Consider the following 53,862-nt stretch of genomic DNA (forward strand, 5'->3'; position numbering starts at 1 on the left):
AGCAGCACGGACAGGCCGAGTGTCAGCGGCACGAACAAGAAGTGATACAGCGCCGTCATGGCAAACTGCAGACGCGATAGCGCCACGATATCAAGTTCCATAGTCTTTCTCCCACCCCCTACGGTGTGTCTGACAGGAATGCGGCGCCATCCGACGCGCCGCGGGCATGCTACTTTGCCCCTCAGTCCGGCCGGAGCCGGTCGAGGAGCATGTCGAATTCCGGTGTGCCGCGCAGCGCTGTGGCGGCGATACGACCGCCGTCCAGGAGCACGATGCGATCGGCGATATCGGCCTCGCGGCGGATGTGCGTGGCAATGACAAGGCTGCGCGCGGCGGCCGCCGAAACCAGCCGTACAAGCACCGCGCGAGCCGTGCCGGCATCGAGGCCTTCCGTCGGCTCATCGAGCAGCCACAGCGGCGTGTCGCGCAACAAAAGCCTTGCAAGCGCCAGCCGGCGCGATTGTCCGCCGGACAGGCCGCTGCCGCCTTCGCCGAGACGGCTCGAAAGGCCGCGCGGCAAGGCTTCGATATCCTCGAGCAAACCGGCGGTGGCGAGCGCGCGGCGCAGCCGGCTATCGTCCGCATGCGGATCCGCCAGCCGCAGATTGTCGCGCACCGTGTCCTGAAACAGCTCGCTGCGCTGTGTCAGCGTCGCCGCCGGCAGAGAGGCAACCGTGCCATTGGTTGCAGCGATCTCGCCTGCGAGCAGCGCCAGCAATGTCGACTTGCCGACACCGCTCGGGCCGACGATGGCCAACCGTTCACCGACCGCCAGCGACAGGGATAGATCGCGCAGGACCGGCAGCGCCGTGCCTTGATGCCCGACGACGACACCTGCCATCTGGAAGGCATGCTCCGCGTCCGGCCCGATAATCCCCGGCGCAGCAGAAACCGGCGCCAGCCGGGGCGCAATGCGTTTGGCGGCAAGCAACGTCCGCCCGAGTTCAAGGGCACCACGACGCATGGCCGCAAAGGGCTCCGTGGCGGCGAAAGCGACCAGCAGTGCGAAAGCGGCGGCAGGCGTTCCAATCGTTCCCTGCTTGGCAAGCAGGGCGACGGTCAGGAGCGTTGCTGTCAAAAGTAATGTGGAGGCCAGCGAAAAGCCTGCAGCGACAGCGGTGTCGATCCGGTTGAGGGCATCGTCGGCCTGCGCCAGCCGTTGATCGGCCACGGCAATGGCCACCCGTTGCGCCTGCAACCGCCCGACCATTGCAAGGTCCGTCTGGCCGGCGACGAGATCGATGCTCCGGGCGCGCAAGGCTTCCATGGCATGGACGCGACGCCGCCCCGGCTTCAACGCAAACTGTCCCGCCGCGAGCGAAAGGCCAAGACAGATGGCAACAAGCCACAGTCCCGCCAGGCCACCAAACAGCGGATCGATGAAACAGAGCGCGATCATGACCGCGAAAGCGGCAAGGACGGCAACGCCGGCCGGCACCAGCACGCGCAGATAGAGCGAATCGAGCGCATCGACATCGTTCGTCAAGCGGAAGAGCAGCTTTGCCGGCCGGCGCATCATCGCTGCGGCGGCAGCCGGCTGCGCCCAGCCGCGAAACAGCCGCTCACGCAGCGCTGCGAGCACCTTGAGCGTCGCATCATGCGTCACGATTCTCTCGCCATAGCGAGCCGCCGTGCGGCCGATCGCAAGCAGGCGTATGCCGGCGGAAGGCGCAAAGACGTCGAAGACCATGGCGCTGGTGACCGTCAGGCCGGCAAAGGCCGAGGCGGTGATGAACCAGCCGGATAGTCCGAGCAGCGCAGTACCGGCAAGCGTTGCCAGTGCCGACAGGCCGGCGCCGAGACCAAGGCTCGCGCCGCGCTCGACCGAGAACAGCCTGATGACCGGAAGAAGGATAGAGAGAGAGCGTCTCATGCAGCCACCCTCCGCGCCGGTGCCTCCAGACGAACGACACGGCCGAGACGTCCTGCCAGCACCGGATCATGTGTGGCGACGATCAGCACACGGCCCTTGGCAAGCGCAAGCAGCGCATCCGTCACGGCAGCCGCCGTTTGCGCATCGAGATGGGCAGTCGGCTCGTCGGCAAGGATGATGTCGGCGTGTTCGCCGACCATCATCCGGGCAAGCGCCAGCCTCAATGCCTCGCCGCCGGAAAGACCGAGACCGCCCTCTCCGACCGCTGCAACCCTCTCGGCAGTAAAGACCTCGTCGAGCGCCACATTCCGGAGGGCATTTGCAACCGCATGACCATCGATGCCGGTTCGTCCCAGCGCAATATTCCCTATGACACTACCAGCGAACACATGAGGCGACTGCCCGATCCACGCCATTCGCCGGCGCAAGCCATCCGCCGTATCATCCCGCAGCGGAATGCCGCCGACACGAATCACGCCGGCTTCATGCGGCGCCAGGCCGGCAATCAGCGACAGAATGGCCGTCTTGCCGGAGCCGCTGGCGCCCCATAGAGCGATATGTTCGCCTGGAGCGACGGAGAGATCGAAATGATCGATGACAGCCCTCCGCTCCGCACCATGGCGGAAGACCAGACCTTGGATCTCGACCGAGGCAGGGCCGGTGGATATGCACGGCTTCGCATCGCTGCCGCCGAGAATCGTTTGTTGCGACGATGCCAGATCCTTCAGCGCCGCAAGGGCCGCTTCTCCGGCTGCCCGGTCGTGCCAGACTGCCGACAATTCACGCAACGGCTCGAAGAAGGCGGGTGCGAGCAGAAGAATGAAGAGCCCCTGCGTCAATGTCAGGCGACCATCCCAAGTGCCGATGTCGATCGAGCCGAGTAGGCTGAAGCCGACATAGACGGCCATCGCTGCAACGCCGAGAGCGGAGAAAAATTCCAATACCGCCGACGACAGGAAGGCGATTCTCAACACCGCCATGGTGCGAACCCGCAACGACTCCGCGTCCCCACGCAATCGCAGCGCCGTCGCATCGACAGCACCGAGAGCGCGAATGGTGGCAAGTCCGCGCAGCCGGTCGAGCAGAAAAGCGTTGATGCCGCCGGTCTCGGCGAGCTGTTTCTCGCTGGCGGCTTTGGCACGCCAGCCGATCAACGCCATGAAGATCGGGATCAGCGGTGCGCAGAGAGCGAGGATCACGGCCGCTACCCAGGAAATCGGCAGGATGCAGACGAACATGACGAGCGGCACCACGCTTGCCTTCAAGCGTGCGGGACGAAATCGCTGGAGATAAGGAACAATCGCTTCGGCCTGCTCACCCAGCATGCTCGCCGCCAGACCGGATGCGGGCCTGGCGCTATCCAGGGGCGAGCGGAGTGCGAGTGCTGCCGTTGCAGCCGAACGATGCGCGGTCAGCTCCCGGCGTGCCGCCTGGAAAGCCAGCCGCCCGCCAGCCGCATCCAGGGCGGCACGCAGGATGCCAAGGCCCAAGACGATGGCAGCGGGTATCGTCAGATCCGACACCCCACCACCTTCGCTGATCGCTCCCACGCCAACGGCGAGCATGGCGGCCTGCCCTATCCACACCAGAGAAGATAAGCAGAGCAAAGCCGACGCAAAGCCCAAACCGGCGAGCCGTTCCGCGGACCGGCGGGCGGCTGCACCACGAGCATCGGCGCTTGCAGACATGCTTGGGCCACCAGCCTCTCGTCTTTCCAACATTCCATCGCCGGTAGAGGAAACACTCACGCTAGCCTGCCCTTTCCAATTCCATGCCCTCAAGAAGGGCCAATCGCCGAACCCGGAACACACTTGCTGCAACCGATGATATCGTAGCCCAACTAATATGACTGGCTTTCCGCTCCTTGTCAGCGCCAGAATAGCGACGCCGGCTCGCCGATGGGTTGCTGCCATGGCAAGTTGTTCGCGAAATAGTACTAGTGCATTTTTTGCACTGCACAAAAGCGCAGGATGTCGCAGGGCACCGCCACAAAGAGGGCAGATTGACGCAGAACGAGGCATTTCGACTATTCGTACAGGCTGTTCAACGCGATTTCCTTCAATCCCAAAGCGCGGCTGTGTATTGCTCCGCATCATTCCCGATACAAGACTTGACGGGCGCCGTCGTTATCGATGTGTTGGGTACGGATCGGTTTGCGCAAGCGAGAGTTGACGGAGAACTTGCGGGCCGGCTTAGGCGACCGCCCGGTATCGACGCATTTTATGGAGATTGAGATGTATGCGAAAATCATTTGTGCGATAGGGCTCGGATCACGCGAGCGCGCCGAACGTTTGTTGCGCACGTCTCAGGCTCTCCTGACGCCGGGCGGCGAGTTGACCATCGTGCATGTCATCGAACGCTCTCCTTCCGGAGACGAGAGCCCGGATAAATGGGCGGTCTCCGTCATCGGGGAAGCCGAGGAAAAGCTCAATGCACTCTGTAAGCGTCTCGGTATAATCGCCTCCATCGACGTACGCATGGGGACTGCATCGAAAACCTTGTTAATCGTCGCCAAGGAGAAGAAGGCTGATTTGATCGTCCTGGCAACTCATGCGTCCGATATCCTCGACCGCATATTCGGTTCAACGGTCGAGTACGTCACCCGGCACGCCGAATGTTCCGTTCTCATCGATCGAGCCGAGAAATCCGACCATAGCGCAACAACAAAGGGCAAAGGGAAGCAGACGTAGCGCTCCGTCGCGCCACATGATTCTGACCGCTTCTGTTGAGCGACGCCATAGTGACCGCTTGCGCTGCCGTTCAACAGTGTTACATACCCGCTCCCGTCACCTATCCAAGACGATCTATATGACCGAAGCCGCCATCACCTGGAGCATCGCCGGCCTGACCGCCATAGGGGTCGTCACACGTCCGTTCCGATGGCCGGAAGCGGTCTGGGCCGTGTTCGGCGCGGCGCTCCTGCTTGCCTTCCGGCTTATCGGGCCGGCAGACGTGTGGGCCGGCGTGTCCAAGGGCTTCGATGTCTATCTGTTCCTGATCGGCATGATGCTCCTGTCGGAGCTTGCCCGGCGAGAAGGATTGTTCGATTGGGTAGCGGCGATCGCCACCTCGCATGCCAAAGGCTCGCCTCGGCGGCTGTTTCTGCTCGTCTATGTCGTTGGCGTTGTCGTGACCGTGTTTCTCTCGAACGATGCGACCGCCGTCGTCCTGACACCCGCCGTCTACGCGGCCTGCCGCGCGGCCCGGGTCAAGGACCCCATGCCCTACCTATTGATCTGCGCCTTCATCGCCAATGCCGCCAGTTTCGTGCTGCCGATCTCCAACCCGGCCAACCTCGTCATCTTCGCCGGTGGCGAGATGCCGCCCCTATCGCGGTGGATGCAGACCTTCATGTTGCCGTCGATCGTCTCGATCGTCGTGACCTTCGCCTGTCTCTACTGGACGCAAAGACGCGCATTGGCGGAGGACAGCATCGCACGCAGCGTCGAGGAACCCGCCCTTTCGCACAGCGCCCGGCTGGCCGGATGGGGACTTGTGGCGACAGCCGTCATTCTGATCGGGGCATCGGCCATGAACGTCGATCTCGGGATCCCGACGTTCGCCGCCGGCGTCACCACGACCATCCTCGTCCTCGCGCTCACCCGGCAGAGCCCGGTCGAGACCATCCGCGGCATCAGCTGGAGCGTGCTGCCTCTCGTTGCGGGACTGTTCGTGATCGTCGAGGCGGTCAATCATACCGGCTTGACCGCTCTTTTGTCCGGCAAGCTGGCTTCGCTTGCGGCTCAATCCCAGGGGCAGGCAGTCGGCGCGGCGGGCCTTTCCGTCGCGATCGTCTCCAATCTCGTCAACAACCTGCCGGCAGGCCTTTTCGCCGGCAGCGCAGTACAGGCGGCCCATGTTCCGGACGCCATAGCAGGTGCAGTACTGATCGGCGTCGATCTCGGTCCCAACCTGTCGGTGACCGGTTCGCTCGCCACGATCCTGTGGCTCGCTGCCCTGCGTCGCGAAGGCCTTCATATGGGCGCATGGGCCTTTCTGAAGCTCGGCATCGTCGTGATGTTTCCGGCACTAATCCTCTCGCTGGCAGCACTTTCGCTGATATGACGGGCAAAGAATCCCGGCGTCGTAGACGACCGGTCGATTATTTGTTACGCACGGATCATGACGACCAGAAGAAAATCTGATCTGACGCGTAACCACATCCTCGCGATCGGGCGAGAACTGGTGCTGCGAAAGGGTTTTGGCGGCGTTGGCCTGAAGGAACTGCTCGAGCAAAGTGCAGTGCCGAAGGGATCGTTCTATTATTATTTTGCGTCCAAGGAAGCCTTCGGCTGTGCTCTGCTGAAGGAATATTGCGCCGACTATGCAGAGCGGCTCGACGCTCTGTTCGGCTGGAAGGGCAATGGCCGTCAAAGGCTGATGCACTATTGGCGTGCATGGGTTTCCGACGATCATGCGGCCAGCCTCGCGGATCGCTGCCTCGTCGTGAAACTCGCAGCGGAGATATCCGACCTTTCCGAAGGCATGCGTGTGATCCTGCTCGGCGGCGTCGAGGATCTCATCCGGCGCATTACCAAAACAATCACCGAGGGTCGCGACGATGGTTCCATTGCGCCTTCATGCGTCCCGGAAAAGATGGCCCGGTCGCTTTACAGCCTGTGGCTTGGTGCAGCGATCCTGGCCAAGCTTGGAAAGGACAAGACACCGCTCGACCAGGCAATGCTTGCCACCGAGCAAGCACTTTCCCTACCCGGCAGCCTTTGATCCAGGCCCGGACCAGCACATGAACATACAAGGAAAACAGAATGCGTAGTGCCATCCATGATGTCTTCGGCGATCCTACCACGGTCCTTCGCCTCGCCGACATGCCCCTTCCCGAACCTGCTGCGGGAAGCGTGCGGATTCGCACCATTCTGTCGCCCATTCACAATCATGACCTTTGGACCGTCCGCGGCGCCTACGGCTACAAGCCGGTCTTGCCCGCCATCGGCGGCAGCGAGGCGGTGGGTATCGTCGATGCTGTCGGCGCTGGCGTCGATGTGACGCTGGTCGGCAAGCGCGTCGTTGCGGCCGGTGTCCATGGAACCTGGGCCGAGCAATTCATCGCGCCCGCTGCAAGCCTCGTTCCGGTGCCCGATGTCATCACCGACGAGGCCGCCGCCCAACTCATTGCCATGCCATTCAGTGCTATTGCGCTTCTGGAGTTCCTCGATGTCGGCCGTGGCGATTGGATCATCCAGAATGCAGCGAACGGAGCAGTCGGCAAGACCCTGGCCATGCTGGCGCATAGTCGCGGCGTACACGCGGTCAATCTCGTCCGGCGGGATGCCGGCGTAGACGAGCTGGCCGCGTTCGGCATCGAGAATGCGGTCTCGACCGCCTCTCCGGATTGGAAGGCCAAGGTGCGCGCCATCATTGGCGACGCACCGATCCGTGCCGCCGTCGATTCCGTCGGAGGCGTGGCGAGCAACGACCTTGCCGACCTCTTGGGCGAGAACGGCCTTCTGGTTTCCTTCGGCACGGCAGCCGGCAAGCCGATGCAGATCGCATCCGGCGCCGTCATCTTCAAACAGCTGACGATCAAGGGGTTCTGGGGCAGCAAGATCAGCGCCGCCATGTCCGCCGACGAGCGCCGCCGGCTGATCGAAGAACTCATCGCGCGCGTTGCCTCAGGTGATGTCAAGCTGCCGGTGGAAGCGGCCTATGATATCACGGAGATCGCCCAGGCGGTAAAGTCCTCGCTGACACCGGGCAAGGCAGGCAAGGTTCTATTGAAACCGTAGCTTTCAGGCAGCGCTCGCCGCCCGCCGGTTCCCGGATCGGCCACCGGCTCCTTGCACGAGCAACCATTCCCTCTCCATGAGTCGCCCCTGGCCGCAAAGCGTTCGGTGAGATAGCCGGCGAGTAAATTCAAACGCTTCGCCTCGAAACACGCGTCTCGTTGCGGAGCGTGTCCAGCTGCTGCACGCGCGCGGGTCAGTTGCAGCAGCGGCGCTGAGACTGCATAGCCGCACTCCATGCCGATAGATTGCCGCCGACAGCAAGCGGCCACCGCGAAAATTCCATAAAAATGCTCTTGTCCCTCTAGTTACTAGAGGATGTAGCAATGGTTCCACGACCCAATCTGGAACCCGAATATGACTTCGACAACACAACAGAGCCGCTATCGCGTCGATGGCATGGACTGCGCTTCCTGCGCTGCGAAGATCGACACGGCCGTTCGTCGCCTGCAGGGCGTTGAGGACGTTTCCGTATCGGTCACGGCAGGCACAATGACAGTCAAACATCAGGGCGATGACACTCTCGCGCCGGCAATTGCCAAGCGCGTGACGGGACTGGGTTACAAGATCATTCCGCTTCCTCAAAGTAGCGCGCCCGCGGCCAAGGAAGACGAAAGCCATGTCTGCGGCTGTGGCCACGACCATCATGATCACCAGGCACAAGGCCATGATCACAAAGATCACAATCATGATCATGGCCACGGCGATCGTGATCGTGGAACCGGAAGCCATGAGCATGCTCATCCGGGACACAGCAACGACGCAAATGGGCACGCGGCGGCCGTTGCCGGTGTCCATGGACACGATCATGGGCCGAACATCGGACCATGGTGGAAATCTGCAAAGGGCCGATTGACGATCGCCAGCGGCATCGCACTTGTCGTGGCCTGGGCCATTGGCAAACTCGTGCCTGGACTGGAGGGTTGGATCTTCACCGCCGCCATGCTTGTGGGTTTGTTGCCGATTGCCCGGCGCGCCTTCATGGCCGCAATGGTCGGAACGCCGTTCTCGATTGAGATGCTGATGACGATCGCGGCGATCGGCGCTGTTATCATCGGCGCCAGCGAGGAAGCAGCAACCGTTGTCTTCCTCTTCCTGATCGGCGAGCTGCTGGAAGGCGTTGCGGCCGGCAAGGCCCGTGCCAGCATTCAATCGCTGACGGAGCTGGTTCCCAAAACCGCCCTCGTCGAGCAGAACGGCAAGACCCGCGAAGTACAGGCGGAGAGCCTGTCCGTCGGTGCCGTCATCCTGGTGCGCCCGGGGGACCGAATTCCCGCCGACGGCACGATCCTGTCTGGCGAAAGCGCCATCGACGAAGCGCCCGTCACCGGTGAGAGCACGCCCGTGCGCAAGGGGGCCGATGCGACCGTCTTTGCCGGCACCGTCAACGGCGATGCGGCGCTGCGCATTCGCGTTACGGCGGCCGCTGCCGACAACACGATCGCCCGCGTGGTCAAGCTGGTCGAGGAGGCGCAGGAATCGAAGGCGCCGACCGAGCGCTTCATCGACCGCTTCTCGCGCTATTACACGCCGGGCGTCGTCGTTGTCGGCGCGCTCGTCGCCGTCGTCCCGCCGCTTCTGCTGGGCGGCAACTGGGGCGAATGGGTCTACAAGGGCCTGGCCATCCTGCTGATCGGCTGCCCCTGCGCCCTCGTCATCTCGACGCCGGCGGCAATCGCGGCCTCGCTGTCATCAGGCGCCAGACGCGGTCTACTCCTCAAGGGTGGCGCCGTGCTGGAGAATATCGGCAAGGTGACCGCAGTCGCCTTCGACAAGACAGGCACGCTGACGGAGGGCAAGCCCAAGGTCACGGATATCGTCGGCCTCGGCACGGGCGACGCAGAGGTGCTGCGATTGGCGGCTGCTCTCGAAACCGGCTCGAACCATCCGCTCGCGCGGGCGATCCTCGATCGCGCCGCCGCGGACGGTACGGAAGTGCCATCGGTCATCGATGCAAAGGCGATCGGCGGCAAGGGCGTGAGCGGCACGGTTGACGGCATCGAGGTCTTCCTCGGTTCGCCGCAGGCGGCGGCTGACAGAGTTTCCCTTGCCCCGGAACAATCGGCACGGATCGCCGAACTCAACGACGAGGGAAAGACCGTCTCCGTTCTGGTGGTCAGGGGCGTGGCCGCCGGCCTGTTGGCAATGCGCGACGAACCGCGGGCCGATGCCGCGGCGGGCTTGAAGGCACTTGCGGATGCCGGCATCAAGACGATCATGCTGACCGGCGATAACAGGCGCACTGCACAGGCCATCGGCAAGACGCTCGGCATCGAGGTGAAGGCGGAGCTGCTGCCTGAAGACAAGCAGCGCATCGTCGGCGAGCTGAAACGCCAGGGCCTTCGGGTCGCCAAGGTCGGCGACGGCATCAATGACGCGCCTGCGCTCGCCGCCGCCGACGTTGGCATTGCCATGGGCGGCGGAACCGACGTCGCGCTCGAAACGGCCGACGCCGCCGTGTTGCATGGCCGCGTCGGCGACGTCATCGAGATGATCGACCTTTCGAAGCGGACGATGAGCAATATAGGCCAGAACATCACCATCGCTCTCGGCCTGAAGGGTGTTTTCCTGGTCACGACGATCGTCGGCGTCACCGGTCTCTGGCCGGCGATCCTCGCCGATACCGGAGCGACGGTGTTGGTCACCATGAACGCACTGCGCCTGCTCGGCGGGAAGCGGCGGCAGATCGAAGCCTGACGGCCGCGGCGGATCTCTCGGGGATATCAAGCAACTCGTCCCGAAACCCGCCTGTCCACAACACCGTTTTGCCTAACGGATAGCGACACGCGCCCTCGGGCGCGCGTCGTTTCGCTCATGGGCAAAAATCTGAGCCGGGAGCGGCGGAAGCTCTCGAATGATATCCGCGCCCTTCTCGCCGACCATGATCGTGGGTGCATTGGTGTTGCAGGAGGGAACGCGTGGCATGACAGAGGAATCGCAGACCCGCAGCCCTTCCAATCCACGAACCTTCAGGTCAAGGCCGACAACGGCATCCGGACCGGTGCCCATCTTGCAGGTGCCGACCGGATGGTGGTCGGTCTTGGCATTGGCGCAGCCATAATCGAAAAGCTGTTCGTCGGTGACGACCTTCGGGCCTGGAAGGCGCTCGGCAAGCACGAACGGCTTGAGGGCCGCCTGCTGCATGATCTCGCGCGCAACCTTCAAGCCTTCCAGCGACATCGCCCTGTCGTGAGGATCCGACCAGTAGTTCGGATCGATCAATGGAGCGGCGGCGGGGTCCGATGAGGAGAGCCGGACCGTCCCCCTGGACCGGGGATGAAGATAGGCTGAATTCAGCGTGACGCCGGCATTCTTGAGGCGCTCGACGCCCGCCTCGATCCCCGAGCCGAGGCCGAGGTGAAACTGGATGTCGGGAGAACGCGCCTCGGGATCGGCATACCAGAAGCCGCCTGTCTCGAAGAGGGAAGACGCCACGGGACCCGTCCTGAACAGCATATATTCGAGCCCGGCCCACAGCGTCCTGTGGAGTTTTGCCACGCCGTCATAGGTATGGTCGCCGGTGCACTCCGCGATCACGAAGAGATCGAGATGATCCTGCAGGTTCCCGCCGACCCCCGGAAGGTCGTGCAGGACCTTCACGCCGACCGATCGCAAGTGATCGGCGGGGCCGATACCGGATTGCAGCAGCAGCTTGGGCGAGCCGATCGCACCTGAGGAAACGATAACCTCCCGCTCCGCCCGCACGATCTCCGACCCTTGTTGCGACGCGATTTCGACACCGACAGCCCGCGCCCCTTCGAGGACAATGCGTGCCACGCGCGCGCCGGTTCTGACCGTCAGGTTCTTCCGCTGCTTGATGGGTGAAAGATAGGCGAGCGAGGCGGAGGAGCGGCGGCGATTGCGCTGCGTTAGCTGATAGAAGCCGACGCCGGCCTGTTGGCGGCCGTTGAAATCATGGTTGTAGGGAATGCCGAGTTCCTGGCCGGCACGAATATAAGCATCACAAATCGGCAAGGCGGAAACCGGCATGGAGACGCCGAGCGGCCCGCCATAGGAGTGATAATCATCCGCAAAACGCTGATTGTCTTCGGCGCGCTTGAAATAGGGAAGGATGGAACGATAGTCCCAGCCTTCGCAGCCGTCCACGCTGGCCCATAGATCGTAGTCCACCGCGTTGCCGCGCGTGTAGAGCTGTGCGTTGATCGACGAACCGCCGCCGATGACCTTGGCTTGCGTATAGCGAAGAACCCTGCCCTTCATGTGTTTCTGGGGTACCGTCTCCCAGCCCCAGCTGGCCACTCCCTTGGTCATCTTGGCAAAGCCTGCCGGCATGTGGAAGAGCGGGTTCCAGTCTCCGCCTCCCGCCTCCAGCAGCAGCACGTTGACATCCGGGTCTTCGCTCAGCCGATTGGCCAGAACGCATCCCGCCGGTCCAGCGCCGGTAATGATATAGTCGAAACGCATATCTCAAATCCTGTCTACAAACGGGGAATGGACAGACCGCCATCCGCATCGATCACCGTGCCGGTGGCAAAAGCGAAGTCGCCGGAGGCGAGCGCGGCGCAGATCCTGCCGATGTCCTCTGCTTCGCCCCACCGTTTCATCGGCACCAGCCCGCCCTCGATCAGCGTGTCGTATTTGGAGCTGACGCCTGCGGTCATATCCGTGCGGATGATGCCGGGGCGGACTTCGAAGACAGCGATGCCGGATTCGGCAAAACGCAAGGCGAGCCCTTGCGAAAAGGCGGCAAGCCCGGCCTTGCTGATGCAGTAATCCAGTCGTTCGGGTGAGCTCGCTTCCGCCGATACGGACGTGATGTTAATGATCGAGCGCGGGTGCGAGCGACTGCCGGACACCAGCATCGCCTTGACCACAGCCTGGGTGAAGAAAACGGTGCCCTTGAGATTGGTCGCCAGGATCGCATCGAAATTCTCGGGCAGCAGCTCGAGAAAATCGCCGCGCACGACCGCGGCCATGCCGGCATTGTTGACGAGGCAATCGATGCGGCCAAAGCGCCCCAGAATGGCGTGGACGGTTGCGTCATGCTTTCCGACATCGGACAGATCGGACTGAATGTAGAATGCATCACCGCCAAGAGCCTTGAGCCCGGTGATCACCTCCTCAGCGGTCTCCTCGGGTCCGATGCCGGTAATGACGATGCTGTAACCGGCCTTTGCGAGCGCGGACGCTATGCCGAGGCCAATGCCCCTCCGTCCTCCGGTGATGACCGCGACCGGCCGTTCAACCTTGTCTGTCATGCGTTCAGGTCCTTGGATGCGATGTGATCGGCGACGCGCAGAGCCTGACTGGCAACCGTGAGCGCTGGGTTCACGGCTGCCGAGGTCGGCAGGAAGCTCGCGTCGACCACAAAGAGGTTCGGATGGTCATAGGCACGGCAATAGATGTCGAGCGGTGCGCTCGCCGGATCATTGCCGATCCGGACCGTGCCGCATTGATGGGACGGAGTACGCTTGTCGAAGGGACGCGAGAGCACGAGCGGAAAACCGATGGATTTCAGTATGTCCTTGAGCTTGGCGACCAGTGCGAGATGGGCGTCCCAGTTGGTGCGCTGCCATTGCAGGACGATGCGATCGCCATCGATCATGACACGGCTTTCCGGGTTCGGCATATCCTCGCTCATCGCATAGAAATCGATCGCCCGGTTCGTCATCTGTCCGAGCACCCACTCCGGCACCTTCGGCAGCGAACCCTTGAGTACCTTGGCGGAAATCCTGCCCAACAGCTGAACATTGCCGAGGGGCGGGCCGCCATTTCCGTCGGAGAGATAGAAATCATTGAAGCCGAAGGTCTTCTGGTAGACGGAGGTGTTGCGATAGGTCGGCGACACGCCGATCACCGCCGAGGAATTGTGGTTCATGAAGTTCCGCCCGACCTGGTCGGACGAATTCGCCAACCCTTTCGGGTGCCGGTCATCGGCCGAGCGCAAGAGAAGCACCGCCGATTGCACCGCGCCGGCGGACAGGATGACGAGCTTGGGTGAAAGCCTGATCTCCTCACCGTTCATCTGGTAGACAACGCTGGCGATCCTGCCGTCCGCCGCAGCTTCGAGCCTTGTTACCCGCGCACCCGTCTGAAGGCGGACATTGCCGTGCTTCAGAGCAACGGCAAGGGCCACCGTTTCAGCATCCATCTTGCCGTCATGCGAATTCGGATGGGCATCCCAGGGCGTCTTGGCCTTGGCAAGCCAGGCCTCGAGATCGATGCCCAACGGCAGAGAATAGGGATGGAGGCCCTTTTCCTTCAGCCGCGCCCTGACCTCGGCGATTGGCGCCTCGTCGGGAACCGGCGGGAAATCATAGCCGAGCGAATGATTTGGTTCGGTCGGATCCTCGTCGAGGCGTCCCCGAACCTGATACATGCGCTCGGCGCGGCTGTACCAGGGTTCCAGCACGTCATAGGAGAACGGCCAGGCGGGAGACACGCCCTCGCGATGCTGCATCTCCTCGAAGTCTTCCCTGCGGTAACGAACGAGGACTGCCCCATAGAACTTTGAATTTCCACCGACATTGTAATAGTTTCCCGGATTGAAGCCGGTGCCGCCGGCCTCGTACCAGGTCTCCTTCGGGCGAAAATGGCCCCGTTGAAAGATCGCCCTCTGGTCCCGGTTTTCGGGACGATCGGCGATATGATCGCCGGCCTCGAGGATCAGGATCTCGGCTCCCGTCGCCGCCAGCCCGGCCGCGACCGTCGAGCCACCGACGCCCGAACCTATGATGACGATGTCAGGTGTTTTGCTCATGTCGATATCTCTGATGCCGTCTCACGCAATCCGCATCTGGCTTTGCGGATCGAAGAAAACAGCCTTGTCGAGATTGAAGGCGAGGCGTGCGTGCTGGCCTGCCTGGATGCGTGCATCCGCACGCAGCCGGGCGACGACCTCCTTGCCGCCGAGCTTGATGACGGCGAATGTGTCGGAGCCCGCCGGTTCGACCACCTCGATCAGGCAATCATTTTCGGCCACCGTCTTCGCATTGCGATCGGCGCCGTCCGGATCGGTCAGCGCCTCGGGGCGAATGCCGAAGACGATCGCACGTCCGGCATGCGCCTCCAGCTGCTCGCGGCCCGCAGCGATCGGCAGTCTGATCGGCTCGCCATCCGCGCGCGCCAGCGAGACGGAAAGCCCGGTGTTTCCCTTCTCGATCGTTCCGGAAAGCAGGTTCATGGCGGGCGATCCCATGAAGTCGGCGACGAACATATTGGCCGGATTGTTGTAGATTTCCGCCGGCGAGCCGAACTGCTGCAGAACGCCGTCCTTGAGAACGGCGATCTTTGTCGCCAGCGTCATGGCCTCGATCTGGTCATGCGTCACATAAACGATGGTCGTCTTCATCCGCGCGTGCAGGCGCTTGATCTCCGTGCGCATATCGACGCGAAGCTTGGCATCGAGATTGGACAGCGGCTCGTCGAAGAGGAACAGCTTGGGATCGCGCACCAGGGCGCGGCCCATGGCGACACGCTGGCGCTGGCCGCCCGAGAGCTGGCTCGGCTTCCGATCGAGCAGATGACTGATCTGCAGGACCTTGGCGACCTCGTCGATCGCCTTCTTGCGCTCTTCGGCGGGCACGCCGCGCATCTCCATGCCGAAGGCGATGTTGCCGGCCACCGTCATGTTCGGATAGAGCGCATAGCTCTGGAACACCATGGCGATGTCGCGCTTGGAGGGATGCAGACCGGCGATGGAACGTCCGTCGACGCGGATGTCACCCTCGCTGATCGCCTCCAGGCCGGCGATGGTATTGAGCAGGGTGGACTTGCCGCAACCGGACGGTCCCACGAGAACCAGAAAGCCGCCCTTCTCAAGCTCGAGGTCGATGCCTTTCAGGATATCGAGTGCGCCATAGCGCTTCTTCAGTCCGGAAATTTCAAGAAAAGCCATAGCGATTATCCTTTGACAGCGCCCGCCATCAGACCGCGCACGAAGTAGCGGCCAGCGAGTATGTAGACGATGAGCGTGGGGACGGCGGCAATCATGGCGGCGGCCATGTTGACGTTGTATTCGACCACGCCGGTCGAGGTGTTGACGACATTGTTGAGCGCCACCGTCATCGGCATGGAATCACCGGTTCCCGCATAGGCCGAGGCGAACAGGAAGTCGTTCCAGATGTTGGTGAACTGGTAGATGACCGTCACGACGATGATCGGCAGGGAATTCGGCAGCATGATGCGGCGGAAGATCTGGAAGAAGCTCGCGCCGTCGACCTGCGCTGCCCGCACCAGTTCGGTCGGGAAGGCTTCATAGTAGTTCCGGAAGAACAGCGTGGTGAAGCCGAGGCCGTAGACGACGTGAACGAAGACCAGGTTGACCGTCGAATTGCCGAAGCCGAAGCTGAAACCCGTCGCATCCTGCAGCGTCACGCCGAAGCGCCCGAGAGCGCCGAGGATCGTCGCCATCGGCAGCAGCACCGACTGGAACGGGATGAAGCAGGCAAACAGCATCAAGCCGAACACCAGCGTATGGCCCGGAAAGCGCCACTTGGTCAGCACGTAGCCGTTCAAGGCGCCGAAGATCGTCGAGATCGCCACCGCCGGCACGACCATCGTGATGGAATTCCAGAAATAGCCCTTGATGCCGGCGCAGGTGAGGCCGACGCAGGCTTCGCCCCACGCCTTCAGCCATGGGTCGAAGGTGGGAGACTGCGGCAGGGCCAGCATGTTGCCGTTCTGGATCTCGTCCATGGTCTTGAACGAGGTGACCAGCATCACGAAGAGCGGGGCGAGATAGAAGAGCGCAAAAAGCAGCAGCAGGCCGTAGATCACGACACGGCCGATCCATCGGCCGCGATTGCCGCCATGCGCCAGCCCGACGGCAGGAGAAACAACGGAACTCATCGCGCCTTCTCCTTCAGTTCGGAGTAAAGATAGGGAACGATGATCGCCGAAATGGTCATCAGCATGATCACGGCGCTGGCCGAACCAACGGCCATTTCATTGCGCTTGAAGGTATATTCATACATGAAGTTGGAGGGCAGCCAGGCCGAGCCACCGGGGCCGCCCGATGTCAGCGCCACCACAAGGTCGTAGGATTTGATCGCCATGTGCGCGAGCACGATGAAAGCGGACAGGAATACCGGCCTTAGCAGCGGAATGATGATGCGACGGTAGAGCTGGAAGGGCGAGGCGCCATCGATCTGCGCCGCCTTCATGATCTCGCTGTCGATGCCGCGCAGACCGGCGAGGAACATCGCCATGATGAAGCCGGACGCCTGCCAGACACCGGCGATGACGACGGTGTAGATGACGAAATCCTTGTTCTTGATCCAGTCGAAATGGAAGCTCGTCCAGCCGAACTGATGCAAGGTCTGCTCGAGGCCTAGACCCGGGTCCAGGAACCATTTCCAGGCAACGCCCGTCACGATGAAGGAAAGCGCCATCGGATAAAGAAAGATCGGCCTGAGCACGCCCTCGCCGCGGATCTTCTGATCGAGCAGGATCGCCAGCAGCAGCCCAAGCGCCAGGCAGATGAAGATATAGAGGAAGCCGAAGATCCCCATATTGACGATCGAGGTATACCAGGACGATGGCGGATCGCTTTCGAACGTCCAGCGCCAGAGCCGCTGATAGGCGCGCGGGCCGGTCAACGCATAGGACGGAAAGGTCTTGGAGTTGGTGAAGGACAGATAGACGGTCCAGAGAATGAAGCCGTAGACGAAGACAAGCGTGATCGCGAAGCTCGGCGCAAGCACGATCTTCGGCAGGGCATCTTGCAGGCGCGCGCGCAGAGAAACCGCGGGCCGCCGCGCCGACACCGGTTCCGTGGTAGCAACTGAGCTCATGAGGTCCATCTTCTCCCAATGATATGCTCGCTATCGGAGGCTTCCCCGCCAGGGCGGGGAAGCCGTTCTCGACCCGATCAGCGGGCGTCGTCGATCGCCTGAACGAGCTGCTTGACGGCCTCGTCAGACGTCTTGATCTGGCCGTGGACGAACTTCGAGACCACGTCCTTGTAGGCATTGGCGATCGCCGGCGGAGCGCCGTAGCCCTGGGCGAGCGAGCCGAACAGCGTGCCGCCTTCGTTGGCGGCCTTCAGGTCGGCGATGCCCTTCTTGCCGCAGGCGTCGAAGGCGGTGTCCGGAACGTCGGTGCGGGCGGGAACCGATCCCTTGACGACGTTGAAGGCCGACTGGAAGCTCTTCGACAGCGTTGCGGTCGCAAGTGCTACCTGAGCGGCCTTGCGGTCGGCAGGAACGTTGAACATGCCGAACATGTCGGAGTTGTAGATCACGCTGCCTTCGGTGCCGGGGAAGCGGTAGCACAGGTAGTCTGTCCCTGGGGTTTTCTTGGCGGCGACGAATTCGCCCTTGGCCCAATCGCCCATGACCTGAACGAGCGCGTCACCCTTGATGACCATCGCGGTCGCAAGGTTCCAGTCACGGCCGGAGAAGTTCGGGTCGACGTATTTGACGATCGTGGCGAGGTTGTCGAAGGACTTCTTCATCGTGTCGGACTTCAGCGAGGCCTCGTCGAGGTCGTTGAAGGCCTTCTTGTAGAATTCCGGGCCGCCGGTCGAAAGGACGATCGAGTCGAACATCGTCGCTTCCTGCCAGTTCTGGCCGCCGAGCGCGAGCGGAACGACGCCGGCCGCCTTTGCCTTGTCCAGAAGCGCGATCAATTCGGCAAAGGTCTTCGGCTGCTTGCCGCCGATCTTGTCCATGACAGCCTTGTTGATCCAGAGCCAGTTGACGGAGTGAACGTTGACCGGAGCTGCGACCCACTTGCCGTTATAGACGGCGAACTTCTGCAGAGCCTTCGGAACCGACTTGTCCCAGCCTTCCTTCTTGGCCGTCGCGGTCAGGTCGCCCATGACGCCTTCCTGGGCGTAGTCGAGCACGGTATAGCCCAGCATCTGCGAAGCCGTCGGATAGTTTCCGGCAGCAACCATGGCCTTGAGTGCCGTCATGGCCGCGTCACCGCCGCCGCCGGCGACCGGAACATCCTTCCAGGCATATCCCTCCTTGGAAAGATCCTGCTTGAGCACGTTCAGCGCCGCAGCCTCGCCGCCGGATGTCCACCAGTGCAGCATCTGCACCTCTTTTACATCAGCGGCGCGAGCGGACGCGCCGGCACCCGCGACTGCAAGTGCGATCATTGCAGTCGTCGTCAAAAACTTACGCATTTAAAACCTCCCAGTTTTGCAATTTTTAGATGCGAGACCCATTCTCGCATCTATTCCCCGCCCTCCTCAGGCGTAGTCTTCCGCTGGCTAGGCCAGCTTTTCCTTCTGCGGCATCCACCAGCTGGTGCGGCTGCCGACGTGCATGTTGAGTGTCTTGGTCTCCGTATAATCCTCCACCGCGTGGCGGCCGAGCTCGCGCCCGAGCCCGGACTGCTTGTAGCCGCCGAAAGGAAGCTCAGGGGTACCATCCATGAACGTGTTCATCCAGACGGTTCCTGCACGGACTCTTCTGCCGATTGTCAGGCAAGTATCGAAGTCGCGGCTCCAGACGCCGGCCGACAGGCCGTAGTCGATCGAATTCGCGATTTCTATTGCCTCGGCGGTCGTCTCGAAGGTCAATACCGACAAAACAGGGCCGAAGACTTCCTCGCGCGCAACCGCCATATCCGGCGTCACACCGGACAGGATTGTCGGCGCCATGAATTGCCCCATGCCAAGGTCGAGAGTGCCGCCGCCGTGCGCCACGTCCGCACCGCCGTCCCTTGCCTTGGCGACGTAACCGGCAATCTTGTCAAAGTGTTGCGGCGTTATGATCGCGCCCACTTGCGTGCTGGGATCCAGCGGATCGCCGACCCTCACATTCTGCGTGAGATCGGCGACGCGCTTGACGACTTCGGATGCAATGCTCTTGTGCAGGATCAGTCGAGAGCCGGCATTGCAGCATTCGCCGGCATTGAAATAGGCGCCGAAAACGGCGGCATCGATGAAGGCGTCCAGATCGGCGTCCGGGAAGACGATCTGCGGGTTCTTGCCGCCGAGCTCGAGCGACACCTTCTTCAACGTCTGTGCCGCATTGGTCATGGTGAGCTTGCCGACGCCGGTGGAACCGGTGAAGGACACCATGTCAACGTCGGGATGGGATGTCATGACGGCGCCGACCTCGGGGCCGGTTCCTGTGACGATATTGACCACGCCGTCCGGCACGCCCGCCTCCTGCAGGATCCCGCCGAGGACAAGCGTCGAGCCCGACGTCAGTTCGGATGGCTTGACAACTGTCGTGCAGCCGGCCGCCAGGGCGAAGGGAAGCTTCTGACCGACGATCAGGAACGGGAAGTTCCAGGGGGTGATGATGGAGACGACGCCGATCGCCTCGCGCAGAACGACACCGAGTGTTCCCTCGCCGAGCGTATTGTAGCTTTCGCCATGCAGATCGCGCGCGAGTGCCGCCGCATAGCGCCAGATATCAACGGAGCCGGCGATCTCGCCGCGCACCTGGCTGATCGGTTTGCCGGCCTCTATCGCATCGAGATAGGCAAGCTCTTCTGCCCGCGCCGCGATGAGATCGGCGGCCCTCAGAAGAACAGCTGATCGCTCGGAGGCCGTCATTCGCGGCCAGGGACCATTGTCGAACGCCTTGCGGGCGGCCGCGATCGCCCGTTCGGCATCCGCCTTGCTGCCGGCCGGAAAGCGGCTGACCACGACGCCGTGGCTAGGGGCGACGCGCTCGATCGGCCTGGCATCGCCTGCCTGCCACCGGCCGTCGATCAGCATTTTGAAATCCCGCGCCTCATGAGAGCTCAGCGCCTTTGGCTTCACCGGAATCGTCATCACCATTCTCCCTTGAACTGTGCCGGGCGCTTTTCGCTGAAGGAAGCGACGCCCTCTTTCAGATCGCCTGTCTTGGCGGCGAGTATAGACCCCAGCGCCTCGACGGCGGTGCCGTTGTCCTCGCCGTTTGCCGAAGCGACCAGCAGCTTCACGATTTCCAATGCAGCAGGTCCGCGCGCGGCCACGCGCTGCGCATAATCCTTGGCCGCGGCGACAGCGTTGCCGCTCGGGGTGACCGCATCGACGACGCCCAGATTACGCGCCTCCTCGGCCGTGAAGATTTCTCCACCGAGCGCCATACGGCGAACGACTTGTGCGCCGAAGCGTTTGACGAGGCGCTGCGTGCCGGACCAGCCCGGCACCATGCCGAGGCCCGTCTCGGGCAATCCGATCTTGATGTGCTCCTCGGCGATCCTGATATCCGCCACGCCGGCAAGCTCCAGGCCGCCGCCAAGGGCATGGCCATTAAGAGCCGCGATCAGAGGAACGCGAAGGGTCGCCAGTCTTTCGAAAACGCGATGGCCGTAGCGAACCCAGGCGTGTCCGAACTCCTGCGGCTCCATTCCGCCCCAGGCCTTGATGTCGCCGCCCGCCGAGAAGCCCTTGCCCTCGCCCGTCAAAATCGCAACCCGAACGGCGCCGTTTGCCTCGACTTCATCGGCAGCATTGCCGAGTGCCTTCAACATATCCAGATCGAGAGCATTGAGCTTTTCCGGCCGCGAGACCGTCATGACTGCGATGTGCCCGTCTATCTCGACCTTCACCGTGCCGCTAGCCATGGAACGTCCCCTTCAGAACGCGGGCGTCTTTCTTCGGCAGGGAAAGGCCGATATTGCCTTCCGCAAAGAGTCCGGCGTCCATCACCTTGAGATCCGCTGCCACGGTGAGCGGGAATTCGGATTGCTCGAGAACATGTGTCTGCAGATCGATGCCCGGCGCGATCTCGGTCAGTACGATGCCGGCCGACGTCAGCTTCATCACGCAGCGTTCGGTGACATAGGTGATGTCCTGACCCTGCTCGACTGCCCGCTTGCCGGAGAAGGTGACATGCTCGACTTCGTTCACCAATTTCTTGAGCTTGCCTTCCTTCTCGATGACCAGCCTGCCGTTGACGACCGCGATCTTGGCGCCCGCATTGAACATGCCGGAGAAGACGATTTTCCTGGCGCGGGCGGTGATATCGACAAAGCCGCCGGCTCCGGCCGTCACATGCGGCCGGAAGGACAGTTTCGAAACGTTGACGGATCCGTCCCGGCCGATCTCGAGGAAGGACAGGAGCGAAGCGTCGAAACCGGCGCCCTGGAAATAGGTGAACTGATAGGGGGACGGCATATAGGCATCGGCGTTGGATGCGCAGCCGAAAGCAAAATCGAGGAGCGGAACGCCACCGACGGCACCTTGCTCGATGACCCAGGTGACCGCCCCATGCAGCCCCTCTTCCAGCAGGATGCGCGGCACATTTGCCGAGATGCCGAAGCCGAGATTGACGCAACTGCCGGCCTGCAGTTCCTGCGCCACGCGTCGCGCGATTACCTTCTGGATGTTGAATTCAGGAACGCGGAACGTGTCGAGCGGACGAAAAATCTCGCCTGAGATCGCCGGATCGTACAGGGTCTGGGTCGTCTGCTTCTGCTCGGGATCGACGATCACATAGTCGACCAGCATTCCGGGAACGCGAACATCATGCGGCTTCAGCGAGCCTTCCTTGGTGATCCGCTTGACCTGGGCAATGACGATGCCGCCATTGTTGCGTGCGGCAAGCGCCTGGTCCAGACCACCCAGATAGGCGCCCTCGTGCTCGTAGGTGAGATTGCCGCGCTCGTCCGCCGTCGTCGCGCGAATGATCGCGACCTGCGGAACGATAGCAGGAAAATACAGCCATTCATCGCCTTCGAAGGACACGCGCTTGACAACCGGCTCTTCGCTCGCGGCGGCATTCATCGCGCAGCCCTGACGCTTGGGATCGACGAAGGTCTCGATCCCCACCTTGGTCAAGACTCCCGGACGCTTGGCAGCGGCCTCCCGGTGCATATCGAAGAGGATGCCTGACGGGATATTGTAGGCGGGAATTTGGTTATCCGTGATCATCTGCCAGATGAGCGGCGGTTCGGCGGTGGACGGTCCGGACGGATAGGAGCCGCCGATGATGCGCTTGAGCAGGCCTTTCTTGGCAATATGGTCGACACCCCTAATGCCGCTCATGTCGCCTGCCGCGATCGGATGCAGCGTCGTGAGATTGCGCGGATGCCCCGTCTCATCGAAGCGCTCGCCGATCGCCTTCAGCATCAGATCGGGGCAGCCAAGACCGCTTGACGATGAGACCGAGACGATGGCTCCATCGGGGATCAGGGCGGCGGCTTCGGCCGGAGTGATGTGTTTGCTCATATGCATAATCTAGAGTCCGGTTTTTATCTTGACGGCCGCGCCGCTTCTTGCGGCCTCGACGACGGCGAGGCCGGTTGCGAGCGACCAGATTCCATCCTCGGCTGTAGCGGCAGGACGCCCCTTCCCCGCCACGGCGGCGTGGAAGGCTTCGAGCGCGGTCTGGTAGAGGTTCTTGTCGGTCGTCGGCAGCTCCTGCTCGCCCTCGGCCGTCCGCAATATCACGGTGCCGATCGGCCGCTGCGTCATGACGTTGCGAGCGATGAGCGATCCCTCGGTTCCATGCACCTCGAAGCCGGTGTCGGCATATTTCACCGTAAAGGCATCATGGAACTGGGCGATGACACCGTCCTCGAAGCGCATCACGCCCATGACGGCATCTTCCAGCCCTTCCCTGCCCATTCCGCCCGACTGTGAGAAAGCCGTGACCTCAACCGGGTTACGCCCGAGGACAAAGCGCAGCGTATCGGCGTCGTGAACCGTGATGTCGAGGATCACGCCACCGCCGGCGGCCGGCTTCTCGATCCTCCAGCCCTGAAGATGCGGCGGCAGATAGACGGCGTGGAACACCCGAGCCGCCAGCGGCTTGCCAATCTTGCCGGAGGCGATGGCATCCCTCATGGCGATATGGGTCGATGCATTGCGAAGATGATGATTGGTCGCCAGAACGACGCCGGCATCCTTCGCCGCCTTTGCCATAGCATGCGCATCGTCAAGCGACATTGCCAGCGGCTTCTCGCAAAGCACATGCTTGCCGGCGCGAGCCGCGGCAATCGCCTGGTCGCGGTGCAGCTCGTTGGTGGTCGAAATATAGACGGCATCGATCTGCGGATCCGACACAAGCTCCGAGACCTGCGAAACCGACCGGCCGATACCGTTTTCAGCAGCGTAGGCTCGTGCGCGCTCCGGGCTCGAACTCATGACTGACACCACCTCGCCGCCAGCAGCGCGGATGGCGCCGATGACCCATTCGCGGGCGATGGTGCTTGCGCCGATAAGACCCCAACGAACAGTCATGCCAATTCCTCCCTTGATTTTCTCTGCGCGGCACCGCAGCTCTCGCGAACGACGAGACGCACGGCCGCGGTCACGTTCTCCGCCTCCACCTTTCCCGCATTGATCTGCTTGAGAAGAAGCTGAGCCGCACGCCTGCCCATGCCCTGCGGATCGACTGAAATCGTCGTCAGCGCGGGCACTGCAGTCTGTGCCTCGATCACATCGTCGAAACCGACGACGGCGAAGTCACGGCCGGGCTCCATGCCACGCGCGCGAAGCCCGTCGCAGACGCCGAAAGCGACCGCATCATTGAAGCAGACGGCCGCAGTCGGCGGATTGCCCATCGCCATGGTGCGAGCAATCGCATCCGCACCGCCGGCTCTCGATGGAGCCGATGAAACAATCAGCTCGTCGTCAAAGCCGAGACCGACTTCCACCACTGCATCCCGGTAACCGGTCAAGCGCTCGGCGAAAACGGCCGTATTGGGAAAGCCGCCCAGGAAGGAAATTCGCCTATGGCCAAGCGAGGCCAGATGCCGGACTGCCGCCGCCGTTCCTTCGTGATTGTCGGATACGATCGAGGAAACCTTGGCGCCGGGCAGGCTGCGCACCGCGACGACGACCGGGATGCCGGCTGCGACCAACGGCTTGAAATCGGCTGCTTCCGTTGCACGGGCCGGCGAAACGATCAGGCCGGAAATGCCATGCTCGCGCATGGACGCAATGACCTCGCGCTGGCGATCGATGCTTTCGCTCGTATTCGACAGAAACTGCACGAAACCCGCGGATTGAACGACCATATCGACTCCCACTGCCAGCTCCGCGAAGAAACTGTTGGTGAGGTCGTTGACGACGACACCGATGATCTTCGACTTCGCGCCCGTCTGCCGGAGCGTGGCGGCGCCACGATTGTAGACATAGCCGAGCTCCCGCATCGCGGCACTGACCTTCACCCGCGTGCCCTCATTGACCAGAGGGGACCCCTGAAGCACCAGCGAGACGGTCGACTTTGAAACGCCGGCAGCCTTCGCGATGTCTATGACGGTAACCCGTCCCCCGGCCATATAATCCTCCCTGCTAATTCTCTAAGCAATTAATTGGAACGTTCCAATTATGTCAAGAGCGTTTTTCCAAATTCAGATCGATAGCCGCCACATCTTTTCTGCCATTTCGCAGATACCCATTGTTTTAAATAGGTATTTCTGTCTACTTCGTAGCAGCAATCGCCAGCGCTAGTATTTTTCGGCAAATTAGCGGATCCCCAAAATAGCCTCTTGCAATTTGGAACGATCCAAATTAATGGGTCGTTCAATCTTGTGAGGAGGATTGTCATGAGCCTGACTTTGAACCTGCCGAACTCCGATGGCGTCATTCGCGGTTATGAACTGGTGGGAACGCCTATCGCACGGCCGGCGGCACCCCCGCACTTCAATCGCATCGCTTACGCCGCCGCACATGTCGTTTCGGATCCGCGCAAGGAAACCGACCCTTGGGGCCGGCCGGCCATCGACTGGGAGGCAACGATCGCCTTTCGCCGGCATTTGTGGAGCCTCGGCTTCAAGATTGCCGAGGCAATGGATACATCGCAGCGCGGCATGGGACTGGACTGGGCCGGCGCGCAGGAACTGATCAGACGGTCGCTCGATGAGGCAAGGAACGTCGATGGAGCCGATCTCGCCTGCGGCGCCGGAACCGATCATCTCATCGCGTCCGAGGCGCGATCGCTTGATGATGTCATCAGGGCATACGAGACACAGGTCGAATATGTGGAGAAGCATGGCGGCCGCGCCATCATGATGGCGAGCCGCGCGCTTGCCCGCGTCGCAGCCTCCACTGACGATTACGCCAAGGTCTATGGTCGCATTCTCTCGCAGGCCAGGGACAAGGTCGTCCTGCACTGGCTCGGCGACATGTTCGATCCGCAACTGGCCGGCTATTGGGGCAGCGCCCAATTCGAGCCGGCGCTCGAATGCGTCTTGAGGATCATCGAGGAAAATCGCGACAAGGTCGAGGGCATCAAGATCTCGCTTCTCGACAATGCCAAGGAGGTCCAGCTTCGCACCCGGCTTCCGAACGGTGTCCTGTGCTTCACCGGTGACGATTTCAACTATGCGGAGCTGATCGAAGGGGACGGCGAGCGCTATAGCCACGCTCTTCTCGGCATTTTTGACGCCGTCGCCCCATCCGCCTCGAAGGCGCTAGCCGCACTCGCGGCCGGAGACGTAGCGACCTTCAGGTCCGTCATCGAACCCACGGTTCCCCTGTCGCGCAAGATTTTCGAGGCGCCGACGCAATATTACAAGGCGGGCGTGGTGTTTCTTGCCTGGCTGAATGGACATCAGAACCATTTCAGCCTCCCCGCCGGCATGCAATCCGCACGCGGCGTCAATCACTATGCCGAGATCTTCCGACTGGCAGACAAGGCCAATGTCCTCGACAAGCCGGATCTGGCTGTTCGCCGCATGAAGAACTTCGTGGGAGTCTTCGGTATCGAATAAAGCGCCTTCAGTCGGCTCGAGCCCACTTAGCCGGCATCACCGCATCCGTCGGCCTGAGCCAGACGACAGAAACGCGCTTTCCGGTTTGCTTGGCAAGATACATGTCGTTGTCGGCGCGTTTGACGAAGGAAGCTGACGTATCTCCCGGCCTCAAAAGCGTTACGCCGACGGCCGCCCCGACGTCCGTCAAGGCACCACCGATCGCTATCGGCTTGAAGATCCGCTCGATCGCCTCGAACAGCATGTCGCGCGCCTCGTTCAAAAGGGCAGGATCGATTTCGAACAATACGATGAACTCGTCGCCGCCAATGCGAGCTATAAAATCATGTGTTCGGAAACTGTCACGCAAACGGCTTGCAATCGTGCGGATCACTTCATCGCCGGCATCGTGGCCCATGGTGTCATTGACGATCTTGAAACCATTGAGATCGATGAAGGCAAGCGCAAGCAGCCGCTCATTCGATTCCTGCGCCGCAATCCTTTCCTTCAGCACCTCGTCGAAGCAGGCGCGGTTCGGCAGGCCGGAGAGCGCATCGGTACGTGCGGAGGCGCGAAGCGCGAGTTCGATTTCGGACTGATGGCGGACGCGCGCCGATACGTCGAGGATGATTTCCACGTCGAAAGATATGCCGTCGATCACGGTGCGCTGCGCCGATATCAAGGTCGGAATGATGTTGCCGTCCGCATGGCGGATTTCGACCTCTTCCAGCACATACGCACCATCCTCCTGCAGCAGGCGATGCCGGCGGTCGCGGGCCGGGCTGTCAATGGCTGCGCCCTTCGAAATGAGCTTCTTGCCGCGAATATCGTCCCATTTGAGCCCGGTCAGCTTGAGATAGGCGTCATTGACCTTTGCATAGCTCGACGTCTTCGCATCACTGGTCGTGATAGCGATCGCTATTGGCGCGAATTCGAACATCCGCATCAGCATTGAGGCCAGCACTTCCGGCGGCAGGATTTCGGTATCGTCCATTTGAACACCGAGAATAGTACCCAAATCGAAAGAAATGTAGACGAAAGTCCTTAAAATCTCGCTGATATCAAAGAAACATATCTAAACGCGTTCCTCGCAGCCATCGACTTCTTGCCACCGAGCGAGAAATTCGCGCCGACATCTGTTGCCTGACCGCAACAAGCGCAAAACGCGAAACTAAAAGCCAACATAAATCTCGGCAAAACGGGGAAATGAATTGAAAGAAAACAATCACTTCTTGGCGCGCGCCTCACGCACGATGCGCCGGGCGACATCCTCGCCATCGAGGCCCTGCGCCATTTATGGCCTGGATGCACATCATGCAGCATCCAGCCTCGGGCCATCCAGACCTGAATGATCGCTGACCCATATGGAAGAACGGATCGGCGTGTGCTCCCGCAGATCCCTTCCTCGGATATGCGACCCTGTGACGATCAAGATGCTGACCGGCGCAGGAGGGGTGCCGCCTTCCATCCCAACCCAGGTGCGATAATCGTCACGAAATCATGGAGGATCTGCCGATATTCTTCGTCGTGAAATTCGTACGGCAGTTCCAGCCGGAACTCGCTGACATAGGGCAGGATCGGATCGGCGTGGAGACGTTCGAGAATCTCGTCCGACGTCCCGACCAGGTCGCGCGCGAAAAGCGTTCGGCGTTCCCCCTGCGGTGAAAGCGTTCGCTCGTAGCGGCCGGCGGCATAATCGGTATAGCGCTTGCGCGTGATGGCGTCGGCGCTGTCGAACGGAACGATGACGCGACCGAGCGCCACCCGTCTCGTCTCGCCGCCGGAAGCGCGATAGGTCTCCAGCTGCCGCGATTGCGCCACGAAGAAATCGTCGGTCTCTTCGCCCGTCGTTACATTGCCGATCAGAAGATTAAAGCCGTTCTTGCCTGCCCAGGCCGCGGAACGCAACGAGCCGCCACCATACCAGATGCGATCGATCAGTCCCTTCGCATAGGGCTGGAGACGCGGACGCTGCGGACCGAAGGGCGTCTTGATGAGTGTATGCTGATCGCCGATATAGGCCCCGCGCAGATTGTCGGCAAAGCGCAGCACCCTCTGATGGGAAAAATCGTGGCTTTCCCAATCGCCATCAAAGGCGAGCGGACCAATCAGGTCGGCATGCAAGGGGCGACCCGCGCTCAGCCCGATGTTCAATCGTCCGCGCGACAGGACATCCACGGTCGCGAGATCCTCGGCGAGACGATACGGGCTTTCGTAGCCGATCGGAATGACGGCCGTCCCGAGTTCGATATGGCGCGTCCGCTGCGTTGCCGCCGCAAGAAAAGCGCTTGCCGAGGAGATGCCGGGCTCGAGATGCCGCTGGCGCACCCAGGCGCTGTCGAATCCCCTCTGCTCGCCATGCTCGAGAAGCTGCAAGGTCTGCTCCAGGCCAGCTAAAGGATCCTCATCGGGATAGTTGCCCGGTGTGAGAAAGCCGATGTGGCTGATCGATGGGGCTGGATGGCTCATTCGGCTATCTCCTCAATATTTCGGCAGGCCGGGCGGATTGGTTTCCGACTTCGCGAGGGCTTCCTCGGAGAGATGCCAGTGGTCTAGAATCTTGGCATAGGTGCCGTCGTTGATCAGCCCGTTCGTGGCAGTGGTGAGCGCTGCCGCAAGGCCGCTGCCCTTGCGTGTGGTGATCGCGACGTCCGAACGATCCGGCCAGCCCGCGCTCAAGGTGCCCACGCGTTTGATGTTCTTGTCCCGGGCAGCGATGTAGACGAGCTGGGCGTGTGGCTGCACGATGACGTCGGCCCGGTTCGACTGGAGAGCCAGAAGGCTCGCGGCATCGTCGTCGTAATATTGCAATTCGATCGGCTTCAGGCCGGCCTTGACGTCCTCATCGCTCCATTTCAGCAGGATCCGCTCCTGATTGGTGCCTGCGCCGACGATGATCCTGAGGCCGGCAGCATCCTTGGGTTCATTGATCGACGCGACCTTGCTGTCGGTCCTGACGAAAAAGCCGTGCAGACCCTGGCGATAGGTGGAGAAATCGAACTTCTCCTTGCGTTGCTCGGTGACGCCGACATTGGAGATGACGGCATCGTATTTGCCCGAGGTCAGACCGAGCGGCCAGTCGATCCAGGCAACGGGTACGAGTTCCAGCTTCAGGCCGAGCGTATCGGCAATGGCGGAGGCGTAGTCAGGATCGGCACCGACGACGGTCTTGGCATCCGTCGCGTAGGTCGCAAGCGGCGGCCCGCCGGGGGCGACAGCCACGGTGAATGTGCCCGGCGTCACAAACTTGAAGCCCTTGGGAATGGCGGCAATCGCCGCATCGTTCTTTGCCGCACGGACACGTCCGGGCTGTTGCGGACTGAGATCGAAGTCGTCGGATGCCTTCACCGGGCCAAAGCCGATCAAGGCAGTTGCCACCACGGCGGCAAGCATGGTTCTGAAGCTGGGAAGGATCGTCACGAACTCTGTATCTCCATAACAGATGAATGGGGGGCGGACCGGCGCGGGCCCCACCAACGCCGGTCCGCTCGACCAACATTACGAACCGCTTTTCGGCAGGCCCGCAGGGTTGGTCTTGGATTGATCGACCGCCTCGGCGGTCAGGCTCCAGTGCTTCAACACTTCGCCGTATTTGCCGTCCTTGATCCGATCATTGATGGCGAGCGTCAACGCGTCGGCGAGACCAGCGCCCTTCTTCGTCGTGACAGCGATTTCAGCCGTGAGCGGCCAACCGCCCGAGACGGTGCCGACAAGCTTCCTTGTGCCGTTGATGGCGGCCTTGTAGGCCTGCGTCGCGTTCGGATTGAACTCGAGATCGGCGCGACCCGACTGCAGGGCGAGATCGGCGGCGGCGCGATCGTCGTAATACTGCACGTCGATCGGCTTCAGGCCGGCCACCACGTTCTGCCGGTCCCATTCGAGAATGATCTTCTCCTGGTTGGTGCCGGCTCCGGTTATCACCTTGAGGCCCGCGACGTCCTTGGGCTCCTTGATTTCGGTGATCTTGCTGTCTGCCTTCACGTAGAACCCGAGCACGTCCCTCCGATAGGTGGAGAAGTCGAATTTCAGCTTGCGCTCCTCGGTAACCGTCACGTTGGAGATCACGGCATCATACTTGCCGGAGGAGACGCCGAGCGGCCAATCCTCCCAGGCAACTGGCACCAGCTCGAGCTGGAGACCGAGGGAATCGGCGAGCAGTTGTGCGATGTCCGGGTCAGCGCCGACAACGGTCTTCGCATCGGTGGCGTAGGTTGTGATTGGTGGATCCCAGGGGTTGATCGCCACCGTGAATTTGCCGGGATTGACGAATTTGAAGCCGGGTGCGATCGCCTTGATTGCCGCTTCATCCTTCTCCGCCCTGACGCGATTTGATGTATCCGGGCTCAGGTTGAATTTTTCGGCCGCACTGGCGACCGCGCCGCTCATCACTACAGCGGTGATGGCCCCGGCAAACACGTACTTTGCTCTATCAAAGAATGCCATGCCTCTTCTCCATTTCATCTTAAAGTTGTTGTTTTTGTCGTTATCATCCGAGTGCCCGTCACGGCCCGGCATTTTTCACCAGCTTGTGTCTGCTAGAGAACCTTGGCGAGGAATTCGCGCGTGCGCGGATGCCTCGCATCGTTGATGATCTGCGTCGGCGATCCCGCCTCGATAATGTGGCCGCCGTCCATGAAGACGACGGTATCGGCAACCTCTCGGGCAAAGCCGATCTCGTGGGTGACGATGACCAATGTCGTCCCGGTGCGGGCGAGCTCCTTGATCACGTCGAGCACTTCGCCGACAAGTTCCGGGTCAAGCGCCGAAGTCGGCTCATCGAACAGCAACACCTTCGGGCGAAGCGCCAGGGCGCGGGCGATGGCCACACGCTGTTGCTGGCCGCCGGAAAGCTGGCGGGGATAAGCATCGATCTTGTCGCTGAGGCCGACCCGTGCCAACAGTTCCCGGGCAAAGGCCACGGCCTCGTCCCGGCTCTGACCGCGCACCTGGATCGGCGCCTCGATGAGGTTTTCCAGAACGGTCAGATGCGGGAAGAGATTAAAGCTCTGAAAGACCATGCCGATATCGGTCCGGCGCTTCAGGATGTCCTTCTCCTTCAGCTCGTAGAGCACCTCGCCCTTCTGGGTATAGCCGACAAGCTCGCCGTCCACTGAGATGAAGCCATTATCGACACGCTCCAGATGATTGATGGAGCGCAACAGCGTCGACTTTCCCGAGCCGGATGGGCCGATAATGGCGGTCACGCTTCCGGCCGGCAGGCTGAGCTCGATATTGTCGAGCACTTTCAACGTGCCAAAGCTCTTCGATATGCCGTGAATAAGTACCGCCCCGCCCTTGGCGCGAAGACCCGTTACGCTCCGAAAAGTGGTCAGCGTCCCGGTGTCCACCCCGGCGCTCGTGGCAGCGACAGGCAGCGGGCGGCGGAAGCGCTGGAAAAAAGCCTGGAATGGCAATGGGGTCGGATTGCGCAGCGCGCCGCGGGAAAAATAGCGCTCGATATAGTGCTGGGCGATCGACAGAACCGTCATGATGACGAGATACCAGACCGTCGCCACCATCAGCAGTGGGACGACCTCCAGATTGCGGCGGTAGATGACCTGCACCGTGTAGAAGAGTTCCGGCAGGGCCAGCACGTAGACCATGGATGTGCTCTTGGCGAGACCGATGATCTCGTTGAAGCCTGTGGGAAGGATGGAGCGCATGGCCTGCGGCAGAACGATGCGGAACGCCTGACGTCGGCGCGGCAGGCCAAGCGCGGCCGCGGCTTCCAGCTGCCCCTGGTCGACCGACAGGATGCCGCCGCGAACGATTTCTGCGAAGAAGGCCGATTGGTTCAGTGTCAGCCCGAGGAAGGCCGCCGCAAACGGCGTCAGGAGTTGCGTCGTTGGATAGTCGAACAACACCTTGTCGGTAAAGGGGATGCCGACGGAGATCGTCTCGTAGAGATAGCCGAGATTGTTGAGCACGAGCAGCAGCACGATCATGGGGATCGAGCGCAACAGCCAGATATAGCCCCAGGAGAGACCGGAAAGCAGCGGCGATTTCGACACACGGGCCAGAGCCAGGGCCGTGCCGAGGATGGAGCCGGAAACGGCCGCGAGTGCGGTCAGAAGCAACGTCCTGCCGAGGCCCACGAGCACCGGCTCGGCAAAGAACCACTCGGCGAACACCCCCCAGCCCCAGCGGGGATTGGTGAAGGTGGAATAGAGGACGGCGGCAAGAACGAAGGTGGCAAAGATCGTCCCGGCGGTACGGCCGGGATGCCGTGCCGGCACGATACGATAGCGCGCATAATCAGTCTTCGTCTCGTTTGTTCCGGCGGCGGGATCGATACCCGCAAAGTCCGTTGTCAGCGCCATGATGCTTGCCCCTTATGATTATCGTTGCTTCAATCCGCCGTCAGCGTCCAGCGGCGGCCAGCCGCTGCGGTGATCCGGAGGTCTCGACTGAATAGGATGGCGCCAGATGGCTGACGTCCTTCTCGAAAGGCAGGCTCTTGTAGATTTCAGGATCGACCGATGTATCGAAGAGAGCGGTGTAGCCGTTGTTCAGATAGAGGCCGACGGCCTCCGGTTGGCGGAAACCGGTCGTCAGGTAGATGCGCTGATAGCCTTGCCGCGCTGCCTGCTCCTCAAGCTCGACCAGGAGCTTGCGCGCCAACCCTTGACGCCGGAGGTCATGCCGCGTCCAGATGCGCTTGAACTCGGCAGTCCGGTCGTCATAGTGCTTGAACGCCCCGCCGCCGATCGTCTCGCCGTTACGCACGAGAAGCAGGAAATTGCCGTTCGGCGGCGCGAAGGCCTCCGGCGGATAGCGGTTCAATTCGGCGGCTGCGCCGTCGGCGTTGAAATAGTTGCCGTAGCGGCTGTCATATTCGAAAATCAATTCGTCGATCAGCGGCTTGGCGCGCGGGTCCAGCGTGGTCGTATAAAGAAACGTGTCGCTCATGTCGTTCGTCACCTGTTGTCATCCGCGAGGAAAGTTTCGGCGAGCCGCACCCAGTAGCGGGCGGCGGGCGCGATGATGGCGTCATTGAAATTGTATTGGGCGCTGTGCAGCGGGGCGCTGTCGCCATTGCCAACGAAGAGGTAGCTTCCGGGTTTGGCCTCCAGCAGGAACGCAAAATCTTCGCTTGCCGTGCGCGGCCGGAAATCCGCTTCGATGGCAGCCGAGCCAAGCGCCTGCACTGCCACGCCGCGGGCAAAAGCAGTCTCGTCGGCATGGTTGACCAGCGCCGGAAAGCCCAGGCGATAGTTGACCTCCGCCACCGCGCCAAAACTTTCCGCCTGCGCGCGGGCAAGCGCGGGGATACGCTCCTGAAGCGTCACGCGCACCTGTTCGCTGAAGGCGCGCATGGTGAGCTTCAACTCCACGCTTTCCGGAATGACGTTCGATGCGGAGCCGGCATGAATGGAGCCCACAGTCGCAACAGCCATGTCCTGCGGGTCGATGTTGCGCGAGACCACGCTCTGCAGAGCCGTGATGAAGGAAGCCGACGCCAGCACCGGATCGACAGCCCGATGCGGCTCGGCACCATGACCGCCCTTGCCGACGATCTTGATCACAGCCTGGTCGACGGAGGCCATGGCGGGACCGGCAACGAAGCCGAATTGCCCCTCGGGAACACCGGGCCAATTGTGCAGGCCGAAGACGGCCTCGACCGGAAAGCGATCGAAAAGCCCTTCCGACAGCATCTTGCGGGCGCCCGCGCCGATCTCTTCAGCCGGCTGGAAGATCAGCCGAAGCGTGCCGTTGAACTGGCTGCTTTCGGCGAGATAGCGCGCGGCGGCGAGCAGGATGGACGTGTGTCCGTCATGGCCGCAGGCATGCATGACACCGGGATTGCTGCTCGCATAGTCAAGCCCGGTCGCCTCATCGATCGGCAGGGCATCCATGTCGGCGCGGATGCCGAGGCTGCGCTTCCCATCGCCCCGCTTCAGGGTGGCGACAACGCCGGTTCCGGCTATGCCGGTGGCGACCTCATAGCCCCAGTCGGTCAGCAGCGACGCCACCCGCTTGGAGGTGCGGTGCTCCTGAAAGGCCAGTTCGGGGTATTGATGCAGATCGTGCCGCAGCGCGATGATCTCATCGAGATAAGCGGCAATCCCCTTCTCGACGGGATCATTGAGCGAAGCGGTATTGACGATGGCGTTCATGGGGATCGGTCCGGGCTCAGGCGCCGACGGCCTTTGCAGGTTCGATATGATCGGATTGCGCCACATGACGGCTCTCGCGGAACGGCAGGCCGAGATGGTCGCGCAGCGTCTCGCCCTTCAGCTCCGGATCGAAATAGCCGCGCCTCGTCAGGATCGGCAGGACATGCTTGGCGAAGTCGTCGAAGCCTTCCCCGATGACCGGGAAGCCGAGGATGAAACCGTCGGCACCTTCCTGATCCACCCAGCGGATGATCTCATCGGCAATGTGTTCGGCAGTCCCGATGAAGGCGGTGCGGGGCGTTGCGGCGTCGAGCGCCACTTCGCGAAGCGTGAGCCCTTTCTCCCGCGCCGTTTTCTTGATGCGATCGGTCGTGGCGCGGAAGTTGTTGCGGCCGATATCGCCGAGATCCGGAAATGGCTCGTCCAGCGGATAGGCGCTGAAATCATGGTGGTCGAAGAAGCGACCGAGATAGGCCAGCGCCTCTTCGACTGTAACGAGATTGCGGATTTCCTGATACTTGGCCTCCGCCTCCTCCTGCGTCGCACCGACGATCGGGCCGATGCCGGGAAAAATGCCGACCTCGGCCGCGCTGCGGCCATGGGCGATCGCGCTCTGCTTGACTTGCTTGTAGAAGACCTTGGCATCCTCAAGCGGGCCGCCATTGGTAAAGACGGCATCGGCGTGCTTGCCGGCAAGCCTGATGCCGGAATCGGACGCACCGGCCTGGAAGACCACGGGCTGTCCTTGCCTGGATCGGCCGATATTCAGCGGTCCTTCGATACGGAAGAAGCGTCCCTTGTGATTCAGGCGATGCAGCTTGGTCTTGTCAGCGTAAACGCCCGTTTCGCGGTTGCGCGGGAAGGCATCGTCATCCCAGGAGTCCCACAGGCCCTTGGTGGCATCGAGATATTCGTCTGCGATCTCATAGCGCAGCTCGTGTTCGGGATGCTCTCGGCTGTAGTTGCGGCCGGAGCCTTCGAGCGGGGAGGTCACGGCATTCCAGCCGGCGCGACCGCCGCTGATGAGATCGAGCGAGGCGAATTGGCGGGCAATGGTGAAGGGATCGCTGTAGGACGTCGAGACCGTGCCGACCAGACCGAGCTTCGTCGTAAAGGCGGCAAGCGCCGACAGGATGGTCAGTGGCTCGAACCGATTGAGGAAATGCGGGATCGACTGCTCGTTGATGTAAAGGCCGTCCGCGACGAAGGCGAAGGCGATGCCGGCCTCTTCCGCCTTACGGGCCGTCTTGACGAAAAAGTTGAGATTGGTGCTGGCATCAGCCGGGACGCTCGGATGCTTCCAGGCATTCATGTGGCCGCCTGGGCCTTGCAGCATGATACCGAAGGTGACGTGTTTTTGAGCCATGATTGATCCTCCTGGGACAGGCTGTTCAGGCAACGAGGGAAAGCCGCTCTTTGGCGAGCAGTTCAATTGAGGTGAGCCGTTCCGCCGCCGTCAGCGCCGGCGTATCGAGCACGAACTCCTCGACGCCGTAACGGCGGTGCAGCGCATCGAGTTCGTCACGGATCTGCGCGGCCGTGCCATGCAGCACGCTCGGGACCTTTTCTTCCGTGCGATAGTCCGTGACACCGGCTTGACGAGCGAATTCCGCCGCCTGCTCCAGGCTGCCGACATTGACGCTTTGGCCGTTGGGCAGGAAAAGCTTGACGATGCGAAGCTGGCCGACGCGCTCGCGAGCATGGGCCTCGCTTTCAGCGGCAAAGGCTGCGAGCGCCAGGATCGGAACCTTGCCACCTGTCGCACGCCCATATGCCTCGAAGGTCTTATTCAGATTCTCGGGATCGCCGTTCAGATGGCCGGCGAAAACCAGCTTCCAGCCCTTCTCCGCCGCAAGCTCGGCGCTCTCGACGCTGGCGCCGAGCAGGAAGCGTTCCGGCGAGCGCGGCGGAAACGGTGTCGCCAAAGCGCCATCAGAATGGGGATCGGCAGCGAGATAGCCATTCAGGTCGGAGAGTTGCTCGGCAAAACTCGGCTTCCGTTCCGGATCGATGGCGACCTGCAATGCGCGTGTCGACAGCGGAAAGCCGCCTGGCGCCTTGCCGACACCGAGATCGATGCGGCCGGGCGCGAGCGAGGCCAGGAGATTGAATGCCTCGGCGACCTTGTAGGAACTATAGTGTTGCAGCATGACGCCGCCGGAGCCGATGCGGATCTTCGAGGTTCTGGCGAGAAGATAGGCGATCAGCACTTCCGGTGCCGAACTTGCAAGGCTCGCCATGTTGTGATGCTCGGCGACCCAGAAGCGGTGATAGCCGAGTTCTTCGGCTCTGACGGCCAATCGCGTCGTGGCGCCGAGCGCATCGGTGGCGCTGAGCCCCTGCTCGATCGGGCTCTTGTCGAGAAGGCTGAGGAGATAGGACATGCCGTTTCGTTTCATCCATGTTTGCGCCGAATGACGATCATTGGCGCCATAATCTATAAAAAACATAGATTTTGCTGAATTTAAGAAACAGCTTTCTTTTTCTTCATGCGGATGCGGAAAAAATAAGCAGCCGATTAAAGGGGCGGCAAGCGGATTTGCAGAGGTCGACTGGGGCAACATCCATGGGAAGCGAGGCTCCCATCAACCCGCGCTTTTGCTTTCGGAAAGATGCCAACGCTGCAGCGCCGGTCATTTCAGACAAACAATTCCCCTTATAGTCTATAAAAATAGTTTGTTATTTCTATCGATATTCCACCCTTCTTCGCTAGGCTCGGATCATTGAACTCAGGGAGCGCCGGAAAGTATGGTCCGGCCAAAGGGATAAACATGAACCTCAAGAATCTGTTCGCCGCGGCCGTCGTCGGCCTCGCCAGCATTTCAACGGCAACGGCTGCAGCCGCAGCCGACAAGAAAGTCGTCGTCGGCTATCAGACTGATGCTCTGCCTTCTTCCGTCGCCATCGCCAACGGCGATTTCGCCAAGGCAACCGGATATCAGATCGATTTCCGCAGGTTCAATTCCGGCGCGGAAATCTTTGCGGCTATCGCCTCGGGTGATGTTCAGATCGGCTACGTGGGCTCCAGCCCGTTTGCGGCGGCCGCATCGCGAGGCCTCGAGGTCAAGGCCTTCTACCTGTCGTCGATCTCGGGCGTCGACGAAGCGCTTGTGGTGCGTAACGGCTCGGCCATCAATACGCTCGCCGATCTCAAGGGCAAGAAGCTAGCGGCGGCACCAGTTTCCACCGACCATTACCAGCTGCTCGCCCTTATCAAGTCTCTCGGCCTGACGGAAAAGGACGTGCAGGTCTTCGCCATTCCGCAGCCGGAAATCGTCGCAAGCTACAATCGCGGCGATATCGATGGCGGCTTTGTCTGGGACCCGGCGCTGACCGAGCTGAAGAAGAACGGCAAGGTGCTGGTGACCTCCAAGGATGTGGCAGACAAGGGCGCACCCACCTTTTCCGCCTGGGTGGCAACGTCGAAATTTGCCGCAAGCGATCCGCAATTTCTGAAAGCCTTCGCTTCCGTGATCAACAAGTACTACGCTTCCTTCGCAGCCGACAAAGCGGCATGGGGGCCGGACAGCGACAACACCAAGGCCCTTGCCAGGCTTCTTGGCGGAACGGCGGAACAACAGGCTGCGGCGCTGAAGAACCTCACCTTGCTGACACCAGACGTTCAGGCATCGGCAGCCTGGCTCGGTGGCGGCGACCAGTCGGGAGCCGCAAAGATCCTGAAGGACACCGCCACCTTCCTGAAGGGCCAGGGCAAGGTCTCCGAAGTTCTGCCGAACTACAGCGCCTTCGTCACGCCCGACGCGCTTCTCAGCGCCAGCAACTGATCCTCCCCAACGCCGGTGCGGCGGGCGTGCCGGCGTCGAACGTCCGAGAGAAGACATGCTTCAAGTCGATCATGCCAGCGTATTTTTTGCAGCGCGCGACGGCCGAACCGTTCACGCGCTCGATCGCGTATCCTTCAATATTCCGGAGCGCGGTATCGTCGTTGCGCTGGGGGCATCGGGATGCGGCAAATCCACCTTGCTGAATGCGATCGCGGGTTTCCTGCCGCTTTCAGAAGGAACGATCACGCTCGACGGCAGATCCGTTACCCGCCCCGGAGCCGATCGCGGCGTCGTCTTCCAGAAGGATTCGCTGCTCCCCTGGAAATCCGTGGTCGATAACGTGGCTCTTGGTTTGCAGTTTGCGGGGTTGGGACGACGAGAACGCCGAGATCGCGCCTTCGAGTTGCTGCGGCTCGTCGGATTGACCGACTTCGCCAATGCCTTTCCCTACGAACTTTCGGGCGGCATGCGGCAGCGTGTCGGCATTGCCCGTGCGCTCGCCCCCGATCCCGACATATTGCTGATGGACGAGCCCTTCGGCGCGCTCGACAGCTTGACGCGCGAGCAGATGCAGGAGCTGCTGGTCTCGGTTTGGGCCAGAACTGACAAACGTATTTTCTTCATAACCCATTCGATCGAGGAGGCCTTGTTCCTCGGTACCGAGCTGCTGGTCATGTCTCCGCGACCGGGCCGCGTCGTTGCCCGCTTCGAGCTTGATTTCGTGCATCGCTTTGCCGCCAGCGGCGACACGAAGTCGATCCTCGCATCGCCCGAATTTACCAATCTTCGCGAAGAAATTCGCGCTATCCTTCACAATGCGGATGATTTCAGGAGCGCGGCATGAGCGATATCATCGAGGCGCGCCCAATCACGGCTTCACAGCAGGAGGCGGAACCGAAGCTCGTGCGAATGCCGAGCTTCGGTGTCGCCGACAAGCCGACCATTGCCATCAGCATCGGTGCCGCCATCGCCTGTCTTGGTCTGTGGTGGCTTGTCTCCAGGCTCGGTCTGGTTTCCCATCTCTTCCTGCCACGGCCCGACGAGGTATGGACGCAGATCGGCGTCGTCTATCGTGACGGCTATGCCGGCGCGTCACTATCCGAGCATATTTTCGCAAGCCTGTTTCGCATCGTCGTCGCGGCGGCAATCGCAATTGTGGTCGGCATTCCCGTCGGTCTGCTGATGGGTCTCAATCGTTGGGCAAAAGGCATCCTTGACACGCCGATCGAGTTCTATTGGCCGTTGCCGCCTTTGTCCTACCTGCCGCTGATGATCATTTGGCTCGGCATAGGCGAGACCTCGAAAATCACGCTTCTGGTTCTCGCCATGTTCGCGCCGATCTGCCTCTCGGCCCAGGCCGGCGTCCGGTCGCTTCCGCTCGAGCGCGTCAACGCGGCCCGTTCGCTCGGCGCCAGCCGGTTGCAGCTCTTCATCTCCATCGTCCTGCCCTCAGCCCTGCCGGAAATCCTGACGGGTGTCAGGATCGCCTTCGGCATCGGCTGGGGCACGCTTGTCGCCGCCGAGCTCATCGCCTCGACCCGCGGCATCGGTTTCATGATCATGTCGGCATCGCAGTTCCTCGCCACCGACGTCGTCTTCGTCGGCATCGGCATCATCGCGATCTGCGCCTTCGCCTTTACGGCTGGCATCCGCATTCTGGAGGCCGTTCTCGTTCCGTGGAAAGGCAAGCTCTAACCGAATGATCTCGGTACGATCAAAGGACTGATCCATGGCAGCCCTCACCGGGGATCTCCCATCCAATCCATACAGACCTGCAGGCCCAGACAGACATGAGCAGCAATAGCGAGTTTCTTTGGTATATTCCCAATGACGTCAACCCTGGCCACCGTGGCGATTCAGCAGTCGAAAACCACAACAGCCTGCAAACGCTGACGGCCCACGCCAAGGCACTGGAAGACCACGGCTGGAAAGGCGCGCTGATCGGCACCGGTTGGGGCCGGCCCGATACGTTCACCGTCGCGACCGCACTTGCCGCAGCCACAACCACCTTTGAACCTCTTATCGCAATTCGTCCTGGTTATTGGCGGCCAGCGCACTTTGCCTCCGCCGCCGCCACGCTCGACCACCTGAGCGGTGGCCGCGTCCGCGTCAACGTCGTGTCGGGCAAGGACAATCTTTCCGCCTACGGTGACAGCGAGGGCGATCAGGCGCATCGCTACGCCCGCACCAAGGAATTCATGCGGCTGGTTCGCAGGCTCTGGACCGAAGAGAACGTCACCTATGAAGGCGAACATTTTGGTGTCACCGAATCCACAGTGGCACCGCGTATCCAAAGTCGCGGCGATCGTCGACATCCCAAGCTCTATTTCGGTGGCGCCTCGGAGGCAGCCGAGCGGGTTTCCGCCACCGAGGCCGACGTCCAGCTCTTCTGGGGCGAGCCGCTGGACGATGTTCGCGAGCGGATCGAGCGGCTGAAGATATTAAGCAGGCAGTTGGACCGCGACCTCGCTCCGCTGGAATTCGGATTGCGGATCACCACGCTGGTGCGCGACACCACCGAACAGGCTTGGGCCGACGCCGAGGCGAAAGTCGCCGAAATGGCGAAGATCAAGGGGGCCGGCTGGAACGATCATCGGCAGTCGATCGCAGTCGGCCAGCGGCGGCTGCTCGATCTGCATGCGCGCGGCGATGTCCTCGATGACAATCTCTATACGGCGCCTGGCAAATTCGGCGGCGGTGGTGCCGGCACCACTTGGCTGGTCGGTTCGGCCGCCGACGTCGCCCGTTCGCTGCTCAAATATCGGGACCTCGGCATCACCCATTTCGTCCTCTCCGACACACCGTATTTGTCGGAGATCGCTCGGCAAGGCGATCAACTCCTACCGCTGCTGCGTGACTGACGCGACGAGACGACATCAATTTTTGGATAGCGCGTTCTGACGGCTGAACTGTCGTCCGACGGACATGGATTTGACCATTTCGGAGAGTGAATTGCTCAGGGAGGTTGTTCAGCGCGGAACATCTCCCCCGAGCAATGTTCCGATTCCTGCACCGGATAGTCGTTGATCGCATGCCGGTCGGGGTTTCATAACGAATGTGATTTATTTATAGTCGAGGCTAAACATTATCACGTTGCTCTTAATCTTCTGGAGGTGAGCCGCCTTGACGAAACTGCCCGCAACCCCGGAAAGCCGACTTGCATCGACAGAAATCGAGTCGCATGCCGAGGCTTTCCAGAAAAGCCGTGAAGACCGACGTACGGAATTGATGGAGGACTACGTCGAACTGATCGCCGATCTGATAGAGCATGCGGGCGAAGCGCGCCAGACCGATATCGCACAGCGTCTTGGGGTCACGCAGCCGACGGTCGCCAAGATGCTCAAGCGTCTGGCGGAGGAAAATCTGATCACCCAACGCCCTTATCGCGGCGTCTTTCTGACAGAAGAGGGACAACGTCTCGCGGCGGCCACACGTCGCCGCCATGAGGTCGTCGAGGCCGTGCTATGCCGTCTCGGCGTCGATCCCGATACCGCAAGAAACGATGCTGAAGGCATTGAACATCATGTCAGCGAGAAGACGCTCGAGGCATTCGAACGCTTTCTCAAGACTCAACAGGCCGTAGTGCGGCCGCCGATCGCCTGAGTTTGGCAAGCCATGGGGTTGAATTCCCTTCCCTGCCCGTTCCGGCAGGAATGAGCTGAGATGGGTGTGAAAATAGCTTGCCCGCGATCTGCAGGCTTGACCAATCATCCAGTGTCAACGCAAGCTTTACAAATGGTCGCTAAGCAGAACTTGGTGAATTGCCGGTCTTCGTGCTTGATATACTGATTTTATTGCCGGCGCAGGGAATTACAAATGAACGCCCAGAATTTCAGCGCCACCGTATTCGATCTTGCTCCCGTCGCCATGTGGTTGGAAGACTTCAGCGGCGTCAAGGAACAGTTCGAACTCTGGCGCACGGAGGGCGTGACTGACCTGCGCGCCCATCTGCTCGCCGATATCAGGCGCGTCGAGACATGCTCGCAAAAGATACGGGTCCTTGCGGTCAACGCCAAGACACTGGAATTGTTCGAGGCGCAGTCCTTCGAGGCACTAGTCGGCGGGCTTTCGAACGTCTTCAGGGACGAAATGCTCGAAAGCCATGTGAACGAACTGCTCGCGCTTTGGGAGGGCAAGACCGAATTCTCCGGCACGGCCGTCAACTACACGCTGGCAGGCCGCAGACTCGACATCCAGCTTCGCGGCATCATTCTGCCGGGACACGAAACGTCATGGAACAGATTGCTGCTGACGACCGAGGACGTGACCGCACGCGAAGAGGCACGGCGACAGGAAGAACGGCAGCGCCGTTACGCGGAAGGGATGTTCGAACATTCGCCGGTATCCCTGTGGGTCGAGGATTTCAGCCGCATCAAGGTTCTGCTCGACGAAATCCGCGGCCGCGGCATCGTCGATTTCCAGGTATTTCTCGACGTTCACCCAGAATTCGTCCGGCAATGCATGAGCGAGATCAGCGTGCTTGATGTCAATCAGGCTACGCTCGATCTTTTCTGCGCACCGGATCGCCAAACCCTGCACCAGCGGATCGGTGAAGTGTTCCGTGACGACATGGAAAAACACTTTCGCGGTCAATTGGTGGAATTGTGGAACGGGCACCTGTTCCATCAGCGTGAAGTCCTGAATTATGCCCTTGATGGCTCGGAACGCCACGTTCTCCTCCAGTTTTCCGTTTTTCCGGGCTATGAACGCGACTGGTCGCTGGTTCAGGTCGCCCTGACCGACATCACCGCCCGCAAGAAGGCGGAAGCCTATCTCGAATATCTCGGCAAGCACGATGTTCTGACCAAGCTCTACAACCGCGCCTTCTACACGGAGGAGCTTAATAGGCTGGAACGCAAATCGCTTCGGCCGGTGTCGGCCGTCATCATCGACCTGAACGGACTGAAGGAGGCCAACGACGAGAGCGGGCACGATGCCGGCGACTCCCTGCTGCGTCGCATGGGAGAAGTGCTGAGCAGCGTCGTCTCCCTGCCGAACCATGCCGCTCGGATCGGCGGCGACGAATTTGCCGTTCTCATGCCCGGCGCGGACGAAGTCGCGGCTGCCTCGATGGTCGAGACGATCAATGAGCTGTTGAAAATCAACAATCAGTTCTATTCCAGCGCGCCGTTGAGCGTTGCCGTTGGCGTCGCAACGAGTCAGAGCGGAGAGACCATGGAAGCGATGATCAAGCGCGCGGATCTCGGCATGTATGAGGATAAGAAGACCCACCACGCCGCCGCAGCCGTTCGCAGTGCTCATCGCGCAATGCATGGCGTCTAGCGTAACGCGTCGATTTCCCCTCCGCAGTGCTGGCCGAGGGCGCCCACCCCGGAGCCGACGATCGCTCAGGAACAAAAGCCGCCACGTGTCATTTGGCTTTTTGGAAAAGATGGAGCTCTCAAATGGAAGATCAAACGGCCAACGTTGTCGTCGCCGCTCGAACTGCCCTTAACCAGGCCTCGGCACTTGCCGTTCAGTATGGCTTTTCGATCCTGGGCGCGATCGTTCTCTTGATTGGGGGCTGGATTCTCGCCGGAGCCATCAGCCGCTCGGCCTATCGCGTTATCTCGCGTGTCCGTGGCATCGATGAAACGCTGGCGAGCTTCTTCCAGAACCTCCTGCACTACAGCCTGCTTATACTGGTGTTCATCACCGTCCTTGGTCAGTTCGGCGTTCAGACCGCTTCCATTATCGCCACTCTCGGTGCCGCCGGTCTGGCGATCGGCCTGGCGCTTCAGGGCACGCTTCAAAACATTGCCGCGGGTATCATGCTGTTGGTGCTGCGTCCGTTTCGGGTCGGCGAATATATCGAGACGGTTAACGTCAAGGGATTCATCAGGGACATCGGGCTCTTCGCAACGGAGATGAAGACGGCCGACGGTCTCTATCTCATGGCGCCGAACTCCACGCTCTGGAACACACCCATCATCAATCATAGCCGTGAGCCTAATCGCCGCCAGGAATTGTCGCTCGCTTTTGGCAATGAGGTCGACACGGATCTCGCTCGCAAAACCATTTTCGATGTTCTGAAGGCGGATCAACGCATCCAGACCAAGCCTGCGCCAGTGGTCTATTTCGACGATTTCGCCGCCGATCAAACGGTGATGAAAATCGAATATTGGACCATCACCGCCGTCTGGACGCAAACGCGCCATGACATCATCGCGCATCTCAAATCACGGCTTGCGGCGGCGGATATCCCGATCAAATAGCGAAAGCCCGGCGCAGGCGGCCTGCCAATCAGATCCGCGGTTTTTCGGGTCGGTTGCTTTACGACTGAACCTGCCGCCGGCAGGGAGTTGAACCAACGGCAGGCTCTAATAGGGCAAATGCGCCCCGTGCAGGATCAAGCGATCTTGCTGTCCCTAAACTGCAGCACGAGATATTTGTTCCCGTCGCACTCAAAATCCGCAGGTGTCGCCAATTCCACGGCGCACGTCCTTGCCTACCACTTGATGCGGTAGTCGAAACGCACATCGCCAGTTGGCGCCATCGTCAGCGGATTCGTGAAGGAAGCGGAGAAATTGAGGTTCGATGCCAGCGGCTGCTGGAACACAACCGTGCTCGAGAAGACGCTGTCGCCATCCATCAGATTGCCGCTCGCCGAGATGGACGTCCCCGTCCAGGGAACGGCAATCGCCACCGCCTGCGTCGCGGTGATCGACGTCGGCCCATTCCTTGCGCCCACATAGTTCACGTTCAGAGACCTCGATGTGCGCATGTCCAGATTGTCTGACACAATCCAATTTCGCGAGCGGCCGAGATAGAGCATGCCACTGCCATTGAGCGCATCCACCCGCAAGGCGACTTCACGCCGCGAGACGGTGGCGAAGCGGCTGCGATCGTCGACCGCTCTTCCCCAGAGGGTTGCAAGCTCGCTGCTGCGCAAGATCGTTCCGCCTGCCGTGCCGCCCAAGCCAAGATCGACACCTGCACTCATTTCCCACGCCATCGGCAGTCGAAAGCCCAGCGTCGTCTTGTAGGTCTGAGGTGCGACCTTTACCGGCGACCAGATCATAAGATCACTGGCATTGGCGGCCTGCGACAGCGCCATCACGCTTGCAAGAACGCCAAGAAAGGCGCGCTGTGCAAAAAAACTCATTCATAAACCCATTTATCTCTGCCCCGGCGCAACGACGCTGAGGGCGCACTAAGACAACAGCCGAACGCGCAGCAGATGCCGCATTCCAGCCTCGGATTGATTTTCTCGGTTAAGCGCCCGGAATCAAAGCGCAGCGGAGCCCATAGCTTAGGCGTCCGGTCGAAGGAACGTCGCCACTGCAAACCAGCAGCACCTTCGCTTAAACGATCCCATCCACCACCACGCTTGTAAACCCCTTGGGCTCATGTTTTTCGCTGCGGTGCACATTTGCCGCACATCATGACAATGCCTGGGATCGCCGATGCTCTCCAGGGCGACTGCGATCGAAAGCTGGCTCCGCCGCTCTATTCCGCCCGAAGCCCGGCCCTCTTCAGCAACGGAAGCACCCGATCGCAAAAATAGGGGAGCTCCTGGGTGTAGTTGACGAACGACAAGGCGATGCCTGCATAGCCTTGCTCGGCAATCGCGATCATCTCGTCCGCGATCCGCTCCGGCTTGCCGATGAGAGGATAGCTGCCGGCCCCGCCGGCGAAGCGCTGTCGATAGCGCTCATAGGCCTCGCGATCATGAGATTGCGAAAACTCCTTCTTGCCGGCCATGTGCTGGTCGACGGCGGCATGATCGGCCATGGTGACGGCATAGCGGGTGTAATAGTCCTCTGCCTCAGCCTGTGTCTCACGGCAGACGACATGGCATACCGTATAGACGCCGACCTGCCTGCCGTTCCTTTCCGCGCGCTCGCCGATATCGGCCACATGCCTTCCGGCCTCGGCGATCTCGGTAAAGGTGGTGAAGAGATAGTCGCAATGGCTGGCAGCGAAATCCCGGCCGGGACCGCCGAATGCGGCATTCATCGTCACGGGGCGCGGCGTCTGCAGGCTCGCCGGCCGGCTGACGGCCTCCTTCAAACTGTAGTAGGTTCCGGCATAATCGAGCGGCTCGTCGGAGGCATAGAGCTTTTCGACGATCTCAAGCCATTCCGCCGCCTGATCGTAGCCCTTCTCGACCAGCGGCACGCCGAACATGCCGAACTCCTTCGGGTTCCAACCGCAGACGATATTGAGCCCTGCCCGCCCCTGGCTGATGTGATCGACCGTCGCAAGCGACTTTGCCGCATAAAGCGGGTGGACGAGCGGTACATGCACCGTCATGAACAGGCCGATCCGCTCGGTCGCGGCCGAAAGGGCTGCTGCCCAGGTGAAGGTTTCGAAAGACCATTCCCGCACCCGGTTCTTGCCGCCGAAGCCACGCCAGCGGGCGATCGGCAGGAAGAACTCGAGGCCGGCCCGGTCGGCGATCTGTGCGGCGGTCAGATTGTCCTGCCAGCCAGCCGTCCAACGCTCCGGTACGTCGGTAATCGCCAGGCCGCCGTCGGCGTTCGCCGAAAACACGCCAAGCTTCAGCCGGTTCGGTCCCTTCAGCGGATGCGTCTTCATGCTGGCCTCTCCTCCGACCTCATCTTGCAGCGCCCCGGCAACCGGCAACGATGCGACAAGCAAAGGTGTGACGCGCGCCGAAAAGAATTTCAAGCCTAAAATTTATTGCATGGCCGCCACACAAGACTATGTCGCATTGGCCGCTGCTCGTGACGGAGGCGTCACCTGGCTCAGCAGCCAATCCTGAAAAAGCATCGCGATCTCGTTGGTCTGCCTCTTTTCCGGCATGACGATATAATAGCTGTTCTCGGTCGGCATCGGCAGATCGAACAAAGGTAAAAGCACGCCCGTCTTCAATTCCTCTTCGATCAGATAGGTGGGCAGGAGCGCAACACCGAGCCCGGAAATGGCTGCGGCGATGATCATCGAAAACTGATCGAACCGGGCGCCGGGATAGGCATGCTCCGTCGGCAATCTCTGCAGATCGAACCACTGCGCCCAGAGCTTGGGACGTGTTGTCAGATGCAGCAGCGGCGCATGTGACAGATCCTCCGGACCGCCGAGATTCAATCGTCCGGCAAGCTGCCGGCCAGCGACCGGCAGGACGGTCTCGTTGCAAAGAAATGTCGCAACAGCGCCGGCCCAGGCCGGCAGGCCGTAGTGAATAGCGAGGTCGAAATTATCCTCGTCGAAACTGAAGGGCTTGGAGCGCGACTCCACCGTGATCGCGACATCGCGATGCTCCTCGAGAAAATGGCCGAGGCGTGGCACCAGCCATCGCGTGCCGAAGGTCGGCAAGGTAGCAACCTTCAGCGACAATTTCATCTGGCCTGCCGCGACGGCGCCGATCATCAGACGCTCCGAGCGAAGGAGCAGGTCCTTTACCTCAGGCAGCAGACGAAGCCCGGCTTCCGAAAGCACGACACGCTGCCTCACCCGTTCGAAGAGCTTCAACCCGGTTTGCTGCTCGAGATCGCTGATCTGCCGGCTGACGGCGCTTTGGGTTAGATTCAGTTCTTCGGCGGCACGCGAAAAATTCTGGTGCCGCGCCGCACATTCGAACGCCTGCAGATTGACGATATCGGGGACGAGGCGTCGGCGCATGATCATTCCATTTCAGCATCAAGTTAGAATTTTCTCTCACAACACCGAGCGCCAGACAAGAGTTATCCTGCGAGATAGGAATGATATAGCCTTTCAGGAAGACATCGCCCATGAAGTCTGATCACGTCTCGACCAGCGATATACGCAGCGCCTTTTCGGCCGCCATGTCCGCCATGTATCGCGACGAAGTTCCCGCCTATGGCACGCTCATGGAGCTGGTGGGCCGCGTCAACGACGAAACGCTGGCTGCCCAGCCCAAATTGAAGGAACGCCTGCAGGCGACCGACTATCTCGACCGCATCTCCGAGGAACGACACGGCGCAATTAGGCTCGGGACGGCAGCGGAACTCGCAATGATGGCGCGCGTATTCGCCGTCATGGGCATGTATCCCGTCGGCTACTATGATCTTTCCACGGCAGGCGTGCCCGTGCATTCAACGGCATTCCGGCCAATTGGCGATGCCGAACTGAAGCGCAACCCTTTCCGCGTCTTCACATCGTTGCTGCGGCTCGACCTCATCGCCGATGAAGACCTGCGCGCGGCGGCGGCCAAAATTCTCTCGAAGCGCCGAATCTTCACCGAAGACGCCATCGCTCTCACCGAAAAGGCCGAACGCGGCGGCGGCTTGACCATGGCCGATGCCAGCCGTTTCGTGGACGAAGTGCTGGAGACCTTCCGCTGGCACGACGAAGCCAATGTCGATGCTGCCATGTACGAGCGCCTTCATGACGCACATCGCCTGATCGCCGACGTTGTGTCGTTCAAGGGCCCGCATATCAACCATCTGACGCCGCGCACGCTGGATATAGACCAAGTGCAGGTGCTGATGCCCGATTACGGCATCGCGCCGAAGGCCATCGTCGAAGGCCCGCCGACGCGCGCCTGCCCGATCCTGCTGCGCCAGACCTCGTTCAAGGCGCTCGAAGAGCCGGTATCCTTCCGCAATGCCGACGGCGTCCGGGAAAGCGGCTCGCACACCGCCCGCTTCGGCGAGATCGAGCAGCGTGGTATCGCGCTGACACCCAAGGGTCGCGCGCGCTATGATCGCCTGCTTGATCAGTCACGCAAGATCGTGCGGCCCGCAGCCGACGGATCGAACGCACGCGACTACGAGGCCGCGCTCGCGCAGAGCTTTGCCGAATTCCCCGACGATTGGGCAGCGATCCGTGGCGAAGAACTTGGCTACTTCGCCTATTCGCTGACGGCCAAGGGGAAGACCGCAGCCGCAAGGGGCGATCTCTCCCTCGAAACCCTGATCGAAGAAGGGTACATCCAGTTCGACCCGATCGTCTACGAAGACTTCCTGCCCGTCAGTGCCGCCGGCATCTTCCAATCCAACCTCGGCGACAGCGCGCAGCAGGAATTCGTTGCCAGCCCGAACCAGAAGCGGTTCGAAGCCGATCTTGGAATGAAGGTCTTGAACGAATTCGACCATTATGCCGGCATCGAGCAGGCATCGATCGACGCCTGCCTGCGGGCGCTATCCCAACGAGACGCGGCCGAGTGAGATCGCGCGACCTTTACGGTCGCGCCGCAGGCCCGGATCAGAGACAAGTGGAGTTATGAGATGAACATCGCAGCAAAGAACCTTTCCGTCGCGGCCGAGACCGCCGCCATCCTAGAAAAGCTCGGCGTCGACAAGGCGCTCTATACTCAGGGTGACATGCCCTCCTACTCGCCGGTGACTGGCGAAAAGATTGCCGACGTTAAGACCGTTTCGGCAGACGAGGCCGCCCAGCGGATCGAGAAGGCGCACGCCGCGTTCCGTGAATGGCGGCTGGTGCCGGCACCCAAGCGCGGCGAACTCGTCCGCCTGCTCGGCGAAGAACTGCGTGCCGCCAAGGACGACCTCGGCCGCCTGGTCTCGATCGAGGCCGGCAAGATCCGTTCCGAGGGTCTCGGCGAAGTGCAGGAAATGATCGACATCTGCGACTTCGCCGTCGGTCTTTCCCGCCAGCTTTATGGCCTGACGATCGCCACCGAGCGCCCGGGCCATCGCATGATGGAAACCTGGCATCCGCTCGGCGTCGTCGGCATCATCTCGGCTTTCAATTTCCCGGTTGCGGTCTGGTCGTGGAATTCGGCTCTGGCGCTGATCTGCGGCGACGCCGTCATCTGGAAGCCCTCGGAAAAGACACCTCTGACGGCGCTGGCCTCGCAGGCAATCCTCGACCGCGCCCTCGCCCGTTTCGGCGATGCGCCGGAAGGCCTGTCCCAGCTTCTGATCGGCGACCGCGCGATCGGCGAAGTTCTGGTCGATCATCCGAAGGTGCCGCTGGTCTCAGCGACCGGCTCGACCCGCATGGGCCGCGATGTCGGGCCGCGGCTCGCCAAGCGCTTCGCCCGCGCCATCCTCGAACTCGGCGGCAACAATGCCGGCATCGTCTGCCCGTCGGCCGATCTCGACATGGCGCTGCGCGCCATCGCCTTTGGCGCCATGGGCACCGCCGGCCAGCGCTGCACGACGCTGCGCCGACTTTTCGTGCATACGAGCGTCTACGACCAACTCGTACCGCGCCTGAAAAAGGCCTATCAGAGCGTTTCGGTCGGCGATCCCCTGCATTCCTCGGCCTTGGTCGGGCCTCTTGTCGACAAGGCAGCATTCGACGCCATGCAGAAGGCGATTGCAGAAGCAAAGTCGCATGGCGGCACTATCACCGGCGGCGAGCGCGTCGATGTCGGCCATGCCGATGGCTATTATGCCAAGCCGGCACTGGTCGAGATGCCGAAGCAGGCCGGCCCGGTCTTCGAGGAAACCTTCGCTCCCATTCTCTACGTCATGCCCTATGACGATTTCGATGCTGTTATAGACGAACACAATGCCGTCTCGGCCGGCCTGTCGTCGTCGATCTTCACCCGCGACATGCAGGAATCCGAGCGCTTCCTTGCGGCTGATGGATCCGATTGCGGCATCGCCAACGTCAATATCGGCACGTCTGGTGCTGAAATCGGCGGCGCGTTCGGCGGCGAGAAGGAGACCGGCGGCGGCCGCGAATCCGGATCGGATGCCTGGAGAGCCTACATGCGCCGGGCGACCAATACCGTCAATTATTCCAAGGCCCTGCCGCTGGCGCAAGGCGTTTCCTTCGACATCGAGTAAGACTCATGACGGTCGCCACCAACGCCGAGGAGGCGGGTTTTCGGCCCGCTTCGCGCATCGCCTCCATCGGCGTTTCGACGATCCTGCAGATCGGCGCGCGCGCCAATGCGATGAAGCGGGACGGTCTGCCTGTCATCATCCTCGGAGCGGGGGAACCTGATTTCGATACGCCTGATAATGTCAAAGAGGCTGCGAAAGCCGCCATCGATCGCGGCGAAACGAAATACACCGCCCTTGACGGCACGCCGGAGCTGAAGAAGGCGATCGCCGGCAAATTCCTGCGTGAGAACGGCATCGACTACGCCCTCGATGAAATCACCGTGGCGACAGGTGCAAAGCAGATCCTGTTCAATGCCTTCATGGCATCAATCGATCCGGGCGATGAGGTCATCATCCCGACGCCCTACTGGACTTCCTATTCCGATATCGTCGAGATCTGCGGCGGCGTGCCGGTGCTGATCCCATGCGATGCCGAGGCCGGGTTCCGTCTCGAGGCGGATCAACTCGAGAAGGCAATTACCCCGAAGACGCGCTGGCTCCTGCTCAACTCGCCGTCCAATCCGTCGGGTGCGGCCTATTCGGAAGCCGATTACCATCCGCTCATCGAGGTGCTGCTGCGCCATTCGCATGTGTGGCTGATGGTCGACGATATGTATGAGCATATCGTCTATGACGGCTTCCGCTTCACGACGCCGGTCGCGATAGAACCGCGCCTCAAGCGTCGGACCTTGACCGTCAACGGCGTTTCCAAGGCCTATGCCATGACCGGCTGGCGCATCGGCTATGCCGGCGGCCCGAAGGCACTGATCAAGGCCATGGCCGTCATCCAGAGCCAGGCGACGTCCTGTCCCTCCTCCGTCAGCCAGGCAGCGGCCGTTGCGGCGCTGAACGGCCCGCAGGATTTTCTGAAAGGTCGCACGGCAAGCTTCCAACGCCGGCGCGATCTGGTGGTCAACCGGCTCAATGGCATCGAAGGCCTGGATTGCCGGCTGCCGGAAGGCGCCTTCTACACGTTCTCGAGCTGCGGCGGCGTGCTGGGGAAAACAACGCCGTCCGGAAAGACGATCGCAACGGATGCGGAGTTCTGCGCCTATCTGCTCGAAGAGGCCCATGTCGCAGTCGTGCCCGGCTCGGCATTCGGACTGTCGCCCTATTTCCGAATTTCCTATGCGACCTCGGAAGCCGATCTTGTAGAGGCTCTCGATCGCATCGAGCGGGCTTGCGCGGCGTTGCGACCATAGCTTCGTCGCCAAAGCGAATGTGGCGCCCGTTGGGGCGCCACTTGTTTAGCAAGCAATGACTTCGGCTTACACCGCTTCTCTCACCCTGAGCTTCTCCAGGCCGTAGACCTGCCCGAAGCGATTGGCGAGAAAGTCGCCGAGATCGATTTCCTCCTGACGAACAAAGCCCTTGGTGGGAAGCTTGCCATGGGAAAGCAGGTCAAGCACGGTCGTAATGCCGGCAGCCGTGGTGATCTGGATGGCGCTCATCTTTTTGCCGGCAACGACACCAGCATAGACCTTATTGGCGTAGGTTTCCTGCATGTACCGCCCGTCGCGCCAGCCGCAGACGGTGACGAAGACGACGACCACATCCTGCATCGTCGCGGGCAGCGCGTTTTCGAACAGATCCTTCAACACATCGCGGCGATTCCTGAGGTTCAGGTCATTCAAGAGCGCCTTGATGATGGCCTGGTGGCCGGGGTAGCGGATCGTGCGGTAGTTCATCGTGCGCACGCGACCGGCCAGCGTCTTGGCGAGCGTTCCGAGGCCGCCGGAGGTGTTGAAAGCCTCATAGGTGATGCCGTCGAGGGAGAATTCCTCTCTCTCTTCCAAGGCCGGCACCGTCACGAGCTTGCCTTCGACGATTGCTTCGCACGGCTCGATATACTCGTTGATCAGGCCGTCCGTGCTCCAGGTCAAATTGTAGTTCAGGGCGTTGGATGGATATTGCGGCAGCGCGCCGACCCGCATGCGCACGCTGTCGAGGCTATCGAAACGCTTGGCGAGATCATTTGCGACGATCGAGATGAAGCCTGGCGCCAGGCCGCATTGCGGGATGAAGGCGGTGCGTGCGCCCTGGGCCAGCTCCTCTACCTTCCTCGTCGTGGCGACATCCTCGGTAAGATCGAGATAGTGAACGCCGGCTTCCAGTGCAGCTTCGGCGACAAAGCCGGTCAAGTGGAAGGGCGCGGCTGACAGCACGGCGAACTTCCCGGTCAGAACGGCCACCAGCCCTGCACTGTCGGCGATATCGACGGCTGCGATGGAAATTGCAGGATGGTGGTCGATCTTGGCAAGCTGCTCCTGGCTGCGGTCGGCGACAATAACCTTGTAATCGCCGGTCTCGGCCAGCATCAGAGCGATCGCTCCGCCGATCTTGCCTGCGCCGATCACCACTATCTCTTTCATATATTTCCCCTGTGTTTCACTATAGGATTTTTATAAGTGTAGGCAGGAGCTGGACGATTCATAGCGACAGAAAACGCGTTTCGTTGTATAAATCTAAGCAATATGACTATCCATTTGAACAGAATGCAGGATGAGCCATGCAGGTAACAGGGAAGGATCGCGAGCTGCTGTCGTTGCTCGGCCAGAATGCCCGCGTGCCGGTGGCGACACTGGCCAAGAAGCTGTCGCTGTCGCGAACGACAGTTCAGGCTCGGCTCGAGCGGCTTGAGAGGGAAGGCGTAATCGCGGGTTATGGCGTGCGACTGTCGGAGGCCTATCTTTCAGGTCTCATCCGCGCCCACATTCTGATCACCATTGCGCCGAAGGCGCTCTCGGCAGTGACGGCATCGCTGGACGCGATCCATGAGGTGACGACGCTTCACTCCGTCAGCGGTACCTTCGATCTGATCGCCATCGTCGCGGCTCCGTCGATTTCCGAGCTTGACCATCTGATCGATGAGATCGGCAAGATCGACGGCGTCGAGCGGACGCTATCCTCCATCATCCTTTCGACGCGGATCGCGCGCTGAAAGCAAACCCGTGCCTGTGGGATCACACTAGAGCGTTTCAGGTTTTGACGGAAGCGTATCCAGCGTTGACGAAGTAGTTGTTGCATTCGTTGGGCTCGATTGTTTTGACGAGATGTCCGATG

The 53,862-nt window shown here is 61.2% G+C and carries 45 protein-coding genes; 17 read left to right on the plus strand and 28 right to left on the minus strand.

Annotated features, from left to right (window positions below; genetic code table 11):
- The 3 genes from FHT28_RS33115 to cydD form a co-directional block, all read right to left on the minus strand.
- The coding region (locus tag FHT28_RS33115; protein WP_168598561.1) for a cytochrome ubiquinol oxidase subunit I at positions 1 to 101 on the minus strand (101 nt) is incomplete at its 3' end.
- Positions 102 to 181: 80 nt separating this feature from the next.
- Positions 182 to 1,873: an ATP-binding cassette domain-containing protein gene (locus tag FHT28_RS33120; protein ID WP_037197731.1), complete on the minus strand. Its 1,692-nt coding sequence runs from the start codon at positions 1,871 to 1,873 to the stop codon at positions 182 to 184.
- A complete protein-coding gene (gene cydD, locus FHT28_RS33125) occupies positions 1,870 to 3,561 on the minus strand; it encodes a thiol reductant ABC exporter subunit CydD (RefSeq protein ID WP_246705021.1) in 1,692 nt (563 codons plus the stop codon). The genes FHT28_RS33120 and cydD overlap by 4 nt, the downstream gene beginning before the upstream one ends.
- A gap of 546 nt (positions 3,562 to 4,107) precedes the next feature.
- On the opposite strand from cydD, the gene FHT28_RS33130 reads away from it, so the two are divergent.
- From FHT28_RS33130 to FHT28_RS33150, 5 genes are all read left to right on the plus strand, one after another.
- Entirely contained in the window at positions 4,108 to 4,563 is a 456-nt protein-coding gene (locus FHT28_RS33130) for a universal stress protein (protein ID WP_037197727.1), read from the plus strand.
- 118 nt (positions 4,564 to 4,681) lie between these two features.
- The gene (locus FHT28_RS33135) at positions 4,682 to 5,938 is read left to right on the plus strand and encodes an arsenic transporter (protein ID WP_168598563.1); all 1,257 of its coding nucleotides are present in this window, start codon (positions 4,682 to 4,684) and stop codon (positions 5,936 to 5,938) included.
- Positions 5,939 to 5,995: 57 nt separating this feature from the next.
- On the plus strand, positions 5,996 to 6,598 hold the full coding sequence (locus FHT28_RS33140) for a TetR/AcrR family transcriptional regulator (protein ID WP_047559186.1): 603 nt from the start codon (positions 5,996 to 5,998) through the stop codon (positions 6,596 to 6,598).
- A 41-nt stretch (positions 6,599 to 6,639) separates the two neighbouring features.
- The gene (locus FHT28_RS33145; protein WP_037197723.1) at positions 6,640 to 7,617 is read left to right on the plus strand and encodes a zinc-binding dehydrogenase; all 978 of its coding nucleotides are present in this window, start codon (positions 6,640 to 6,642) and stop codon (positions 7,615 to 7,617) included.
- 354 nt (positions 7,618 to 7,971) lie between these two features.
- The gene (locus FHT28_RS33150) at positions 7,972 to 10,311 is read left to right on the plus strand and encodes a heavy metal translocating P-type ATPase (RefSeq protein WP_168598564.1); all 2,340 of its coding nucleotides are present in this window, start codon (positions 7,972 to 7,974) and stop codon (positions 10,309 to 10,311) included.
- 72 nt (positions 10,312 to 10,383) lie between these two features.
- Here FHT28_RS33150 and FHT28_RS33155 read toward each other — a convergent pair whose 3' ends face one another.
- The 12 genes from FHT28_RS33155 to FHT28_RS33210 all read right to left on the minus strand — a co-directional run bounded on the left by FHT28_RS33155 (position 10,384) and on the right by FHT28_RS33210 (position 24,759).
- Entirely contained in the window at positions 10,384 to 12,039 is a 1,656-nt protein-coding gene (locus FHT28_RS33155; RefSeq protein WP_168598565.1) for a GMC family oxidoreductase N-terminal domain-containing protein, read from the minus strand.
- 14 nt (positions 12,040 to 12,053) lie between these two features.
- On the minus strand, positions 12,054 to 12,833 hold the full coding sequence (locus FHT28_RS33160) for a 3-ketoacyl-ACP reductase (protein WP_047559174.1): 780 nt from the start codon (positions 12,831 to 12,833) through the stop codon (positions 12,054 to 12,056).
- Positions 12,830 to 14,335 carry a GMC family oxidoreductase gene (locus FHT28_RS33165; protein ID WP_168598566.1) on the minus strand — a complete coding sequence of 502 codons (1,506 nt, stop codon included), beginning with the start codon at positions 14,333 to 14,335 and terminating at the stop codon, positions 12,830 to 12,832. Before FHT28_RS33165 ends, FHT28_RS33160 begins: the two co-directional genes overlap by 4 nt.
- 21 nt (positions 14,336 to 14,356) lie before the next feature.
- On the minus strand, positions 14,357 to 15,472 hold the full coding sequence (locus tag FHT28_RS33170) for an ABC transporter ATP-binding protein (protein ID WP_037197717.1): 1,116 nt from the start codon (positions 15,470 to 15,472) through the stop codon (positions 14,357 to 14,359).
- A gap of 5 nt (positions 15,473 to 15,477) precedes the next feature.
- Positions 15,478 to 16,425 (minus strand): carbohydrate ABC transporter permease, encoded by a 948-nt coding sequence (locus tag FHT28_RS33175; protein WP_168598567.1) that lies wholly within the window; start codon positions 16,423 to 16,425, stop codon positions 15,478 to 15,480.
- Complete coding sequence (locus tag FHT28_RS33180) at positions 16,422 to 17,369, minus strand: sugar ABC transporter permease (RefSeq protein ID WP_037197762.1); 948 nt, start codon at positions 17,367 to 17,369, stop codon at positions 16,422 to 16,424. The genes FHT28_RS33175 and FHT28_RS33180 overlap by 4 nt, the downstream gene beginning before the upstream one ends.
- A gap of 77 nt (positions 17,370 to 17,446) precedes the next feature.
- The gene (locus tag FHT28_RS33185) at positions 17,447 to 18,709 is read right to left on the minus strand and encodes an ABC transporter substrate-binding protein (RefSeq protein WP_037197714.1); all 1,263 of its coding nucleotides are present in this window, start codon (positions 18,707 to 18,709) and stop codon (positions 17,447 to 17,449) included.
- Between the two features lie 87 nt (positions 18,710 to 18,796).
- Positions 18,797 to 20,317: an aldehyde dehydrogenase family protein gene (locus FHT28_RS33190; RefSeq protein WP_168598568.1), complete on the minus strand. Its 1,521-nt coding sequence runs from the start codon at positions 20,315 to 20,317 to the stop codon at positions 18,797 to 18,799.
- On the minus strand, positions 20,317 to 21,096 hold the full coding sequence (locus FHT28_RS33195) for an enoyl-CoA hydratase/isomerase family protein (RefSeq protein ID WP_037197711.1): 780 nt from the start codon (positions 21,094 to 21,096) through the stop codon (positions 20,317 to 20,319). The genes FHT28_RS33190 and FHT28_RS33195 overlap by 1 nt, the downstream gene beginning before the upstream one ends.
- On the minus strand, positions 21,089 to 22,702 hold the full coding sequence (locus tag FHT28_RS33200; protein WP_168598569.1) for an acyl CoA:acetate/3-ketoacid CoA transferase: 1,614 nt from the start codon (positions 22,700 to 22,702) through the stop codon (positions 21,089 to 21,091). Before FHT28_RS33200 ends, FHT28_RS33195 begins: the two co-directional genes overlap by 8 nt.
- A 9-nt stretch (positions 22,703 to 22,711) precedes the next feature.
- Positions 22,712 to 23,716 (minus strand): Gfo/Idh/MocA family oxidoreductase, encoded by a 1,005-nt coding sequence (locus FHT28_RS33205; protein WP_168598570.1) that lies wholly within the window; start codon positions 23,714 to 23,716, stop codon positions 22,712 to 22,714.
- A complete protein-coding gene (locus FHT28_RS33210; RefSeq protein WP_037197708.1) occupies positions 23,713 to 24,759 on the minus strand; it encodes a LacI family DNA-binding transcriptional regulator in 1,047 nt (348 codons plus the stop codon). Before FHT28_RS33210 ends, FHT28_RS33205 begins: the two co-directional genes overlap by 4 nt.
- 267 nt (positions 24,760 to 25,026) lie before the next feature.
- On the opposite strand from FHT28_RS33210, the gene FHT28_RS33215 reads away from it, so the two are divergent.
- The gene (locus tag FHT28_RS33215; protein ID WP_168598571.1) at positions 25,027 to 26,193 is read left to right on the plus strand and encodes a dihydrodipicolinate synthase family protein; all 1,167 of its coding nucleotides are present in this window, start codon (positions 25,027 to 25,029) and stop codon (positions 26,191 to 26,193) included.
- Between the two features lie 7 nt (positions 26,194 to 26,200).
- Here the strand turns inward: FHT28_RS33215 and FHT28_RS33220 are convergent, their stop codons facing one another.
- From FHT28_RS33220 to FHT28_RS33260, 9 genes are all read right to left on the minus strand, one after another.
- A complete protein-coding gene (locus tag FHT28_RS33220; RefSeq protein ID WP_246705022.1) occupies positions 26,201 to 27,166 on the minus strand; it encodes a sensor domain-containing diguanylate cyclase in 966 nt (321 codons plus the stop codon).
- A 434-nt stretch (positions 27,167 to 27,600) separates the two neighbouring features.
- Positions 27,601 to 28,641 (minus strand): LLM class flavin-dependent oxidoreductase, encoded by a 1,041-nt coding sequence (locus FHT28_RS33225; protein ID WP_047559160.1) that lies wholly within the window; start codon positions 28,639 to 28,641, stop codon positions 27,601 to 27,603.
- A gap of 12 nt (positions 28,642 to 28,653) precedes the next feature.
- On the minus strand, positions 28,654 to 29,592 hold the full coding sequence (locus tag FHT28_RS33230; RefSeq protein ID WP_168598572.1) for an ABC transporter substrate-binding protein: 939 nt from the start codon (positions 29,590 to 29,592) through the stop codon (positions 28,654 to 28,656).
- 78 nt (positions 29,593 to 29,670) lie between these two features.
- Entirely contained in the window at positions 29,671 to 30,615 is a 945-nt protein-coding gene (locus FHT28_RS33235; protein ID WP_168598573.1) for an ABC transporter substrate-binding protein, read from the minus strand.
- Positions 30,616 to 30,707: 92 nt separating this feature from the next.
- Positions 30,708 to 32,492 carry an amino acid ABC transporter permease/ATP-binding protein gene (locus FHT28_RS36760; protein ID WP_168598574.1) on the minus strand — a complete coding sequence of 595 codons (1,785 nt, stop codon included), beginning with the start codon at positions 32,490 to 32,492 and terminating at the stop codon, positions 30,708 to 30,710.
- Positions 32,493 to 32,532: 40 nt separating this feature from the next.
- Complete coding sequence (locus FHT28_RS33245; RefSeq protein WP_168598575.1) at positions 32,533 to 33,081, minus strand: GNAT family N-acetyltransferase; 549 nt, start codon at positions 33,079 to 33,081, stop codon at positions 32,533 to 32,535.
- An 8-nt stretch (positions 33,082 to 33,089) separates the two neighbouring features.
- Positions 33,090 to 34,289, minus strand: coding sequence for a M20 aminoacylase family protein (locus FHT28_RS33250; protein WP_168598576.1), 1,200 nt, complete (start codon positions 34,287 to 34,289; stop codon positions 33,090 to 33,092).
- Between the two features lie 16 nt (positions 34,290 to 34,305).
- The gene (locus FHT28_RS33255) at positions 34,306 to 35,655 is read right to left on the minus strand and encodes an LLM class flavin-dependent oxidoreductase (protein ID WP_112442266.1); all 1,350 of its coding nucleotides are present in this window, start codon (positions 35,653 to 35,655) and stop codon (positions 34,306 to 34,308) included.
- A gap of 25 nt (positions 35,656 to 35,680) precedes the next feature.
- On the minus strand, positions 35,681 to 36,673 hold the full coding sequence (locus FHT28_RS33260) for an LLM class flavin-dependent oxidoreductase (protein ID WP_037197753.1): 993 nt from the start codon (positions 36,671 to 36,673) through the stop codon (positions 35,681 to 35,683).
- Between the two features lie 387 nt (positions 36,674 to 37,060).
- Here FHT28_RS33260 and tauA point away from each other — a divergent pair, with 387 nt between their 5' ends.
- From tauA to FHT28_RS33295, 7 genes are all read left to right on the plus strand, one after another.
- Positions 37,061 to 38,074, plus strand: a complete 1,014-nt coding sequence (tauA, locus tag FHT28_RS33265) for a taurine ABC transporter substrate-binding protein (protein ID WP_168598577.1) — start codon at positions 37,061 to 37,063, stop codon at positions 38,072 to 38,074.
- A 55-nt stretch (positions 38,075 to 38,129) separates the two neighbouring features.
- Positions 38,130 to 38,918: an ABC transporter ATP-binding protein gene (locus tag FHT28_RS33270; protein WP_112442262.1), complete on the plus strand. Its 789-nt coding sequence runs from the start codon at positions 38,130 to 38,132 to the stop codon at positions 38,916 to 38,918.
- On the plus strand, positions 38,915 to 39,769 hold the full coding sequence (locus FHT28_RS33275; RefSeq protein WP_112442260.1) for an ABC transporter permease subunit: 855 nt from the start codon (positions 38,915 to 38,917) through the stop codon (positions 39,767 to 39,769). The genes FHT28_RS33270 and FHT28_RS33275 overlap by 4 nt, the downstream gene beginning before the upstream one ends.
- Positions 39,770 to 39,864: 95 nt before the next feature.
- Complete coding sequence (locus FHT28_RS33280) at positions 39,865 to 40,935, plus strand: LLM class flavin-dependent oxidoreductase (RefSeq protein ID WP_047639930.1); 1,071 nt, start codon at positions 39,865 to 39,867, stop codon at positions 40,933 to 40,935.
- Between the two features lie 262 nt (positions 40,936 to 41,197).
- The gene (gene mntR, locus FHT28_RS33285; protein WP_037197698.1) at positions 41,198 to 41,677 is read left to right on the plus strand and encodes a manganese-binding transcriptional regulator MntR; all 480 of its coding nucleotides are present in this window, start codon (positions 41,198 to 41,200) and stop codon (positions 41,675 to 41,677) included.
- A 213-nt stretch (positions 41,678 to 41,890) separates the two neighbouring features.
- Positions 41,891 to 43,357: a sensor domain-containing diguanylate cyclase gene (locus FHT28_RS33290; RefSeq protein ID WP_168598578.1), complete on the plus strand. Its 1,467-nt coding sequence runs from the start codon at positions 41,891 to 41,893 to the stop codon at positions 43,355 to 43,357.
- Between the two features lie 122 nt (positions 43,358 to 43,479).
- A complete protein-coding gene (locus FHT28_RS33295) occupies positions 43,480 to 44,289 on the plus strand; it encodes a mechanosensitive ion channel domain-containing protein (protein ID WP_037197697.1) in 810 nt (269 codons plus the stop codon).
- 233 nt (positions 44,290 to 44,522) lie between these two features.
- On the opposite strand, the gene FHT28_RS33300 is transcribed toward FHT28_RS33295, so the two are convergent.
- From FHT28_RS33300 to FHT28_RS33310, 3 genes are all read right to left on the minus strand, one after another.
- The gene (locus FHT28_RS33300) at positions 44,523 to 45,179 is read right to left on the minus strand and encodes a hypothetical protein (protein ID WP_037197696.1); all 657 of its coding nucleotides are present in this window, start codon (positions 45,177 to 45,179) and stop codon (positions 44,523 to 44,525) included.
- Positions 45,180 to 45,523: 344 nt separating this feature from the next.
- Positions 45,524 to 46,615 (minus strand): LLM class flavin-dependent oxidoreductase, encoded by a 1,092-nt coding sequence (locus FHT28_RS33305; RefSeq protein ID WP_037197695.1) that lies wholly within the window; start codon positions 46,613 to 46,615, stop codon positions 45,524 to 45,526.
- A gap of 126 nt (positions 46,616 to 46,741) precedes the next feature.
- Positions 46,742 to 47,665 (minus strand): LysR family transcriptional regulator, encoded by a 924-nt coding sequence (locus FHT28_RS33310; RefSeq protein ID WP_168598579.1) that lies wholly within the window; start codon positions 47,663 to 47,665, stop codon positions 46,742 to 46,744.
- Between the two features lie 104 nt (positions 47,666 to 47,769).
- Here FHT28_RS33310 and FHT28_RS33315 point away from each other — a divergent pair, with 104 nt between their 5' ends.
- From FHT28_RS33315 to FHT28_RS33325, 3 genes are read left to right on the plus strand one after another with little or no spacing between them, the layout of a single operon-like run.
- Positions 47,770 to 49,167 carry a VOC family protein gene (locus tag FHT28_RS33315; protein ID WP_047559123.1) on the plus strand — a complete coding sequence of 466 codons (1,398 nt, stop codon included), beginning with the start codon at positions 47,770 to 47,772 and terminating at the stop codon, positions 49,165 to 49,167.
- Positions 49,168 to 49,227: 60 nt separating this feature from the next.
- Complete coding sequence (locus FHT28_RS33320) at positions 49,228 to 50,760, plus strand: aldehyde dehydrogenase family protein (protein WP_168598580.1); 1,533 nt, start codon at positions 49,228 to 49,230, stop codon at positions 50,758 to 50,760.
- A 5-nt stretch (positions 50,761 to 50,765) separates the two neighbouring features.
- The gene (locus FHT28_RS33325) at positions 50,766 to 52,001 is read left to right on the plus strand and encodes a pyridoxal phosphate-dependent aminotransferase (protein WP_168598581.1); all 1,236 of its coding nucleotides are present in this window, start codon (positions 50,766 to 50,768) and stop codon (positions 51,999 to 52,001) included.
- A gap of 66 nt (positions 52,002 to 52,067) precedes the next feature.
- Here the strand turns inward: FHT28_RS33325 and FHT28_RS33330 are convergent, their stop codons facing one another.
- The gene (locus tag FHT28_RS33330; protein ID WP_168598582.1) at positions 52,068 to 53,171 is read right to left on the minus strand and encodes a saccharopine dehydrogenase family protein; all 1,104 of its coding nucleotides are present in this window, start codon (positions 53,169 to 53,171) and stop codon (positions 52,068 to 52,070) included.
- Positions 53,172 to 53,308: 137 nt separating this feature from the next.
- Between FHT28_RS33330 and FHT28_RS33335 the strand changes: the two genes are divergently transcribed.
- Positions 53,309 to 53,740 carry an Lrp/AsnC family transcriptional regulator gene (locus FHT28_RS33335; RefSeq protein ID WP_037197688.1) on the plus strand — a complete coding sequence of 144 codons (432 nt, stop codon included), beginning with the start codon at positions 53,309 to 53,311 and terminating at the stop codon, positions 53,738 to 53,740.
- Positions 53,741 to 53,862 lie beyond the last annotated feature (122 nt).

This window comes from Rhizobium sp. SG570 (genome assembly GCF_012275345.1).
Classification (GTDB): Bacteria; Pseudomonadota; Alphaproteobacteria; order Rhizobiales; family Rhizobiaceae; genus Rhizobium; species Rhizobium lusitanum.

Excerpts from the sequence above, each read along its gene's own strand:
- FHT28_RS33145 (WP_037197723.1), top strand. The coding sequence starts at position 6,640 with ATGCGTAGTGCCATCCATGATGTCTTCGGCGATCCTACCACGGTCCTT.
- tauA (WP_168598577.1), top strand. The coding sequence starts at position 37,061 with ATGAACCTCAAGAATCTGTTCGCCGCGGCCGTCGTCGGCCTCGCCAGC.
- FHT28_RS33220 (WP_246705022.1), bottom strand. The coding sequence starts at position 27,166 with ATGGACGATACCGAAATCCTGCCGCCGGAAGTGCTGGCCTCAATGCTG.
- FHT28_RS33140 (WP_047559186.1), top strand. The coding sequence starts at position 5,996 with ATGACGACCAGAAGAAAATCTGATCTGACGCGTAACCACATCCTCGCG.
- FHT28_RS36760 (WP_168598574.1), bottom strand. The coding sequence starts at position 32,492 with ATGGCGCTGACAACGGACTTTGCGGGTATCGATCCCGCCGCCGGAACA.
- FHT28_RS33165 (WP_168598566.1), bottom strand. The coding sequence starts at position 14,335 with ATGAGCAAAACACCTGACATCGTCATCATAGGTTCGGGCGTCGGTGGC.
- FHT28_RS33310 (WP_168598579.1), bottom strand. The coding sequence starts at position 47,665 with ATGATCATGCGCCGACGCCTCGTCCCCGATATCGTCAATCTGCAGGCG.
- FHT28_RS33120 (WP_037197731.1), bottom strand. The coding sequence starts at position 1,873 with ATGAGACGCTCTCTCTCTATCCTTCTTCCGGTCATCAGGCTGTTCTCG.
- FHT28_RS33200 (WP_168598569.1), bottom strand. The coding sequence starts at position 22,702 with ATGAGCAAACACATCACTCCGGCCGAAGCCGCCGCCCTGATCCCCGAT.
- FHT28_RS33190 (WP_168598568.1), bottom strand. The coding sequence starts at position 20,317 with ATGACGATTCCGGTGAAGCCAAAGGCGCTGAGCTCTCATGAGGCGCGG.
- FHT28_RS33295 (WP_037197697.1), top strand. The coding sequence starts at position 43,480 with ATGGAAGATCAAACGGCCAACGTTGTCGTCGCCGCTCGAACTGCCCTT.
- FHT28_RS33170 (WP_037197717.1), bottom strand. The coding sequence starts at position 15,472 with ATGGCTTTTCTTGAAATTTCCGGACTGAAGAAGCGCTATGGCGCACTC.
- FHT28_RS33275 (WP_112442260.1), top strand. The coding sequence starts at position 38,915 with ATGAGCGATATCATCGAGGCGCGCCCAATCACGGCTTCACAGCAGGAG.
- FHT28_RS33235 (WP_168598573.1), bottom strand. The coding sequence starts at position 30,615 with ATGGCATTCTTTGATAGAGCAAAGTACGTGTTTGCCGGGGCCATCACC.
- FHT28_RS33185 (WP_037197714.1), bottom strand. The coding sequence starts at position 18,709 with ATGCGTAAGTTTTTGACGACGACTGCAATGATCGCACTTGCAGTCGCG.
- FHT28_RS33260 (WP_037197753.1), bottom strand. The coding sequence starts at position 36,673 with ATGTCCTATCTCCTCAGCCTTCTCGACAAGAGCCCGATCGAGCAGGGG.
- FHT28_RS33150 (WP_168598564.1), top strand. The coding sequence starts at position 7,972 with ATGACTTCGACAACACAACAGAGCCGCTATCGCGTCGATGGCATGGAC.
- cydD (WP_246705021.1), bottom strand. The coding sequence starts at position 3,561 with ATGTCTGCAAGCGCCGATGCTCGTGGTGCAGCCGCCCGCCGGTCCGCG.
- FHT28_RS33130 (WP_037197727.1), top strand. The coding sequence starts at position 4,108 with ATGTATGCGAAAATCATTTGTGCGATAGGGCTCGGATCACGCGAGCGC.
- FHT28_RS33160 (WP_047559174.1), bottom strand. The coding sequence starts at position 12,833 with ATGACAGACAAGGTTGAACGGCCGGTCGCGGTCATCACCGGAGGACGG.
- FHT28_RS33335 (WP_037197688.1), top strand. The coding sequence starts at position 53,309 with ATGCAGGTAACAGGGAAGGATCGCGAGCTGCTGTCGTTGCTCGGCCAG.
- FHT28_RS33305 (WP_037197695.1), bottom strand. The coding sequence starts at position 46,615 with ATGAAGACGCATCCGCTGAAGGGACCGAACCGGCTGAAGCTTGGCGTG.
- FHT28_RS33175 (WP_168598567.1), bottom strand. The coding sequence starts at position 16,425 with ATGAGTTCCGTTGTTTCTCCTGCCGTCGGGCTGGCGCATGGCGGCAAT.
- FHT28_RS33180 (WP_037197762.1), bottom strand. The coding sequence starts at position 17,369 with ATGAGCTCAGTTGCTACCACGGAACCGGTGTCGGCGCGGCGGCCCGCG.
- FHT28_RS33325 (WP_168598581.1), top strand. The coding sequence starts at position 50,766 with ATGACGGTCGCCACCAACGCCGAGGAGGCGGGTTTTCGGCCCGCTTCG.
- FHT28_RS33225 (WP_047559160.1), bottom strand. The coding sequence starts at position 28,641 with ATGAGCCATCCAGCCCCATCGATCAGCCACATCGGCTTTCTCACACCG.
- FHT28_RS33205 (WP_168598570.1), bottom strand. The coding sequence starts at position 23,716 with ATGACTGTTCGTTGGGGTCTTATCGGCGCAAGCACCATCGCCCGCGAA.
- FHT28_RS33195 (WP_037197711.1), bottom strand. The coding sequence starts at position 21,096 with ATGGCTAGCGGCACGGTGAAGGTCGAGATAGACGGGCACATCGCAGTC.
- FHT28_RS33215 (WP_168598571.1), top strand. The coding sequence starts at position 25,027 with ATGAGCCTGACTTTGAACCTGCCGAACTCCGATGGCGTCATTCGCGGT.
- FHT28_RS33315 (WP_047559123.1), top strand. The coding sequence starts at position 47,770 with ATGAAGTCTGATCACGTCTCGACCAGCGATATACGCAGCGCCTTTTCG.
- FHT28_RS33250 (WP_168598576.1), bottom strand. The coding sequence starts at position 34,289 with ATGAACGCCATCGTCAATACCGCTTCGCTCAATGATCCCGTCGAGAAG.
- FHT28_RS33290 (WP_168598578.1), top strand. The coding sequence starts at position 41,891 with ATGAACGCCCAGAATTTCAGCGCCACCGTATTCGATCTTGCTCCCGTC.
- FHT28_RS33280 (WP_047639930.1), top strand. The coding sequence starts at position 39,865 with ATGAGCAGCAATAGCGAGTTTCTTTGGTATATTCCCAATGACGTCAAC.
- FHT28_RS33300 (WP_037197696.1), bottom strand. The coding sequence starts at position 45,179 with ATGAGTTTTTTTGCACAGCGCGCCTTTCTTGGCGTTCTTGCAAGCGTG.
- FHT28_RS33320 (WP_168598580.1), top strand. The coding sequence starts at position 49,228 with ATGAACATCGCAGCAAAGAACCTTTCCGTCGCGGCCGAGACCGCCGCC.
- FHT28_RS33255 (WP_112442266.1), bottom strand. The coding sequence starts at position 35,655 with ATGGCTCAAAAACACGTCACCTTCGGTATCATGCTGCAAGGCCCAGGC.
- FHT28_RS33135 (WP_168598563.1), top strand. The coding sequence starts at position 4,682 with ATGACCGAAGCCGCCATCACCTGGAGCATCGCCGGCCTGACCGCCATA.
- FHT28_RS33245 (WP_168598575.1), bottom strand. The coding sequence starts at position 33,081 with ATGAGCGACACGTTTCTTTATACGACCACGCTGGACCCGCGCGCCAAG.
- FHT28_RS33270 (WP_112442262.1), top strand. The coding sequence starts at position 38,130 with ATGCTTCAAGTCGATCATGCCAGCGTATTTTTTGCAGCGCGCGACGGC.
- FHT28_RS33210 (WP_037197708.1), bottom strand. The coding sequence starts at position 24,759 with ATGGCCGGGGGACGGGTTACCGTCATAGACATCGCGAAGGCTGCCGGC.
- FHT28_RS33155 (WP_168598565.1), bottom strand. The coding sequence starts at position 12,039 with ATGCGTTTCGACTATATCATTACCGGCGCTGGACCGGCGGGATGCGTT.
- FHT28_RS33330 (WP_168598582.1), bottom strand. The coding sequence starts at position 53,171 with ATGAAAGAGATAGTGGTGATCGGCGCAGGCAAGATCGGCGGAGCGATC.